The sequence below is a fragment of the Plastoroseomonas hellenica genome (assembly GCF_018129085.1).
In the GTDB taxonomy this organism is placed as follows: Bacteria; Pseudomonadota; Alphaproteobacteria; order Acetobacterales; family Acetobacteraceae; genus Plastoroseomonas; species Plastoroseomonas hellenica.
On sequence record NZ_JAAGBB010000047.1, the window covers coordinates 1 to 42,244 of the forward strand.

The 42,244-nt window shown below is 70.9% G+C and carries 43 protein-coding genes; 22 read left to right on the forward strand and 21 right to left on the reverse strand.

Annotation, left to right across the window (positions count from 1 at the left end; all coding sequences use genetic code 11):
- Positions 1-190: 190 nt before the first annotated feature.
- From GXW71_RS27090 to GXW71_RS27110, 5 genes are all read left to right on the forward strand, one after another.
- A complete protein-coding gene (locus GXW71_RS27090) occupies positions 191-967 on the forward strand; it encodes a (Fe-S)-binding protein (RefSeq protein ID WP_211855829.1) in 777 nt (258 codons plus the stop codon).
- Positions 964-1,695 (forward strand): 2OG-Fe dioxygenase family protein, encoded by a 732-nt coding sequence (locus tag GXW71_RS27095; RefSeq protein ID WP_211855830.1) that lies wholly within the window; start codon positions 964-966, stop codon positions 1,693-1,695. The genes GXW71_RS27090 and GXW71_RS27095 overlap by 4 nt, the downstream gene beginning before the upstream one ends.
- 53 nt (positions 1,696-1,748) lie before the next feature.
- On the forward strand, positions 1,749-2,066 hold the full coding sequence (locus GXW71_RS27100) for a hypothetical protein (RefSeq protein ID WP_211855831.1): 318 nt from the start codon (positions 1,749-1,751) through the stop codon (positions 2,064-2,066).
- A gap of 322 nt (positions 2,067-2,388) precedes the next feature.
- On the forward strand, positions 2,389-3,669 hold the full coding sequence (gene rho / locus GXW71_RS27105) for a transcription termination factor Rho (protein ID WP_211855832.1): 1,281 nt from the start codon (positions 2,389-2,391) through the stop codon (positions 3,667-3,669).
- 269 nt (positions 3,670-3,938) lie between these two features.
- Positions 3,939-4,484, forward strand: a complete 546-nt coding sequence (locus GXW71_RS27110; protein WP_246526931.1) for an HD domain-containing protein — start codon at positions 3,939-3,941, stop codon at positions 4,482-4,484.
- Positions 4,485-4,496: 12 nt separating this feature from the next.
- Here the strand turns inward: GXW71_RS27110 and GXW71_RS27115 are convergent, their stop codons facing one another.
- On the reverse strand, positions 4,497-4,709 hold the full coding sequence (locus GXW71_RS27115) for a hypothetical protein (RefSeq protein ID WP_211855834.1): 213 nt from the start codon (positions 4,707-4,709) through the stop codon (positions 4,497-4,499).
- 86 nt (positions 4,710-4,795) lie between these two features.
- Between GXW71_RS27115 and GXW71_RS27120 the strand changes: the two genes are divergently transcribed.
- Positions 4,796-5,407, forward strand: a complete 612-nt coding sequence (locus GXW71_RS27120; RefSeq protein ID WP_211855835.1) for a TetR/AcrR family transcriptional regulator — start codon at positions 4,796-4,798, stop codon at positions 5,405-5,407.
- Here GXW71_RS27120 and GXW71_RS27125 read toward each other — a convergent pair.
- Both GXW71_RS27125 and GXW71_RS27130 read right to left on the reverse strand, forming a co-directional pair.
- Complete coding sequence (locus tag GXW71_RS27125; protein ID WP_211855836.1) at positions 5,404-5,559, reverse strand: hypothetical protein; 156 nt, start codon at positions 5,557-5,559, stop codon at positions 5,404-5,406. The genes GXW71_RS27120 and GXW71_RS27125 overlap by 4 nt on opposite strands.
- Before the next feature lie 3 nt (positions 5,560-5,562).
- Complete coding sequence (locus tag GXW71_RS27130; RefSeq protein ID WP_211855837.1) at positions 5,563-5,979, reverse strand: hypothetical protein; 417 nt, start codon at positions 5,977-5,979, stop codon at positions 5,563-5,565.
- Positions 5,980-6,125: 146 nt separating this feature from the next.
- Here GXW71_RS27130 and GXW71_RS27135 point away from each other — a divergent pair, with 146 nt between their 5' ends.
- Positions 6,126-6,902 carry a GNAT family N-acetyltransferase gene (locus GXW71_RS27135; RefSeq protein WP_211855838.1) on the forward strand — a complete coding sequence of 259 codons (777 nt, stop codon included), beginning with the start codon at positions 6,126-6,128 and terminating at the stop codon, positions 6,900-6,902.
- A gap of 85 nt (positions 6,903-6,987) precedes the next feature.
- Here GXW71_RS27135 and GXW71_RS27140 read toward each other — a convergent pair whose 3' ends face one another.
- The 3 genes from GXW71_RS27140 to GXW71_RS27150 are packed head-to-tail and all read right to left on the reverse strand — an operon-like array spanning position 6,988 to position 10,487.
- On the reverse strand, positions 6,988-7,962 hold the full coding sequence (locus GXW71_RS27140; RefSeq protein WP_211855839.1) for a quinone oxidoreductase family protein: 975 nt from the start codon (positions 7,960-7,962) through the stop codon (positions 6,988-6,990).
- Complete coding sequence (locus tag GXW71_RS27145; RefSeq protein ID WP_211855840.1) at positions 7,937-8,428, reverse strand: methylated-DNA--[protein]-cysteine S-methyltransferase; 492 nt, start codon at positions 8,426-8,428, stop codon at positions 7,937-7,939. The genes GXW71_RS27140 and GXW71_RS27145 overlap by 26 nt, the downstream gene beginning before the upstream one ends.
- A gap of 34 nt (positions 8,429-8,462) precedes the next feature.
- Positions 8,463-10,487: a thioredoxin domain-containing protein gene (locus tag GXW71_RS27150; protein WP_211855841.1), complete on the reverse strand. Its 2,025-nt coding sequence runs from the start codon at positions 10,485-10,487 to the stop codon at positions 8,463-8,465.
- 183 nt (positions 10,488-10,670) lie between these two features.
- Here GXW71_RS27150 and GXW71_RS27155 point away from each other — a divergent pair, with 183 nt between their 5' ends.
- From GXW71_RS27155 to GXW71_RS27180, 6 genes are all read left to right on the forward strand, one after another.
- Complete coding sequence (locus tag GXW71_RS27155) at positions 10,671-11,027, forward strand: (2Fe-2S) ferredoxin domain-containing protein (RefSeq protein WP_211855842.1); 357 nt, start codon at positions 10,671-10,673, stop codon at positions 11,025-11,027.
- Positions 11,028-11,067: 40 nt separating this feature from the next.
- Positions 11,068-12,369 (forward strand): tRNA uridine-5-carboxymethylaminomethyl(34) synthesis GTPase MnmE, encoded by a 1,302-nt coding sequence (gene mnmE, locus GXW71_RS27160; protein WP_211855843.1) that lies wholly within the window; start codon positions 11,068-11,070, stop codon positions 12,367-12,369.
- A gap of 68 nt (positions 12,370-12,437) precedes the next feature.
- Positions 12,438-14,312, forward strand: coding sequence for a tRNA uridine-5-carboxymethylaminomethyl(34) synthesis enzyme MnmG (gene mnmG / locus GXW71_RS27165; protein ID WP_211855844.1), 1,875 nt, complete (start codon positions 12,438-12,440; stop codon positions 14,310-14,312).
- Positions 14,309-14,899, forward strand: coding sequence for a 16S rRNA (guanine(527)-N(7))-methyltransferase RsmG (gene rsmG / locus GXW71_RS27170; RefSeq protein WP_367617380.1), 591 nt, complete (start codon positions 14,309-14,311; stop codon positions 14,897-14,899). Before mnmG ends, rsmG begins: the two co-directional genes overlap by 4 nt.
- Positions 14,886-15,698, forward strand: coding sequence for a ParA family protein (locus GXW71_RS27175; protein WP_211855846.1), 813 nt, complete (start codon positions 14,886-14,888; stop codon positions 15,696-15,698). The genes rsmG and GXW71_RS27175 overlap by 14 nt, the downstream gene beginning before the upstream one ends.
- Complete coding sequence (locus GXW71_RS27180) at positions 15,695-16,549, forward strand: ParB/RepB/Spo0J family partition protein (RefSeq protein ID WP_211855847.1); 855 nt, start codon at positions 15,695-15,697, stop codon at positions 16,547-16,549. Before GXW71_RS27175 ends, GXW71_RS27180 begins: the two co-directional genes overlap by 4 nt.
- 194 nt (positions 16,550-16,743) lie before the next feature.
- On the opposite strand, the gene GXW71_RS27185 is transcribed toward GXW71_RS27180, so the two are convergent.
- Together GXW71_RS27185 and GXW71_RS27190 are read right to left on the reverse strand one after the other, a co-directional pair.
- Positions 16,744-17,355, reverse strand: coding sequence for a Maf family protein (locus tag GXW71_RS27185; protein ID WP_211855848.1), 612 nt, complete (start codon positions 17,353-17,355; stop codon positions 16,744-16,746).
- Entirely contained in the window at positions 17,352-18,245 is an 894-nt protein-coding gene (locus tag GXW71_RS27190) for a pyruvate, water dikinase regulatory protein (RefSeq protein WP_211855849.1), read from the reverse strand. The genes GXW71_RS27185 and GXW71_RS27190 overlap by 4 nt, the downstream gene beginning before the upstream one ends.
- Before the next feature lie 298 nt (positions 18,246-18,543).
- On the opposite strand from GXW71_RS27190, the gene hemE reads away from it, so the two are divergent.
- Positions 18,544-19,596: a uroporphyrinogen decarboxylase gene (gene hemE / locus GXW71_RS27195; protein ID WP_211855850.1), complete on the forward strand. Its 1,053-nt coding sequence runs from the start codon at positions 18,544-18,546 to the stop codon at positions 19,594-19,596.
- A gap of 98 nt (positions 19,597-19,694) precedes the next feature.
- Here the strand turns inward: hemE and dnaQ are convergent, their stop codons facing one another.
- The 5 genes from dnaQ to GXW71_RS27220 are packed head-to-tail and all read right to left on the reverse strand — an operon-like array spanning position 19,695 to position 24,268.
- A complete protein-coding gene (gene dnaQ / locus GXW71_RS27200) occupies positions 19,695-20,375 on the reverse strand; it encodes a DNA polymerase III subunit epsilon (RefSeq protein ID WP_211855851.1) in 681 nt (226 codons plus the stop codon).
- Entirely contained in the window at positions 20,372-20,959 is a 588-nt protein-coding gene (gene coaE, locus GXW71_RS27205) for a dephospho-CoA kinase (RefSeq protein WP_211855852.1), read from the reverse strand. The genes dnaQ and coaE overlap by 4 nt, the downstream gene beginning before the upstream one ends.
- The gene (locus tag GXW71_RS27210; protein WP_211855853.1) at positions 20,956-21,870 is read right to left on the reverse strand and encodes a shikimate dehydrogenase; all 915 of its coding nucleotides are present in this window, start codon (positions 21,868-21,870) and stop codon (positions 20,956-20,958) included. Before GXW71_RS27210 ends, coaE begins: the two co-directional genes overlap by 4 nt.
- Before the next feature lie 31 nt (positions 21,871-21,901).
- Positions 21,902-22,978 (reverse strand): LLM class flavin-dependent oxidoreductase, encoded by a 1,077-nt coding sequence (locus tag GXW71_RS27215; protein WP_211855854.1) that lies wholly within the window; start codon positions 22,976-22,978, stop codon positions 21,902-21,904.
- Positions 22,979-23,032: 54 nt separating this feature from the next.
- A complete protein-coding gene (locus tag GXW71_RS27220; protein WP_211855855.1) occupies positions 23,033-24,268 on the reverse strand; it encodes an MFS transporter in 1,236 nt (411 codons plus the stop codon).
- Positions 24,269-24,325: 57 nt separating this feature from the next.
- Here GXW71_RS27220 and GXW71_RS27225 point away from each other — a divergent pair, with 57 nt between their 5' ends.
- A complete protein-coding gene (locus tag GXW71_RS27225) occupies positions 24,326-25,102 on the forward strand; it encodes an AraC family transcriptional regulator (RefSeq protein ID WP_211855856.1) in 777 nt (258 codons plus the stop codon).
- A 1-nt stretch (position 25,103) separates the two neighbouring features.
- Here the strand turns inward: GXW71_RS27225 and GXW71_RS27230 are convergent, their stop codons facing one another.
- From GXW71_RS27230 to GXW71_RS27240, 3 genes are read right to left on the reverse strand one after another with little or no spacing between them, the layout of a single operon-like run.
- The gene (locus tag GXW71_RS27230; RefSeq protein WP_211855857.1) at positions 25,104-26,276 is read right to left on the reverse strand and encodes a cupin domain-containing protein; all 1,173 of its coding nucleotides are present in this window, start codon (positions 26,274-26,276) and stop codon (positions 25,104-25,106) included.
- A complete protein-coding gene (locus tag GXW71_RS27235) occupies positions 26,273-27,337 on the reverse strand; it encodes an Ldh family oxidoreductase (protein ID WP_211855858.1) in 1,065 nt (354 codons plus the stop codon). The genes GXW71_RS27230 and GXW71_RS27235 overlap by 4 nt, the downstream gene beginning before the upstream one ends.
- The gene (locus GXW71_RS27240) at positions 27,334-27,813 is read right to left on the reverse strand and encodes a hypothetical protein (RefSeq protein WP_211855859.1); all 480 of its coding nucleotides are present in this window, start codon (positions 27,811-27,813) and stop codon (positions 27,334-27,336) included. Before GXW71_RS27240 ends, GXW71_RS27235 begins: the two co-directional genes overlap by 4 nt.
- Before the next feature lie 174 nt (positions 27,814-27,987).
- On the opposite strand from GXW71_RS27240, the gene GXW71_RS27245 reads away from it, so the two are divergent.
- The 3 genes from GXW71_RS27245 to GXW71_RS27255 all read left to right on the forward strand — a co-directional run bounded on the left by GXW71_RS27245 (position 27,988) and on the right by GXW71_RS27255 (position 31,331).
- Positions 27,988-28,956 carry a Bug family tripartite tricarboxylate transporter substrate binding protein gene (locus tag GXW71_RS27245; RefSeq protein WP_211855860.1) on the forward strand — a complete coding sequence of 323 codons (969 nt, stop codon included), beginning with the start codon at positions 27,988-27,990 and terminating at the stop codon, positions 28,954-28,956.
- Between the two features lie 194 nt (positions 28,957-29,150).
- On the forward strand, positions 29,151-29,642 hold the full coding sequence (locus GXW71_RS27250; RefSeq protein ID WP_211855861.1) for a tripartite tricarboxylate transporter TctB family protein: 492 nt from the start codon (positions 29,151-29,153) through the stop codon (positions 29,640-29,642).
- 165 nt (positions 29,643-29,807) lie between these two features.
- Positions 29,808-31,331, forward strand: a complete 1,524-nt coding sequence (locus tag GXW71_RS27255; protein WP_211855862.1) for a tripartite tricarboxylate transporter permease — start codon at positions 29,808-29,810, stop codon at positions 31,329-31,331.
- Positions 31,332-31,581: 250 nt separating this feature from the next.
- Here the strand turns inward: GXW71_RS27255 and GXW71_RS27260 are convergent, their stop codons facing one another.
- A complete protein-coding gene (locus GXW71_RS27260; protein ID WP_211855863.1) occupies positions 31,582-32,829 on the reverse strand; it encodes an NAD(P)-binding domain-containing protein in 1,248 nt (415 codons plus the stop codon).
- 36 nt (positions 32,830-32,865) lie between these two features.
- Entirely contained in the window at positions 32,866-33,849 is a 984-nt protein-coding gene (locus GXW71_RS27265) for a Bug family tripartite tricarboxylate transporter substrate binding protein (protein WP_211855864.1), read from the reverse strand.
- A gap of 95 nt (positions 33,850-33,944) precedes the next feature.
- Here GXW71_RS27265 and GXW71_RS27270 point away from each other — a divergent pair, with 95 nt between their 5' ends.
- The 4 genes from GXW71_RS27270 (at position 33,945) to mdoH (ending at position 38,041) form a co-directional block, all read left to right on the forward strand.
- Positions 33,945-34,871 (forward strand): LysR family transcriptional regulator, encoded by a 927-nt coding sequence (locus tag GXW71_RS27270; RefSeq protein ID WP_211855865.1) that lies wholly within the window; start codon positions 33,945-33,947, stop codon positions 34,869-34,871.
- A gap of 5 nt (positions 34,872-34,876) precedes the next feature.
- Positions 34,877-35,029, forward strand: a complete 153-nt coding sequence (locus GXW71_RS27275) for a hypothetical protein (protein WP_211855866.1) — start codon at positions 34,877-34,879, stop codon at positions 35,027-35,029.
- Positions 35,030-35,218: 189 nt separating this feature from the next.
- Positions 35,219-36,187: a Bug family tripartite tricarboxylate transporter substrate binding protein gene (locus GXW71_RS27280; RefSeq protein WP_211855867.1), complete on the forward strand. Its 969-nt coding sequence runs from the start codon at positions 35,219-35,221 to the stop codon at positions 36,185-36,187.
- Positions 36,188-36,361: 174 nt separating this feature from the next.
- Positions 36,362-38,041 (forward strand): glucans biosynthesis glucosyltransferase MdoH, encoded by a 1,680-nt coding sequence (gene mdoH, locus GXW71_RS27285; protein ID WP_367617381.1) that lies wholly within the window; start codon positions 36,362-36,364, stop codon positions 38,039-38,041.
- A 22-nt stretch (positions 38,042-38,063) separates the two neighbouring features.
- On the opposite strand, the gene GXW71_RS27290 is transcribed toward mdoH, so the two are convergent.
- From GXW71_RS27290 to GXW71_RS27300, 3 genes are all read right to left on the reverse strand, one after another.
- Positions 38,064-40,319: an O-linked N-acetylglucosamine transferase, SPINDLY family protein gene (locus GXW71_RS27290; protein ID WP_211855869.1), complete on the reverse strand. Its 2,256-nt coding sequence runs from the start codon at positions 40,317-40,319 to the stop codon at positions 38,064-38,066.
- A 4-nt stretch (positions 40,320-40,323) separates the two neighbouring features.
- Positions 40,324-41,325, reverse strand: coding sequence for a tryptophan--tRNA ligase (trpS, locus tag GXW71_RS27295; RefSeq protein WP_211855870.1), 1,002 nt, complete (start codon positions 41,323-41,325; stop codon positions 40,324-40,326).
- Positions 41,326-41,399: 74 nt separating this feature from the next.
- Complete coding sequence (locus GXW71_RS27300; RefSeq protein WP_211855871.1) at positions 41,400-42,068, reverse strand: YggS family pyridoxal phosphate-dependent enzyme; 669 nt, start codon at positions 42,066-42,068, stop codon at positions 41,400-41,402.
- Between the last annotated feature and the right edge of the window lie 176 nt (positions 42,069-42,244).

Sequence of the window (42,244 nt, forward strand, 5' to 3'; positions counted from 1 at the left end):
CTCGATCCCCAAGGCACAGGCAGGTCCTCCCCGCCCATGACTGAACACTGTCAGCCATCTCCCCAGTCCAAGCTGTCAGTTATGTCCCCGGTCCGGACCCCCTTCCGGGGACCGCGCCTCACCCTGGCGTCTGGCCGCCCTGCGTGTGTTGCGCTTCCGCGGCGGCGCGGGGCGTGCCTAATCTTCGATCATGTCCAAGCCACGCGTCGCCCTCTTCGTCACCTGTCTGGTCGATCTCTATCGTCCGACGGTCGGCTTTGCGGCGATCCGCCTGCTGGAATCCGCCGGGTGCCAGGTCGAGGTGCCGCAGGCCCAGACCTGCTGCGGCCAGCCGGCCTACAACAGCGGCGATCGCGCCACGGCGCGGGAGATCGCGCGCGGCGTCGTCGACGCGTTCAGGAACTACGACCATGTCGTCGCGCCGTCGGGGTCCTGCGGCGGGATGATCAGCCACCATTATCCGGCGCTGTTCGACGACGACCCGGAATATCGCGGCCGCGCCGAGGCGCTGGCCGCGAAGACGCATGAGCTGGTCTCCTTCCTGACCGACGTCATGGGCGTGACGTCGGTGGAAGCGGCGCATGCGGGCGTCGTCACCTATCACGACAGCTGCTCGGGCCTGCGGGAGCTCGGCGTGAAGGCGCAGCCGCGGGCGCTGCTCGCGACGGTGCGTGGCCTGACCTTGAAGGAGATGGCGGATCCCGAGATCTGCTGCGGCTTCGGCGGCACCTTTTGCGTGAAGTATCCCGAGATCTCGACCCGCATGGTCACCGACAAGGCCCGCGACATCCAGGCGACCGGCGCCGAGACGCTGCTTGCCGGGGATATGGGTTGCCTGCTCAACATGGCCGGACGGCTGAAGCGCGAGGGGGCCGCGATGCGCGTCCGCCATGTCGCGGAGGTGCTGGCCGGCATGGACGCCGAAACGCCTGGCATCGGGGATACAGGCCCCAGAGGAACAGCATGAACGCGCCGCTCGCCGCCCTGCCGCCGCTCGAGGCCGAGATCGCCAGCGAAGGCTTCCTGCGCCTGGATGGCGCGCGGGTGACCGCGCTGCTGGGCGACGCCGCGGCAGACCTGCCGGGTTTCATCGAGAGCTGGAACCGGCTGGAGACCGACGCGTTCATGCGCGATGGCGGCCGCTACCGCCGCCGCCGCATCGCCAATTTCGCCGCGAGCCCGGGTGTCGCCGGCCATGTGCGGGGCGAGCACCGGCCGCATTTCCAGGCGGTCGTGCACAACACGCTGAATGGCGGCGTCGATCGCTGGTTCGCGCCGATCGAGGATGCGGTCGGCGCCAATCCGGCGCTGACCGCGCTGCTCGATCTCGGCCGGGCGCTGGCCGACCGCGTCTCCGGCCCGCAGCACTGGTTCGTGGAGGCCCATCAGTTCCGCATCGAGGCGGCGGCCGGCGCGCCCGGCCTGCCGACCCCTGAGGGCGTGCACCAGGACGGCGTCGACCTCGTTATCATCGCCATGATCCGCCGCGCCAATCTCGTGGGTGGCGAGACCCTGGTCGAGGATCTGAACGGGCGCGAGCTGGCGCGCTTCACGCTGCGCCAGGCGCTGGACACCGCGATCCTGGATGATCGCCGTGTGCGGCATGGCGTCACCCCCGTGCAGCCGGAGGATGATGCGCTGCCCTCCGCCCGGGATGTGCTGGTGCTGACCTGGAAGCGGCATCCGGCGCCCTGACGCAACCTTCCCGCTTCGCTGCCGTTCCGCGCTGACAGAAAAGGGAGAAGCGAATGCGGCGCCCGATCATCGGCCTGATGGGCCTGGTGCTGTTCGCGCTGCCGGGAGCGGCGCAGACACCCCCCGATGCCGGCGGCCGCCAGCCGGGCCAGCCGGGCGCGCGCGATGACGGGCCGGCCGCCCAGGCGCCGCGCACCCAGAACCCGCAGGAGGTCAATCGCGGAACCGACGGCTCCGCGGCCGGCCACCAGCAGCCGGGCGCCACCGGCATCACGCCACAGGGCATGCTGGGCACCGCGACCGCGGGAGAGCGGCAGCCGCACGCTCAGCCCGGCGGTGATCCGCCACAAAGCAGTCCGCCCCCGCGTTAGGATTTTTCGGCCTCGGGTTTTCCGAGCGAGCCGGCTCGGCCGGCGGTGGCCGGTTCCCAAGGCACCATCGTGGGACCGTCCGCCAGAGGCTTGACGCCGCGACACTTTCTCACCAGTTCTCCGATTGACCGGGGCCGGGCATCCGCCTAGGCTTTGGTCGCTCAAGCGGTCACGTGCCGACACCTCCGTCGCCCGTTCCCGTCTCCCTCCTTCTTCTCGGGATGTCGCCGATGCCGAACCCGGCACACGGCGCAGCGCAGGCAGCAAGCCGCGCGCAGCAGGTCCCGGACCCTCACCCACTACTACCGGACTGGCTCACCCCATGCATCTCTCGGAACTCAAGGCGAAAAGCCCCGCGGACCTGCTCTCCTTCGCCGAGGAGCTGCAGATCGAGAACGCCTCGTCGCTGCGCAAGCAGGACATGATGTTCGCGATCCTGAAGCAGCTCGCGGAGAATGAGCAGGCGATCCACGGCGACGGCACGCTGGAGATCCTGCCCGACGGCTTCGGCTTCCTGCGCAGCCCGCAGGCCAACTTCCTGCCCGGCCCCGACGACATCTACGTCTCCCCCGCCCAGGTGCGCCGCTTCGGCCTGCGCACCGGCGACACGGTGGAAGGCCAGATCCGGGCGCCGAAGGACGGGGAACGGTACTTCGCGCTGCTCAAGGTCAACACCATCAATTTCGAGCCGCCCGAGAACCTGCGGCACCGCATCAACTTCGACAATCTGACGCCGCTCTATCCGACGCGCCGGCTGAAGATGGAGAATCCGGAGCTGGAGAAGGACACCTCCTCCAAGGGCCCGGCCAAGGACTACACCCACCGCGTCATCGACCTGGTCGCGCCGATTGGCATGGGCCAGCGCGCCCTGGTCGTGGCGCCGCCGCGCACCGGCAAGACCGTGATGCTGCAGAACATCGCCAAGTCGATCACCGCCAACCACCCCGATGTCTTCCTGATCGTGCTGCTGATCGATGAGCGGCCGGAGGAAGTGACCGACATGGCCCGCACCGTCAGGGGCGAGGTCGTGGCGTCCACCTTCGACGAGCCCGCGACGCGGCACGTGCAGGTGACGGAGATGGTGCTGGAGAAGGCCAAGCGCCTGGTCGAGCACAAGCGGGACGTGGTGATCCTGCTCGACAGCATCACCCGCCTCGGCCGCGCCTACAACAGCGTGGTGCCGTCCTCGGGCAAGGTGCTGACCGGCGGCGTGGACGCCAATGCCCTGCAGCGGCCGAAGCGCTTCTTCGGTGCGGCGCGCAACATCGAGGAGGGGGGCTCGCTGACCATCATCGCGACCGCCCTGATCGATACCGGCAGCCGCATGGACGAGGTGATCTTCGAAGAGTTCAAGGGCACCGGCAACAGCGAGCTGATCCTCGACCGCAAGCTCTCCGACAAGCGCGTCTTCCCGGCGATCGACATCACCAAGTCCGGCACCCGCAAGGAGGAGCTGCTGGTGGAGCGCGGGGCGCTGTCGAAGATGTGGGTCCTGCGCCGCATCCTGAACCCGATGGGCACCCAGGACGCGATGGAGTTCCTGCTCGACAAGCTGAAGTACAGCAAGACCAACCAGGACTTCTTCGATGCGATGAACACCTGACGGTGTTCCCGCATCCCCTTTGTCCTGGCACGCCTTCGGCGTGACGCGATGAACGCCTGACGGTGTTCCCGCATCCCCTTTGCCTTGGCACGCCACCGGCGTGACGCAATGAACACCTGACGGTGTTCCTTCGATCCTGAGCTCCCGGGAGCCTTGCGGCTCCCGGTTTTGCACCGAATGATGGGCCGGGCGCAGCGCCCCGACCGGCAGATAGGGCCAAGCCCGCTGCCCTGAGAATGCCCTGCGCTTCGCGTATTGCAGGGACCGCTATGCTCGACACCGACCCCGATTTCGCCCACGCGCTGGCCTTCGCGGCCCGCGCGCATGACGGCCAGACCCGCAAGGGTGCCGCCGGCGAGCCTTATGTGAACCACGTCATCGAGGTGGCGGAGATTCTCGTCGCCCACGGGGCTCCGCGGGAGGCGATCCTCGCCGCCTATCTGCACGACACCGTGGAGGACACCGCGGTCACGCCGGAGGAACTCGCTGCCGAATTCGGCGACGCCGTCGCCCGCATTGTGGCCGAGGTCACCGACGACAAGGCGCTGCCGAAGGAGGTCCGGAAAGGGCTTCAGATCAGCCACGCCCTGGTCTGCTCGGCGCCGGCCAAGCAACTCAAGCTCGCGGACAAGATCAGCAACCTGCGCGCCATCATCGACAGCCCGCCGGCCGCCTGGAACCACGCGCGGCGGGTCGAGTATGTCGGCTGGGCGGGACGGGTCGGGGCGGGGCTGAAGGGCGGGAACCCGGCGCTCGATGCGCTGTTCGACGCGACCTATCGCGCGGCGCTGTTGCGCCTCGCTGAAGAAGCCTGACGCCGGACGCCATCAGCGGGCCGGCGCGGTGGCGAAGCCGCGGAGGCAGCGGTGCACCAGCGGGATCACCGCGAAGACCATGCCGAAGACCATCTGCGGCACGATGACGAGGGTGACCTGCCAGGAGGGCAGGTCGTCCAGCACCGGCGCCCAGAGGTAGAGCAGGCCGGTGATCAGGGGGTAGGCGCCGACGCAGAGCGCCAGGGCGAAGCGAAAGCGTGTCATGGATTGCCTTATCTGAACGGTACGTTCCGTTTCCCCTTATGGAACGCTCCGTTCCGTCACGTCAAGCCCCATGCTATGATCGCGCCATGACAGATCGCCGCACCTCCATCGGCAATAGCCGCAACCCCGAGACCCATGCCGCGATCCTCGACGCCGCGCATGAGCTGCTGGCCGAGCACGGCTATGCCGGCGTGTCGATGGAGGCCGTCGCGCGCCGCGCCGGCGCCGGCAAGCCGACGCTCTATCGCTGGTGGCCGAGCAAGACCGCGCTGCTGATCGAGCTCTATGAGCGGGAGAAGACCCGCGCGCTCGCGGAGATCCCGGATCTCGGCTCCGCGCAGAAGGAGTTGGTGGCGCTGATCAAGGGCGTGCACCGCTTCTGGCGCAAGACGCCGGCCGGCCAGGCCTTTCGCAGCATCATCGCGGAGGCCCAGGCCGATGACGCGGCGCTGCGGTCGCTGCGCGACGAGTTCCTGCCGCGCGGCCGCGCCACCGCGACCGTCATTCTGGACCGCGCCCAGGCGCGTGGCGAGATCGCGCCGGATGCCGACCGGGAGCTGCTGCTTGATGTGCTGTTCGGCTTCTCCTGGTACCGGCTGCTGACGCACCGGCTGCGCGACGACACCGGCGCCGTCGAGCGCCTGGTTGCCGCGCTGCTGGCCGCGGCCAAGGCAGGCGGCTCGCTGGCGGGCGATTAGGCCGGCTTTGCCTCCCGCCCCACGCCGTCACGCTCGGCGGAGGCCGCCCGAGGCGCCTCCCCCGGCTCCTTCGGCGGCGGCGACGAAGCCGCGAGCCAGGTGAAGGCGAGCGCCGCCCAGAGCGTGGTGGTGGCGAGCCTGGTCGGTTCCATCGTTCAGCTCCGCCATTCGGCTCGGTCGGACAGCGGCCGCAGCGCGGCATCGGCAGCCGCGAAGTCGCGGGCGGCCAGCGCCTCGCGCGCCTGCTTCAGCGCCACCACCGCGCGGCCGCCAGGCGCCGAGCGGTCCTCGCCGGCCCGTGCCATCCGGAGATTGAGCAGCATGGTCTCGGCCCGCTCCAGGGCATCGTTCGCGGCACCCGGCCGGCGGGCGGCGATCGCGGCGCGGGCGGCCTCGATATGATCACGGACATCGCCACGCTCGGCCGCCACCCGCGCACGCCTGGTCCCGACCGGTGGCGGCGCCGGCGTCTTGATCCCCGGCGTCGGTGCCTGCGCGGCGGCGGGCAAGGCGGCCAGGATCCAGCCGGCGGCGAGCAGCATCAGCGGACGGCGGGTGGGAACGGGCTGCATGGCATGACCTCCTGCGGCGACGGGCCGGATGAGAGCACCCCGTCGTCACGCCGCGATGTCCCGCGCGCAACGGAGTGCAACGCATGACGCCGGCCCGACCGCGATGCAGGATGCTTTCGACCAGCGCCCCGGAGTGACCAGCCTTGATGGACAATCGCCTTCCCAGCGTCGCCGCTCTCGAGCGGGCGGCGCTGACCGCCATACCCGCGCCGCGCATCGCCTTCGACGGACCCTTCGTGCTGCGCGCCTTCCGCGGCGGCACCGGCCGCGCCAATGCGGTCAGCGCCCTCGATCCCGCGCCCGACCCCGACATGCCGGCCCGCATCGCAAGGATCGAGGCGCTCTACGCAGCACAAGGAATCCCGCTGCGCTTCCGCTCGACGCCCCTCGATCCCGCCGGGCTCGATCCCTTCCTGCGCGACCGCGGCTACAGCGAAAAGGACGAGACGGTCATCCTGGCCAGCGCGATCGATGCGATCGCCCGCCCCGATCCCGCGGTCACCGTGCTCGATGCGCCCTCCGCCGGCTGGATGGCCGTGATCGCGACCGCCGAGTACCAGACCGAGGCGCGCCGGGCCGAGAAGCTGGAAAGCGCGCCGCTGCTGCTCGCGAAGGGCGGCTGGCTGCTGCTGCGGGAGGACGGCGTGGACGCCGCCTCGGCCGCGCTGGTGGTGGATGGCGATCTCGCCGGCGCCTTCGACTTGGCCGTGCGCCCGGAATTCCGCCGCCGCGGCCTCGCCCGCCGCATTCTCGGCGCCGGCGCCGCCTGGGCGGCGGCGCAGGGGGCACGCTGGCTCTACGCGCAGGTGGCGGCGGCGAATACCGCCTCCCGCGCGACCTTCGAAGGGCTCGGCTTCCGGGAGGCCTATCGGTACCGCTACCTAGAGCAGATCGCCGGAGGGCGGAATCGCCCGGAGGCGTGAATCTGCTCGTCAAAACAAGGGCTCGTCCAGCCCGGCGCAAACCTGCCGGAGATGGCGTTCGCGCGGTAGCGGCCGGATCCGGGCCTCAGGGCAGCAGCACGGTGCTGCCCGTTGTCTGCCGCGCTTCGAGCGCCCGGTGCGCCTCGGCGGCGTCCTTCAGGGGGAAGTGCTGGTTGATCTGGAGCTTCACGGCGCCGCTGGTCACCGCCTGGAACAGGTCCTCGGCCGAGGCGACCAGGTCCTCGCGCTTGGCGGTATAGGTCGCGAGCGTCGGGCGGGTCAGGAACAGGGACCCCTTGGCGGCCAGGATGCCGATATCGACCGGCGGCACCGGACCCGAAGCATTGCCGTAGCTGACCATCATGCCGAGCGGCGCCAGGCTGTCGAGCGAGGGGATGAAGGTGTCCTTGCCGACGCTGTCATAGACCACCGGCACCATGGCGCCTCCGGTGATCGCCTTGACGCGGGCCGGGATGTCCTCGCCCGAGAGGATGATGTGCGCCGCGCCATGCGCGCGCGCCAGTTCGGCCTTGGCCTCGGTCCCGACGACGCCGATGACGGTGGCGCCCAGCGACGCGGCCCATTGGCAGAGGATCAGCCCGACGCCGCCGGCCGCGGCATGCAGCAGGATCGTCTCGCCCTTCTTCACGGGATAGGTGCGGCGGATCAGGTACTGCGCCGTCATCCCCTGCAGCATCATGGCCGCGCCCTGCTCATAGCTGAGCGCGTCCGGCAGCTTCACCAGGCGATCGGCCTTGAGGGTGCGGCGCTCCGCATAGGCGCCGATCGGGCCGGTCGCATAGGCGACGCGATCGCCGACCGCGACTTCCGTGACGCCGTCGCCCACCGCTTCCACCATACCGGCGGCTTCCATGCCGATGGTCGCCGGCATCGACGGCGCCTTGTAGAGGCCGGTGCGGAAATAGACGTCGATGTAGTTCAGCCCGACCGCCTGATGGCGGATCAGCGCCTCGCCGGGCTTGGGCGCCGGGACGGGCACCTCCTCCCACAGCATCTTCTCGGGGCCGCCATTCTCATGGATGCGGATCGCATGGTTCATCGAGGGCAGTCCCTTTCCTGGTGGCCCCTGCTTCCAGGGCCAGAAGAACGCGCTTGGTAGCCGGGCCCTCGGCGCCGGAATAGCCGCCCAGCGCGCCGTTGCTCCCGGTGATGCGATGGCACGGGATGATGATCGGGATCGGGTTGTCGCCGCAGGCCTGCCCGACGGCCCGCGGGGCGGAGCCAAGCAGCTTCGCCACGTCCCCGTAGGTCCGGGTCTCGCCGGCGGGGATAGCACGCATGGCCGCCCAGACGCGCTGGCGGAATTCGGAGCCGTAGGGCGCCAGCGGCAGATCGAAGCCGGTGCGGGCACCGTCGAAATAATCGTGGAGCTGCGCGCGCGCCGCCCGCAGGAGGGGCGTTTCGGTCTGGTCGCGACCACGGCCCCAGTCGAGGGCGACGATGGCGCCATCCTCCTCGGACACCGTGATCTCGCCGAGGGGGGTCATGAGCGAGAGCTGGGGCATGCGAGGCGGATGGGAAACCGGGAGAAACATGTCGTCAAGTCGGACGGTCGAGCAGCCCCGCGAGGGACGCGGGGTCGGTGACCGGCAGGGCGCAGGTCCCGTGCCGGCAGACATAGGCCGCAGGCGAGCCATCCAGCATGCCTTTGCCATGCGCCGGATGCGTAGCGGGCAGGGCGCCGGAGGCGCGCAGCACCGCCAGCGCCGGGTCGGGATGCGTGAGCGCCGTGGCGAGCAGGGCCTGGGTCGCGGGATGCGTCTCCGGGCCTGCGACCACGACAGCGGCGCCTTCGGTCAGCAGGTCGGCCGCCGCCAGCAGGCCCGGCATGGCAGCCAGCGCCTGATGGCCGGCGAAGGCGCCGATGCTGCGCTCCGCCGCCTCCCGCCAGCGGGGCTCGCCGGTCAGGTGGAACAGGCGGGCCTCGACCTCGGCCTGGATGCCGTTGCCGGCGGGCGTCGCATTGTCGGCAGCGGTCAGGCCGCGGACCAGGATGTCCCCGGCATCATCGGCGGAGGTGAAGTGGCCACCCTCCGGGGCTGCGAAATGGCGATGCGTGGCCTCGGCCCAGGCGATCGCCTGGGCAAGGTAGGCGGCGCCGCCCGTCGCCTCATGCAGCGCCAGGGCCGCCCGGGCCATGGCGGCCTGGTCCTCGAGCAGGCCGGGCGCGGTGACACGGCCGGCGCGCCAGGCATGGTGCAGGCGGCCATCCGGCGCGGCGTGGTGGCGAAGGATCGCGGCGAAGGCGCGTTCGGCGAGTACCAGCCAGTCCGGCCGCCCGAAGACCCCGGCGGCGCGGGCGAGGGCCGCGATCATCAACCCGTTCCAGTCGGCCAGCACCTTGTCGTCGCGGCCGGGCGCCACGCGCCTGGCGCGGGCCGCGAAAAGCGTCGCGCGGCAGGCATCGAGCCGGGCCTCCTCCGCGGGGCTCAGCGGCGCCGGGTGGCCGCGGCGGTTGAGGATGGTCTTGTGTTCCCAGTTGCCCTCCTCCGTCACGTCATAGACGCGGGCGAAGAGGGCGGCGTCCTCCGGGGGCAGCAGGGCATCGATCTCGGGTTTGGACCAGACATAGAACCGGCCTTCCTCGCCCTCCGTGTCGGCATCCTCCGTGGCGGCGAAGGCGCCGTCCTCGGCCAGCATCTCGCGGGCCAGCCAATCGACGGTCTGGGCGGCGCGGTCGGCATAGAGCGGGTCGGGCGCCGCAGCATGGGCGAGCGCCAGCAGCTCCAGGATCTGGGCGTTGTCGTAGAGCATCTTCTCGAAATGCGGCGCCAGCCAGATGGCGTCCGTCGAGTAGCGGGCATAGCCGCCGCCGAGATGATCGTAGATCCCGCCCTGCGACATCTTCCGCAGCAACAGGTGCGTCACCTCGGCGCAGGCCGGCTGTTGCAGGCGGAAGCCCATCTGCCAGAGGAAGCGGAAGATCGGCGGGTTGGGGAATTTCGGCGCCCCGGCGAGCCCCCCCTCCTCCGCATCGGTCGCCCTGACAAGGCCGAGCGCCACCTGGCTGAGCTGCGCCGCGGTCGGCAGCGGTCCTGGCGTCGCGGCCGCCATCTTCGCCAGCCCCCCTTTCAGGGCGGCGACGTTCTGCGCGACCTTGGCGCCGTCCTGCCGGAAGGCTTCGGCGACGCCGGACAGCACCTGCCGGAAGGAGGGGCGGCCCCAGCGGGGCTCCGGCGGGAAATAGGTGCCGCCCCAGAAAGGCTCGGCCTCGGGCGTCAGGAACATGGTCAACGGCCAGCCGCCCTGTTCGCCCAGCATGTGCAAGGCGTTCATGTAGAGGGCGTCGATATCCGGCCGCTCCTCCCGGTCCAGCTTGATGTTGACGTAGAGCGCGTTCATCAGCGCCGCCGTCTCCGCATCCTCGAAGCTTTCATGGGCCATGACGTGGCACCAGTGGCAGGCGGCATAGCCGACCGAGAGCAGGATCGGCTTGCCGGCGGACCGCGCCTCGGCCAGCGCCGCCTCGCCCCAGGGGCGCCAATGGACCGGGTTTCCGGCATGCTGCTGCAGATAGGGCGAGGACGCGTGGCGGAGCAGGTTTTCCGGCGGCAGGGTGGTCATGGTGAAGGGCTCCTCTGGCCGCTGTCCGGGGTCACGGCTACATGGGTCCGGCGCTTGCCTGGAGCAGGGTCGCTTCAAGCTGAAGCGACCCTGCTCCAGGCAGTTTGTTGGATCGCGTGATGCACGCTTTTCAGCGATTCCGCCTCTAGCGATCACGCCCTATCGTAACCGGAGCCGCCGCCCGTGACCGATCCTGCCGACCCGCCGCCCTATTTCCGGGCGCATGTCTTCGTCTGCTGCAACCGTCGCCCCGACGGACACCGCCGGGGAAGCTGCGCGGCCGCGGGGAGCGAGGCCTTGCGGGACTACATGAAGGCGCGCGCGAAGGAACTCGGGCTTCGGGATGTGCGGGTGAACATGGCCGGATGCCTCGATCGCTGCGAGTTCGGGCCGACCATGGTGATCTACCCGGACGGCGTCTGGTACGGGGTGAAGACGCGGGAGGATGTCGAGGCGGTGTTGCAGGCGCATCTGATCGAGGGCGGGCGGGTCCGACACCTGATGCTGACCGAGGCCCATCAGCCACCGGCGAAGACATGATGGTGAGGCTCCCCATCACTGTTTCACGTGAAACACGGCCGTGACCGCTACCGACACCATCTTCGCCCTGGCGAGCGGCGCTGGGCGGGCCGCCGTCGCAGTGCTGCGCATCTCCGGCCCCGCCACGGGGCCGATCCTGACGGCGCTCGCCGGCCCCCTGCCGACGCCGCGCTTCGCGAGCCTCCGCCGGCTGCGCATGCCGGACAGCGAGGAGATTCTGGACCGTGCCCTGCTGCTCTGGTTCCCCACCCCCCGCTCCTACACCGGGGAGGATGCGGCGGAGCTGCAGCTCCATGGAGGGCCGGCGGTGATCGCAGGCGTCGCAGAGTCGCTGGTCGCCCTCGGCGCCCGGCCGGCCGAGCCCGGCGAGTTCACCCGCCGCGCCTTCCTCAACGGCCGCATGGACCTGACCGAGGCCGAGGGCATCGCTGATCTCGTCGCGGCGGAGACCGCCGGGCAGCGGCGCCAGGCCCTCGCCCAGGTCGAAGGGGCGCTGGCCGCCCGCGTCGCCGGCTGGAGCCATGGCTGCGCCCGGCTGCTGGCCCACCAGGAAGCTGCCATCGAATTCGCCGATGACGACCTGCCGACGGACCTGTCCAGCCGCGCCCGCGTCGGTGCCGCGTCCTTGCGGGCGGAGCTGGAGAAGCACCTGGCCGATGGCGGCCGTGGCGAGCGGCTTCGGGACGGCCTCTCCATCGCCATCCTCGGCGCGCCGAATGCCGGGAAATCCTCGCTGCTGAACGCGCTGGCGGGGCGGGACGCGGCGATCGTCTCGGCCCGCGCCGGCACCACGCGCGATGTGGTGGAGGTGCGGCTCGACCTCGCCGGCATCCCCGTGATCCTCGCCGACACCGCCGGGTTGCGGGAGGCGGCCGAGGATATCGAGGCCGAGGGCATCCGCCGGGCGCTCGCCCGCGCCGAGGCCGCCGATCTCAGGCTCGCCATCTTCGCCGGCGACCAGCCGCCGGATGCGGCGACCCTGGCGCTGCTCGGCCCGGACACCCTCGCCATCGCCAGCAAGGCCGACCTGGCGCCGAGCCCCCTGCCCGACGCCCTGCCGGTCAGCGCCGCCACCGGCCAGGGCATGGAGGCGCTCCGCGCCCGCCTGACCGAGGCCGCCGTCGCGCGTGCCGGCGGCGAGGCCCTGCTGACCCGCCCGCGCCACCGCGCCGCGCTGACCGAAGCCGCCCGCTGGCTGGCGGAGGCCGAGCAGGCCCCCCTGCCAGAGCTCACCGCGGAGGCGCTCCGCGCCGCGGTACGGGCGCTCGGCCGGCTCTCCGGCCGCGTCGGGGTCGAGGAGATCCTCGACATCGTCTTCCGGGACTTCTGCATCGGGAAATAGGCCGGTACGATGCGTTTCCGGCAGCCCTGATCCTGGCAAGGATCAAGGCCGCTGGTATAAGCCCCGCCATGGAGAGCCTGTCATTCGACGTGGTGGTGGTCGGCGGCGGCCATGCTGGCTGCGAGGCCGCGGCCGCGGCCGCGCGCTGCGGCGCGCGCACCCTGCTGCTGACCCATCGCCTGGACACCATCGGCGCCATGTCCTGCAACCCCGCCATCGGCGGCGTCGGCAAGGGCCACCTGGTGCGGGAGATCGACGCGCTGGATGGGGTGATGGCGCGCGCGGCGGATGCCGCCGCCATCCATGTGAAGATGCTGAACGCCTCCAAGGGACCCGCGGTGCGCGGCCCGCGCGCCCAGGCCGATCGCCGCCTCTACCGGGAGGCGATGCGGGCGCTGCTGGAGGCACAGCCTGGCCTCGACCTGCTCGAAGGCGCCGCCGAGAACATCGCGCTCGGCCCGGATGGCGGCATCGCCGCCGTCATCACCGGCGACGGCCAGCGCATCGCCTGCGGGGCGCTGATCGTCACCACCGGCACCTTCCTGCGCGGCGAGATCCATATCGGAGACCGGCGCATTCCCGCCGGCCGGGTCGGCGATGCGCCGGCGATTGGCCTCGCCCTGGCCTTCGAGCGCGCCGGCCTGCCGCTGGCCCGCCTCAAGACCGGCACGCCGCCACGCCTCGACGGCCGCACCATCGACTGGGCGGCGCTGGAAGCGCAGCCCGGGGACGACCCGCCCGAGCCTCTCTCCTGGCTGACTGAGCGTATCACCAACCGCCAGGTCCATTGCGCGATCACCGCGACGACGCCCGCGACTCACGCCCTGATCCGCGCCAACCTGCACCAGAGCGCGGTCTATGGCGGGCGCATCCAGGGTGTCGGGCCGCGCTACTGCCCTTCGATCGAGGACAAGGTGGTCCGCTTCGCCGAGCGCGAGCGGCACCAGATCTTCCTGGAGCCGGAGGGGCTGGACGACGACACCGTCTACCCGAACGGCATCTCCACCTCCCTGCCGGAGGATGTGCAGGCGGCGATGATCGCCTCCATCCCCGGGCTGGAGCGGGCGGCGATCCTCCGCCCCGGCTATGCCATCGAATACGACCATGTCGATCCGCGCGCCCTGCACCCGACGCTTGAGCTGCGCGCCATCCCGCGCCTGTTCCTGGCGGGCCAGATCAACGGCACCACCGGCTATGAGGAGGCGGCCGCCCAGGGCCTGATGGCCGGCCTGAATGCCGCCCAGCGGGCCGGCGGCTCAGCACCCGACCGGGTCCTGACCCGCGCCGAAGCCTATATCGGCGTGCTGACCGACGATCTGACGCTCCAGGGTGTCTCCGAGCCCTACCGCATGCTGACGGCGCGCGCCGAGCACCGGCTGGCGCTCAGGGCTGACAATGCGGGGCTGCGCCTGACGGAGCGCGGCCGCGCCTGGGGCTGCGTCGGCCCCGAGCGCACCCGCCGTCATGCTGCCTTCGCCATGGTGCTGCGCGATGCCCTGGTCCGCGCCCGGTCCGAGACCGAGACCCCGGCGCGGCTCGCCGCCCTCGGCATTCCGATCAATCAGGACGGCAGGCGCCGGTCGGCGTTGGAGGTGCTGTCGCTCCCGGGCATCACGCCCGCGGAGGTCGCACGAGCCTTTTCCTGGATCGCCGAGCTCTCCCCCGCCATCCGCACCCAGCTCGAGGCCGAGGCGCTCTATGCCCCCTATCTGGAGCGGCAGGAGGCCGAGTTGCGCCTGCTGGCCCGGGAGGAGCGCACCCCGATCCCCGACGGTCTCGACTTCGCGATCATTCCTGGCCTCTCTAACGAAATGCGCCAGCGCCTGACCCGGGCCCGACCGGCCACCCTCGGCAGTGCCGGCCGCGTGCCCGGCATCACTCCGGCCGCGATGGCAGCGCTCGCGGTCCATCTCCGCCGCGCCGCGCCTGGGTGTTTCACGTGAAACAGCCCGACGGGGCGATCCGGACCCGGCTGGACGCCTTTCGCGACCTGCTGCTCACCTGGAATGCCCGCATCAACCTGATCGCCCCGGCCGATGTGGCGCAGGTGGAGCAGCGGCACATCGCTGACAGCCTGCAATTGCTTCCCCTGCTGCCGGAAGCCGGTCCGATGGGCGATCTCGGCTCCGGCGGCGGGTTGCCGGCCCTGGTGCTGGCCGCCGCCGAGCCGGATCGCGAGTGGCACCTGGTCGAGTCCGATCGGCGCAAATGCGCCTTCCTGATCGAAGCCGCGCGCGTCATGGACCTCCCCGCCATCCGCATCCACGCCACCCGCATCGAGGACGCCGCCCTGCCGCCGCTCTCCGGTCTCACCGCCCGCGCCCTGGCTCCCCTAGCAAAACTCCTGCCGCATGCGGCGCGCCTGCTCGCGCCCGGCGGGATCGCCATCTTCCCCAAAGGCCGCAACGCCGAGGCCGAGTTGACCGAGGCCATCAGGGACTGGACTATGACCATCGAGCGGCACCCGAGTCGCACCGATCCCACCGCCGCCATCCTCCGCCTCAGCGAGATCCGCCGTGCCGCGCCCTGACCACGGCCAGCCCCGCATCATCGCCCTCGCCAACCAGAAGGGCGGCGTCGGCAAGACCACCAGCGCCATCAACCTCGCCGCGGCGCTGGCCGCCGACAGGCGCGTGCTGCTGATCGACCTCGACCCGCAGGGCAACGCCTCCACCGGCCTCGGCATCGCTCGCCACGAACGCGGTGCCGGCACGTATGCCGCGCTGATCGGCGACAAGCCGCTCGCCGAGCTCACCCGCCCGACGGCGATCCCGAACCTCACCCTGCTTCCGGCCGACACCGACCTCGCCGGCGCCGAGGTGGAACTCGCCGGCATCGACAACCGGGAGCGCCGACTGGCCGATACCCTGGCTGCCGCCGGCGATGTCCTCAACGGGCAGGACTATATCTTCATCGACTGCCCGCCCTCGCTCGGCCTCTTGACGCTGAACGCGCTGGTCGCGGCCCAATCCGTGCTGGTGCCGCTGCAATGCGAGTTCTTCGCGCTCGAAGGCGTCAGCCAGATCACCCGCACGGTCGAGCGCGTGGCCCGCGGCCTGAATGCCGGTCTCACCCTCGATGGCATCGTGCTGACCATGTATGACCGCCGGAACAACCTGTCGGAACTGGTCGCCGCCGATGTCCGCGCCTTCTTCGGCGCCAAGGTCTTCGATACGGTGATCCCCCGCAACATCCGCATCAGCGAAGCGCCGTCCCACGGCATGCCGGTGCTGCTCTATGACTTCCGCTCGCCCGGCGCCCAAGCCTATCTGGCGCTCGCCGCCGAATTCCTGAAGCGCGAACGCGCCCGTAAGAGGACCGCCGCATGAGCGGAAAGAAACCGACCCGCCTCGGCATGGGCCTCTCGGCCCTCATGGGCGAAGCAAGCGCGCCCGCCGCCGTGGTGCCACGCGCCCTGCCGATCGAGGCGCTGGAGCCGGGCCCCTTCCAGCCACGCGGCCCGATCGACCAGCCGCAGCTCGAGGAGCTCGCCGCCTCCATCCGGGAGCATGGCATCCTGCAGCCGATCCTGGTGCGGCCCAAGCCGCGCACCCCGAACGCCTTCCAGATCATCGGCGGCGAGCGCCGCTGGCGCGCCGCGCAGCTCGCCCGGCTGCACGAGGTCCCGGTGGTCATCCGCGACTTCGATGACCGCACCGCCATGGCCGCCGGCCTGGTCGAGAACCTCCAGCGCGAGGACCTCAACGCCGTCGAGGAAGCCGAAGGTTATTCCCGCCTCATCGACCAGTTCGGCCTCACCCAGGATGCGCTCGGCAAGGCGGTCGGCAAGTCGCGCAGCCATGTCGCCAATACGCTGCGCCTGCTCAACCTGCCGGGCCATGTCCGCGACCTGCTGCGCGATGGCCATCTCAGCGCCGGCCATGCCCGGGCCTTGCTGACTGCCAAGGAGCCGGAAAAACTCGCCAACCAGATCGTCGCCCGCGGCCTCAATGTCCGTCAGGCGGAGGCGCTGGCCGCCGATCGACCGCCCCCTGCCCCGTCCGAACCCGCTGCCCGCGGCAAGGATGCCGATATCGCAGCGCTCGAACGGAGCCTGAGCGAGCGCCTCGGCCTCCGCGTGACGATCGCGCAGGGCGCCAAGGGCGGCGCGGTGACCATCGCCTATCGCGACCTCGACCAGCTCGACAGCCTGCTGCGCCTGCTGATGCCGGAGGCGTAAAGGGCGCCGACTGGCCGTAGGCCGTCACCAGTTCCTGCGGCGGCGAGGCGTAGCCGATGCCCCGAGGCCGCGAATGCGGCCCGCGCGCGACCAACCGCCACGCCGGGCGCGCACCTGACCGCGCGCAAGCCAAGCACGCGGATGCGTGCGCCGGCGCCTGAGGACGATGAAAACTCCGGCGCCGGCGTCTGAGGTCAATAAATTAATACACTATGCTGGCGCAGGAACCCGAGCAGCGGGAAGAGCGGCAGCCCCAGGATCGCCGAATGGTCGCCCTCGACCTTGGTGAAGAGCTGCACGCCCGGTCCTTCCAGCCGATAGCCACCGACCGAGGCCAGCAGCCTCTCCCCCTCCAGAGCCAGGTAGTCCTCCAGGAAGGCTTCCGAGAACTCCCGCATGGTCAGGCGGGAGATGGTGATGTCGTGCCAGACCCGCTCGCCGCCGCGCCAGGCGACGGTGCCGCTGACCAGCTCATGGCGCTTGCCACGCAAGGCCAGAAGCTGGGTCCGGGCCGCCGCCAGGTCCGGCGGCTTGTCGAACCAGCGCCCCTCGCAGACCAGAAGCTGGTCGCCGCCGATCACCAGCGCCTCCGGCCGCCGGCGCGCCACGCGCTCCGCCTTGGCTTCGGCCAGGATGATCGCGGCATCCCCCGGCGAGATCGCCTCGGCCTGGCAGGCCTCCTTGATCGATGCCTCATCGACCGCGGCGGCCTCCACCTCGAAGCGCAGCCCCGCCCCTTCCAGCAAGGCGCGCCGCGACGCCGACCCGCTGGCCAGCACCAGCCCCGGCACCGCGGCCTGGATCACGAGGGGTGTCCCAGCACCGTGGCCGCGGGATCGGATGGCTCCGTCCGTGCCTCGGCCAGGTGCCGGCGCGCGTGCCAGGCCTCCATGAGCTGCAGCACCGTCGCCGCCGTCTCCTCGATGCTCCGGCGGGTCACGTCGATCACCGGCCAGCCGCGGGCGGTGCAGAGCCGGCGTGCGGCCACGATCTCGGACTTCACAGCTTCGTGATCTATGTAGTCATTGGCATCCTGCCGCACCCCGGCCGCGCCGATCAGCCGCAGCCGATGGCGGCGGATGTCGATCAGGGCGTTCACCTCGATATGCAGGCCGACCACCGGGCAGGGCGGGCTCTCGAGCTCCGGCGGCAAGGCCGCACCCGGCACGATCGGCACATTCGCCGCCTTGATGCCGCGATTCGCCAGGTAGAAGCAGGTCGGCGTCTTCGAGCTGCGGGAGACGCCAACCAGGCAGACATCGGCTTCCGCGATGCCCGCCGTCCCCTGGCCGTCATCATGGGACAGCACGTAGTGCATGGCGTCGATCCGCCGGAAATAGTCGGCGTCCATCACGTGCTGGGCCGCCCGCTTCTCCCGCGCCGTGGCGCCGATCGTGCTCTGCAGCAGGTCCATGACCCCGTCCAGCGGCGACAGGCAGGCGAGATTCAGCCGCGCGCAGGCCTCCTCCAGCGCGTGCCGCAGGCTGCGGTCCACCAGGGTGAACAGCACCGGCCCGGGCTCGTGCTCGATGCCTTCCAGGACGCGGTCGAGTTGCAGGCGGGATCGCACCAAGCTCCAGCGATGATGGATGACCCTGATGTCCTCGAAACGGGCGAGCGTCGCCCGCGCAATGGAATTCAGCGTCTCCCCGGTCGAATCCGAGACCAGGTGCAGGTTGACGGTCCTGTGGGGCATCGTGTGGATAACGCCGGGTGCGGGTTGGGGTCAGCGGGCACAAGAAGGCCGCATCCCTGGCAGGGGATGCAAGTCGGGGATAGCGACATCGCGACCGAGGTCCTATGGGCGCTTTGGGACGAAACGCGCGCCGATGGCGGATGAATCGCTTTGCGCCAGATTCCAAGGGCTTCCTCGGGGCGGCCGGCCTGTGGATGCCGCTGTGCAAAACTATGGCACGACATGCGTCCCCATCATCCACACCCCCTACTGCCACTTCCTCCTTTTCTAAGAATCTAATCTGAGTGAAGGGAGGGGCATGGATGCTTCGACCCTGTCGCCCAAGCCCCTGCTCCGTGCCCTCAAGGGGGACGCCATCTGGCCGCCGCCGCTCTGGCTGATGCGCCAGGCCGGGCGCCACCTGCCGGAATACCGTGCGCTCCGGGCGCAGGCCGGCGACTTCCTTGCCCTCTGCACCAATCCCGGCCTGGCCGCGGAGGTCACGCTGCAGCCGGTCCGCCGCTACGGCATGGACGGTGCCATCCTGTTCTCGGACATCCTGATCGTGCCCTGGGCTCTAGGTCAGGGGCTTCGCTACGCCGAGGGCGAGGGCCCGGTCCTGGACCCGTTGCGCGACGCCGCGGCGATCGGGCGGCTGGATCCGGCCCGCCTCCTGGACGGCGCGGCGCCGATCTTCGAGACGGTCCGGCAGGTGCGCGCGGCCCTCGCCGCGGAGGCGCCGAAGACGACCCTCATCGGCTTCGCCGGCGGCGTCTTCACCGTCGCCTGCTACATGGTCGAAGGCCACGGCTCAAAGGACTATGCCGCGGCGCGCGGCATGGCCTATGCCGATCCTGCCCTGTTCGGCCGGCTGATCCGCATCCTGGTCGATGCGACGGCGGAATACCTGATCGCGCAGGCCGATGCCGGCGCCGAGGCGCTGATGCTGTTCGACAGTTGGGCCGGGATGCTCTCGCCCTCCCAGTTCCGGCGCTGGGTCATCGAACCGACGGCCGCGATCCTCCGCCTGATCCGCAAGCGCCACCCGGCCATTCCGGTGATCGGCTTCCCGCGCCTGGCCGGCCCGATGCTCACCGAATACGCCGCCCGGGCGGGGGTCCGCACGGTCGCCATGGACACCGGCATGGACCCGCGCTGGGCCGCCCAGGCGATCGGGCGGGAGATCACCCTGCAGGGCAACCTCGACCCCCTGGCGCTGCTCGCCGGCGGCATGGCGCTGGAGGTGGAGGCGCGGTCGATCCTGGCGGCGATGCGCGGCCGGCCCTTCGTGTTCAACCTGGGCCACGGCATCCTGCCGCCGACGCCGCCGGAGCACGTGGCGGCCCTGGTGCGGCTGGTGCGGGCGGGATAGCGCCCCCACCTTCCCCAGCACGGCACCAAGTCAGGCAGGTCAAGGAGCCTCCAGGCTCCTTGCGGGTGGGTCCGGGAGGGCAGCGCCCTCCCGGTGCGCTACACTTTCAGCCAGAGCGCATCCTTCAGCTTCTTGCCCACGAACTCCGCGTGCCGCGCCAGCACCTCCTCCGGCACGATGATCGGCCGTGGCGTGCGCACCACCGCGACCTCGCCGGCGGCCAGCACCGGCACGGCGCGTTCCACGGCCAGCGTCAGCCCCGGCTGCCGCCCACCCATCAGCTCCAGATAGACCTGAGCCAGAAGCTGCACGTCGAGCAACGCGTTGTGCGAGGTGCGCATGGAGTTGTCGATGCCGAGCCGGCGGCACAGCGCGTCCAGGCTGTTCGGCATGCCGGGAAAGCGCTTCTTGGCGATTTCCAGGGTATCGACCATGCGCGTGCGCGGCAGCGCGGGGCGGCCGCAGCGCGCAAGCTCCGCGTCGAGCATCGCGAAGTCGAAGCCGGCATTGTGGGCGATGATCGGATCATCGCCGAGGAAGGCCTCCAGCTCCGCCAGGATCGCCGCGAATTTCGGCTTCCCCTCCACATGGATGCTGGTGAAGCCGTGGATGCGGGACGCCTCGGCGGGAATGTCCCGCTCGGGGTCGATGACGCGATGGAAATGGCGGCCGGTCGGCATCAGGTTGAAGATCTCGATCGCCGCCACCTCCAGCACGCGATGGCCGTCGCGCGGGTCGAGGCCGGTGGTCTCGGTGTCCAGCACCAATTGCCGTGTCATGCACGATAGCTCCGTACCAGGCGGCGGATCGCGGCCTGGGCGAAATGGCGGGAAAGACCCGAATACACCACGTGATCCGCGCGTCGCCGCTTCTGCGCGTCCGGCATCTGCCGCGCCAGGATGGCGGCCAGACGCGCCTCGGTCATGCCTTTGCGCCGCAAAACCCGCCAGCGCTGCATTGACGCGGGCGCGCTGACGACGACGACGGCGTCGGTGCGGCCTTCGCCCCGCGTCTCGTAGAGCAGGGGGATGTCGAGCACGACCAGCCGCTCGCCGCGCCGCCGGGCCGCGGCGAGGAAGCGCCGCTCCTCGTCGCGGACCAGCGGATGCATGATGCGCTCCAGCCTGACCATCGCCGCGTCATTGCCGATGACGGCATGGCGCAGGGCTTCGCGCACAACCCGCCCATCCCGCACCGTGCCCGGAAAGGCCTGCGCCACCGGCTTGACGGCACGGCCGCCCTTCCCTTGCAGCGCGTGCACGGCGGCATCCGCGTCGAAGACCGGCACGTGCAGCCGGCGGAAGGTGTTGGCGGCGGTGGATTTCCCCATGCCGATGCCGCCGGTCAGGCCGATCACCTTCATGTGGTGCGGTCGATGGCCGTGGCGCCGGTTGGCCCGGAGGTCTGGACCGGCCGCACGGACCCATTCGGGCCAAGGCCGCGCGGGATGTCGTGCGCGACGAAAGCACGCAGCTCCGCATCCACCTGCGGCGCCACGCCGAACCAGGCCTCGAAGCCCGGCCGCGCCTGGTGCAGCAGCATGCCGAGCCCGTCCACCGCCCTGAGCCCGCGCGCCCTCGCGGCAGCGAGCAGCGGCGTCTCCAGCGGCACATAGACGATGTCGGCGACCACCGCCGCGGCTGGCAGCGGTGCCAGGTCGATGGCGAGTGCGGCATGGCCCGCCATGCCGAGCGAGGTGGTGTTCACCAGCAATGCCGCGCCCTCGAGCGGCGGCGCCGCCGCGACATCGACGGCACCGCCGAGCGTCCGCGCCAGCGCCTCTGCGTGTGCGGGCGTGCGGTTGACCAGGGTCACGCGCGGGCAGCCGGCATCGAGCAACACGGCGGCGATCGCGCGCGCAGCGCCTCCGGCCCCCATCAGCACGGCTGGCCCCGCCTCCGGCCGCCAGCCCGGCGCCTGTTCGCGGATGCTTTCCAGGAAGCCGAAGCCGTCGGTATTGGCGCCGTGGATCGCGCCATCGCGGAACACCAGCGTGTTCACGGCGCCGGCGCGGCGCGCACTGGCATCCACGACATCGCAGACCTCGAAGCCCGCGAGCTTGTGCGGGATGGTCACATTGGCACCGCGGAAGCCGAGATCGGCGAGCGCGCGCACCCCGGCCGCGAACCGGTCCGGTGCCACCGGCAGCGGCAGGTAGGCGCCGTCGATGCCGTGCCTGCGCAGCCAGAACCCGTGCAGCCGCGGGGAGCGGGAATGCGCCACGGGGAAGCCCAGCACGCCGGCAAGACGCGCCGATCCGGAGAGGGTCGTCATGCTTCTCTCAAGCGCCGCAGCCCGCGTCGCGTCAAGCCGTCACCGGCGCCCGCTGGCCGATCCCCGCGAGCGGCCCGACCATGCGCTCCAGCAACGGCACCACCTCCCCCGCGAAACGCGCGATGGAGCGCAGCGCCTGCGGGGTACGCGACCCGCCGACCTGGAACTGCAACAGGTAGTGGCAGGGATCCGCGGCGCGGATCTCCTCCGCCAGCCGCGCCGCGACATGCGCGGCCGGGCCGACCAGCATGTGCCGCGCCATCTCGGCCAGCGTCGGCTCCCCGGCCCAGGGCTTCTCCACCAGCATCGCGCCGGCCAGCGCCTGCTCGCGAAAGCGCAGGCTCTGTGACAGGCGGATCTGGAAGCGCGTTTGCTCGAGGAAGGCGTCCGCTTCGTCGCTGTCGTCGGTGACGCAGCAGGGACGCAGCGCCGCGAACCGCATCCCCTGGGGATCGCGGCCTTCGGCGCGCCAGCTCTCGGCGATCCGCGCGCGGGCAGCGGCCAGCAGCGCCGCGCTGTAGTGGCGCGGCGTCACCATCACGGCATGCCCGCGCCGCGCCGCGACCCGGTGCAGCGCCGGATTGTCGCCGGCGATCCAGATATCCGGCACGCCCTGCGGCGGGCGCGGCGCGATATGGGTCTCCGGCAACACGTAGTGCGGGCCGGCATGCGTGAAGCAGTCGCCCGCGAAGGCGGCGTCCAGCATGTCCATGAACTCGACCAGCTTCGCCACGCTGTCGTCGAGCGGTTCGGCGAAGCGTTCGAACTCATAGGGCTGGTAGCCGCTGCCGAGGCCGAGCACGAGGCGCCCATGGGTCAGCGCATCCGCCATGCCGATCTCCGAGAGCAGCCGGGCGGGATTGTAGAGCGGCGCGATGACGACGCCGGAGGCCAGCCGGATGCGCTGGGTTTCCCCGGCGCAGCGCGCCACCATCATCAGCGGCGAGGGGCAGACGCAGTAGTTCGAGAAATGATGCTCCGCGAACCAGGCGGTGGCGAAGCCGGCCTCCTCCGCCGCCTGCACCTGGGCGACCGCGGCGTCATAGATCGCGGCCGTGGCCGTCCCGGGCTCGCGATAGCCCATCAGGCAGAACAGCCCGAACTCCATGGCGCGGTCCTCCGGTTCGTTGGACCGGATTATCGCGCGCCAGGCGCTGCGCCGCTACTCCGCCGGCGCGAGCTGGCGTGTTTCCGGGGCTTCCGCCCAAAGCTCCGGCCGCAGCTCCTCCCGCCGGTTCGGGAAGAGCAGCGCGCAGAGCAGCGTCACGGCGCCGACGCCTGCCAGGACCAGCATGGTGGCGGCGAGGCTGCCGGTGCTGCCGTGCATGAAGGCGATCAGCGGCGATGCCAGGGCGGCGCCCAGGAAGCCGACGGTGAAGCGGATGGAATAGAGCTTGGCCCGCAGCGCCGGGGGAACGTAGCGGGCGGTCATCGTCTCGTTCACCGTCACCTGGCCGAAGATCGCGGCGGCGGCGAGGCCGGCCACCGGCAGCACCAGCCAGCCCTGCAGGAAGGACAGTGCGATCAGCGCCGGCACCAGCACCAGCGCCAGCGGCAGAAAGACCGATTTCAGGGTGTTGCGGTCGATCAGCCGGCCCACGGTGAATTGCGTCAGCCCGCCGCAGATGGTTGCCAGGAAGGCCAGCAGCCCGACCACCGGCAGCAGATCCGGCGCGGAGGCCAGCCGTTCCTCCATCAGCTTCGGGATCAGGATCGTGAAGGCGTTGAACACCAGGCCGGAGACCGTCGCGATCGCCAGCAGCACGCCGACGGCCCGGCGCACCACGGCGCGCGGGATCTCCGGGAAGGGCTTTCCGCGCCGCGCCTGCCCGGCATAGTCGAAGGCGGGCTCGCGCAGCCAGAGCAGGCCGATCGCGGCGCAGAGCAGGCCCGGGATGATGAAGGCCCAGCGCCAGCCCATGCCGCCGGCGACGAAAGCGGTGACGATCGGCGCCGTCGCCACGCCGAAATTGCCGAAGACGCCGTTGATGCCCATGGCGCGGCCGACGCGATCCCCCGCCGCCTCCACCAGCATCGCCGTCCCAACCGGGTGGTAGATCGCAGCGAATGCGCCCATCAGCCCAAGGGCCGCGCCCAGCATCAGGGGCCCGGTCGCGAAGCCCGCCGCCGCCATCGACAGGCCGGTGCCGAGGAAGAAGGCCGCCATCAGCGCCCGTCGCCCGAGCTTTTCCTGCAGCCAGCCCATCGGCAGTGCGCCCAGGCCATAGACCACGAACATGGTGGTGCCGAGGGCCACGATCGGCCCGTAATCATTCCCGAACAGCGCCGGCTCCTGCACGACAATGCCGAGCACCGCGGTCGCCAGGATCAGCAGGCAGTAATGGGTGAAGCTGTGGGCAGCATTGACGAACCACACCTGGCGGGTCGCACGGGACATTGGCGTTCTCCTCGATCCCCAGGCTAGGCTGGCCGCGACGCAACGTCAGGCCAAATCATGTCGATATCCGGCCAGCCATCCTATCGCGACATCCCTCAGGACCGGGTGGACCGGCCGCTGGCCGCCTATGCGCAGGACTACGCGGACGGGCATGAGACCGGGCGCCATATCCATGCGCGCGCCCAGCTTCTCTACGCCACGGCCGGGCTGATGCGCATCGCGACCGATGTCGCCTATTTCGTGGTGCCGCCCGGGCGCGGGCTCTTCGTGCCGGCGCGGCTGCCGCATGCGGTCCGGATGGAAGGCGCGGTCGCCATGCGCGCGCTGTTCCTGCGCGAGGATGCCGCCCGTGGCGCGCCGGCCGCGACGCGGGTGCTGGCGGTGACGCCGCTGCTGCGGGAGCTGATCCTCGCCGCCTGCGCCGAGCCGATGGAATGGGATGAGGCCGGGCGGGGCGGCCATCTGGCGGCGCTTATCCTCTCCGAATTGATGCGCGCCGAGGCGCTGCCGCTCTCGGTCCCGGAACCGCGCGACCCGCGCCTGGCCCGGCTCACCGCGGCGCTGCGCGAGGACCCGGCGCGCGGTCTGACGCTCGACGGCTGGGCGCTCGAATGCGGTGCCAGCCCGCGCACGCTGCGCCGCCTCTTCGCGGCCGAGACCGGGATGGGCTTCGCGCAGTGGCGGCAGGCGCTGCGCCTCACGGAAGCCTCCGCGCTGCTGGCGCAGGGCGTCGCGCCGGCGCGGGCGGCGTCGACCGTCGGCTATTCCAGCGCCTCCGCCTTCGGCGCCGCCTATCGCGCTGTTTTCGGGGAGACGCCGCGCGGGCGCGGGTGATTCACCCGATCTTCTCGAGCAGTCCCAGCGCTGCCAGCTTCTGGCAGAAGGCGAGCCCGCCCTCCCCGAGGCTTCCCGCCGGCGCGCCATCCTCCAGCGCCTGCAGCCAGGAAAACTCCGCCGCGCCGAGCGGCATCACGCCGCCATGCCAGCGCAGCACCGCGCCGCCATCGGCGTCCGGGATCAGGTGGTGCAGCATGGAATCCGCCAGCCGCAGCCGGGTCTCCGCCACGACCGGCGGCGGAAACAGCCCGCGCGCCGGCAATGGCAGCCGGTCCTGCGCGGCGCGGTCCAGCGCCGCGATTGCGATCCGCTCGGCCAAGCCCGCGCCGGTCAGCGCGGCGATCGCCGGCGCCAGGCGCTCGGCCAGGCGCGCCGCGCCATCCGGCTCCGCCAGCCGCCAGGTCGGCACGCTCTCCCTGAGCGCGGGCAGCTCGCGCTCCAGCGCATCCACGACATCGGCCAGCAGATTGGCGAAGGAAGGCTCGAGGAAGCCGATCGTCAGATGCAGCGACGGCCCTTCCTGCGCCGCCGCGTCATGCGGCACGCCGCGCGGGATATAGAGCGCGTCTCCCGGCGCCATCTCGAAGCGGTGCGGCTCGCCCTCGACGCCATAGCGGTTCTCCCAGGGGGTCGCGCGGGTCGGGCGCTCCAGCGGGATATGGTCCCAGACCCGCCAGGCCTTGCGCCCCTCGACCTGCAGCACCAGCACGTCATGGGTGTCGAAATGCGCGCGAAAGCCCTGCGCCCCGGGCGGCGTCAGATAGGCATTGGCTTGCACGCCATGCAGGAACGCCTTCTCGAGCCCGCGGCAGAAATCCGCGAGCGGCGCGTGCACATCCTGCATCTGGGAGACGACGAGCGTCGCACCCGCATCGAAGCGCGTCAGCAGCCGCGGCAGGTCGATGCGCGGCCCGTCCGGCATCAGGTATTCCTCCTGCGGCACCGCGGCGCTGCCCTCGCGGCCGTTGTCGGCCATGGTGACGCGGGGCGCGCGGGCCGTGTCGGTGCGCAGGAAAGCATCGAGCGCGGCGGTCGAGAGCAGCCCCGCGTAACGGCTGGGATCGCCGCCCGGCAGGAAGCGCCAGGTGCTGCCTTCGCGGAGCGCCATCGCCTCCTCGAAGGGCAGCGCCCCGAAGGCGAGGCGGAAGGCGTTCTCGGCAAGCGTGTTCATGGCGGGATCGGGCCTGGGGCGGGAATGCCGGCCGCGGCGCAGCGCGCCGCCAGCACCGGCGGAATGGCGGGGTGCAGCGCGACGCCCTTGGCGAGCTGTTCGGCGCGCAGCCTGAGTGCGCGCTCGCCGGGCAGGCGCGGGGCCGGGCCGCCGGCGGCCGGCGGGTTCGCGTGCACGGCGTCCGCCATCCAGGCCGCCTCCCGCGTGAAGGCCGGCAGCCCGCCGAAACGGGCGGGATCGAGGACCAGCACCAGGACCGAAGCGCCCCAGCCCTGCGATGGCTCGGCGCGGCCGAAGCCGCACAATCCGGAGGTCAGCGCTTCCACCAGCAACCCGAGCGCATAGCCCTTGTGGCCGGCGGAGGGACCGCCGAGCGGCATCAGCGTCCCCGCGGGCTCCGCGAAGAAGACGCCGGGATCACGGGTCGGCCTGCCATCGGCATCGAGCAGCCAGTCATGGTCGAAATCGCGCCCTTCGTCGCGGCGCCGCGCCGTCATGCCATTGGTGGTCAGCGACATGGAGACGTCCATCATCACCGGCCCGTCCGGGCTCGGCCAGCCGGCGGCGAGCGGGTTCGGGGTGATCACCCGGCGGGTCCCGCCCCAGGGCGCGACCGAGGCCGTGGAGGGATCGGAGCAGGTGACGATCGCCATCTGCCCAGCTTCGGCCACCGGCCGCAGATAGGCGGAGAGGCAGCCGATATGATGCGCGCGGCGGATCGACACCGCGCCGATGCCGAGGACCGCGGCGCGCTGCGCCGCCGCCTCCATCGCGCGGCGCACCAGCCAGGGGCCCGGCAGCTTGCGCCCGTCCCAGGTGAGCGCGACCGGGGTTTCGGACAGGATCTCCGGCTCGCCTTCGCGCGCCATCACCCCGGCCGCGAGGCTGTCGAGATAGGGCGCGAGGAGGTTCAGCCCATGCGTCGTCTGGCCGAGCAGATCGCCTTCGACCAGGACCTCGCCGGTGATGGCAGCGCGATCGGGGGCGAGGCCGCCCGCCTCGAACAGCCGCGCGGCCGCCGCGACCAGCGCCGCGGCCTCATACCGGGCCGGGCCGCTCAATAGCCGCGGCGACCGAATCCGGCGCCGTCGTTCGGATCGCTGTCGGTGTAGCCGGTGCGCACGCGCCCGCCGCGGTAACCACCGCCGCGGCCATAGCCAGGCCCGTCATTGGGATCGCTGTCGGTGTAGCCGGTGCGTGCGCGGCCGCGTCCATAGGGCCCGCGGCCGTTGCCAGGTCCGTCATTGGGATCGCTGTCGGTGTAGCCGGTGCCGCGCGCGGGGACGCGATAGCCGCCGCGGCCCTGGCCCGGCCCGTCATTGGGGTCGCTGTCGGTGATGCCCGTGCCGCGCACCACGGGGGCCGGCGCATAGACCGGCTGCGGCGCCACAACGCAGCCTGCGAGCGCGGGCGTCGCGGCAAGGCCGGCGAACTTCACGATGACCAAGCGGCGGGAGAGGCGGTGATCGGGCGCTTTCGCCGGCGCGTCGGCATCGGGCACGGCTGTGCCGGCCCTGGTGGTGTCGTCCTCGCCCATTGGCATCCCTCCGGTTCGGAATCCGATCATTCGCCCGGAAGCTGGCCTCGTGCAAGCATTTGCGCGTCACGAGAACGCGTCTTCCGCTTCCATCGTTGTCCGCAACCGTGCACGCCGGTAATGGTTGCTGCGCCGGGGGCATGATCGGCCCGGTTTCCGAGGGGACGAAACGCAATGACCAGCCGACGCCACCTGATCGCCGCGGCCGGCGCGCTGCCGGCGCTCGCACTTGGCGCCCGTGCCGCGCACGCGCAGCAGCGCTTCGCGCAGATCCACATGTTCATTCCCGCGGGCCCGGGCGGCGGTTGGGACGGCCTCGGCCGCGCGGTCGAGCAGGTGGCGCGCCAGGGCGGCCTGGTCGGCAATTTCCAGTTCGAGAATGTCGGCGGCGCCGGCGGCATCGTCGGCCTGCCCCGCTTCGTCTCCCAGCGGCGCGGCCGCCCGGATGCGCTGATGGTGGCCGGCAGCGTGATGATCGGCGCCGTGCTGACCAACCGCTCCCCGGTCGGTATCCAGAGCGTGACGCCGATCGCCCGCCTCACCCAGGAAGTGGGCGTCGTCGTGGTGCCCGCGAATTCCGAGTTCCAGAACATCGGCCAGCTCATCGCGGCGCTCCGGGCGGGGCCGGGCGCGGTCAGCGTCGCCGGCGGATCGGCCGGCGGCACCGACCACATCACCTTGGGCCTGATCATCAAGGCGCTCGGCCGCAACGCCCGGGAAGCGAGCTATGTCGCCTTCGCCGGCGGCGGCCCGGCGCAGGCGGCGATCCTCGGCGCCCAGGTGAAGGCCGGCATCTCCGGCTGGTCGGAATTCTCCGAACAGATCGCGGCTGGCCGCATGCGCGCGCTGGCGACCACCGGCGCCACGCGGAGCGACCCGAACGTGCCGACGCTGAAGGAAAGCGGCGTCGACGTCGTCACCGCCAACTGGCGCGGCGTCTTCGCCGCCCCGGGCATCCAGGCACCGGCACGCCAGGCGCTGGTCGACCTGATCACCGCGATGCATGCCCTGCCGGCCTGGACCGAGCTGCTGCGCACCCGCGGCTGGGATGATGCCTTCCTGACCGGCCCGGCCTTCGAGGAATACCTGCGCCGCGACATCGCCGACACCGAGACCGTCCTCAAAGAGATCGGGTTGGCGTAGTTCATGGCCTCAAACGCCGGCGCGCGCATGCGCGCGCCTGGCTTTCGCGCTGCCAGGGCGGCATTGGCGATGGCGGTCGGCCGCGCGCGGGCCGCGTTCGCGGCCTCGGGGCATCGCTTCGCTCGCCCCGCAGGAACCGGTGGCGGCCTGCAGCCGCGGGGGTGATGTTATGGGAACGAGGATCGTCCGCTGACATGAGCGAAGCGCGCAAGGGCGTCTATCGTCCGGATCTTGGGGCCGGGCTCTTCGTCCTGCTGCTGGGGCTTCTTGGCCTCTGGCAGGCCTATGTCATCCCGGTCTCGCCGCTCTATGCCCAGGTCGGGCCGACCGCGATCCCCTATGTGGTCGCGGGCGGCCTGCTGCTGATCGGCGCCGGTCTCACCGCCGTCGCGCTGCGCGGCGGCTGGTCGGCGGCGATGGAGGACGTGGTGGAGGCGCCGCCCAGCAACTGGCGCGCCCTCGCTTTCCTGGCCGCGGGGCTGCTCGCCAACCTGGCGCTGATCGACTGGCTCGGCTTCGTGATCGCGGCGACCGTGCAATTCACGTTGGTCTGCGCTGCCTTCGGCTCCCGTCGCCTGCTGCGCGACATCGTCACCGGCCTGGCCGTGACCCTCGGCGCCTATCTGTTCTTCTCACGCGTGCTCAGCGTCAATATCGGCGCCGGCATCCTGGAAGGCCTGATTTGAGAGCCTGTCTCGGAATGGGGCGGCGGCGATCCGGCGGTCCTTTTCCGCCCCTGCCGCACCGGCTTCCTCGCCGATGCAACCAGCATCGGCTGCGTCACCCGGCACGGCAGGAACGAAAAATGACTCACCAACTCACCACCACCCCATTCCGAGACAGGCTCTGAGATGGACAGCCTCACGGGCCTCGCCCTCGGCTTCTCGCACGCGCTCACGCTCGCCAATCTCGGCTGGGCGCTGCTCGGCTGCTTCCTCGGCACCGCGATCGGCGTGCTGCCGGGCCTCGGCCCGGCGCTGACCATCGCGCTGCTGCTGCCGATCACCTTCAGCGTCAGCGCGACCGGCGCCTTCATCCTGTTCTGCGGCATCTTCTACGGCGCGATGTATGGCGGCTCCACCACCTCCATCCTGCTGAACACGCCGGGCGAAAGCGGTTCCATCATCACGGCGCTCGAAGGGGCGAAGATGGCGAAGAGCGGCCGCGCGGGACCGGCGCTCGCCACCGCCGCCATCGGCAGCTTCGTCGCCGGCACCGTCGGCACGCTCGGCATCAGCTTCCTCGGCCCGATCGTCGTCGAGCTCGCGCTGAAGCTCGGCCCGGCCGAATATTTCTCGCTGATGGTGCTCTGCTTCGTCACCGTCTCCGCGGTGCTCGGCTCCTCGGCGCTGCGCGGCCTCGCCTCGCTGTTCTTCGGGCTGCTGCTCGGCCTGGTCGGCGTCGACAACCAGACCGGCCAGCCACGCCTGACCTTCGGCGTGCCGGAACTGCTGGACGGCGTGAACGTCGTGCTGGTCGCGGTCGCGCTGTTCGCGGTGGGCGAGACGCTCTACCTCGCCTGGCGCTGGACGAATGCGGAAGCCGTCATCCGCCCGGTCGGCCGCCTGATGCTGTCGAAGGAGGATTGGAAGCGCAGCATCGGTCCCTGGCTGCGCGGCGCCGGCCTCGGCTTTCCCTTCGGCGTCTTGCCGGCGGGTGGCACCGAGATGCCGACCATGCTGAGCTACTACACCGAGAAGAAGCTGGTCGACCCGAAGCACGCGCATGAATTCGGCACCACCGGCGCCATCGAAGGCGTGGCCGGGCCGGAAGCCGCGAACAACGCCGCCGCCGCCGGCGTGCTGGTGCCGATGCTGACCCTCGGCCTGCCGACCAGCGCCACCGCCGCGATCATGCTGAGCGCCTTCCAGAGCTATGGCATCCAGCCCGGCCCGCTGCTGTTCCAGACCCAGGCGGACCTGGTCTGGACGCTGATCGCCAGCCTCTTCATCGCCAATGTCATGCTGGTGGTGCTGAACCTGCCGCTGGTCGGCCTCTGGGTGCGCATCCTGAAGATCCCGACGCCGCAGCTCTATGCCGGCATCCTGGTCTTCGCGACCATCGGCACCTACGGCATCAGCAACAGCGTGATCGACCTGGTGCTGCTCTATGGCATCGGCATCGTCGCCATGTTCATGCGCCGCTTCGATTTCCCGACCGCACCCGTCGTCATCGGCATGATCCTGGGGCCGATGGCCGAACAGGCGCTGCGCCAGGCGCTGACCATCAGCCAGGGCGACTGGAGCACCTTCGTCACGCGGCCGGTCAGCCTCTGCATCCTGCTGCTGGCGGTGGCGGCGCTGGCCGGGCCGCGCATCTTCGGCGCCTGGGCGGCGCGGCGCGGCCTGAAGGCGCAGTCGGGCGGCATCGATTAGAGCGTGATGACTTGGGGCGGAATCACCGAACGTCTTGTAAGGCTGCCGCCGTTGCCTGTTGCGCAGCTCTGCCGGCGGGCCACCCAGGCTGCTGGCTGCGCTAACAACCGGCATCGGGAGCAGGCGGAGCCGGCGCTGTAGCTTGCCGTCGCCGCCCGCCAGGTCGGTCTCGGTCGCTCGACTGTCTACCGCAGCCGCGCACAGGAGCGGATCGCCTTGCGCCGCTTCCCTGGTTCCATGCTCTGCCCCACTACGCTTCAGATCCACGCGATCGTTGAACCCGGCATTGAATTAGATCCGCAATGTGGGCGGCATCCTCGCCGACGCCCCACAGGAACGCCGATTTTATCTTGTGCAACCTCGGCAGCCCAAGAAAGTAGAGCCCCGGGATCTTGGTGACGCCGCGCACGTGGAGGGGGGTCCCCTTGCCATCAAGCACCGGGCATTCGATCCAGGCGAAATCGTAGCCGTAACCCAGCGCCCAGATGACGGTGCCGATGCCGGCCCGGCGTAGATCCAGGCCCTCGGACTCGAGCAACGAAGGGCTCGACATTGCGATGTCCGCATCGAACTCGCCATTTGGCTGCGCAGCGACGCCGTGAGTCTCGATGTGCGCATCAATGGAGCGCAGTGTCTCTCGGAAGGCCGCGTCACCGGCGTCGAGGCTGGAATTCAGGTCGGCCGCGAAGTAGGCGCCGCCGTCCTGCACACCTTGCAGACTTCCGAGCAGCGTTGCGCCCCGGATTGCCATCCGCCGGAGATCGATGGTGTGGCCACCTCGGACACCGGTGATGAGAGGCGGGCGGAAGCCCGACGGGATCTGGTCGACCGTTCGATCCGTGAGTCCCATCTCTTCGTCCCAATGTCCGAAGTCGCGGCCGCGATAGCGCCTCGGGACGCGTCGATGTCCACGCACCGCGAAATGCACGGGTCGTCCATGCAGCAGCAGATCCTCCACGATCTGACAGCCCGACCCACCGGATCCCACCACCAGGACGCCGCCCGGTGGCAGTTCCGACGGGCTCGTGTAGCGGTTCGCGGTTATCTGGCGGATCCCCGCCGGGATGCGCGCTGCAGCCTCCGGTATGCGCGGGGACTGATATGGTCCGGTCGCGACCACAATGTTGATGGCTTCCATCGACATCGAACCGGCCTCTATGCGGAAGCGACCCTTATCGGTGAGTTGGAGCGCGTTGACGTTGACCCCGCATCGGACGGGGGCGCCGATCCGAACCGCATAGGATGCGATGAAGGCGACGACGCCTTCGCGGTGCATGAAGCCATCGCGATCGGCGGCCCGATACGCGTGCCCGGGCAGGCGCATCATCCAGTTCGGGAACTGGAAGTGCAGCGAGTCCCAACGCTCGCTCCTCCAGCGTTCGGCGATCCGCCCCCGCTCCAGGATGAGGTGCTCGCACCCACGTTGCTGAAGGTGGTGGCTCATTGCCAGGCCAGCCTGTCCGGCACCGATCACGAGGGTCTCGACAACTTCGGGCATGTCTCAGCCTGCTCGGCCAGTCAGCGGGACGTGATCCTAATCCAACTTGATGTCGGCGGCCCGCACGACCCGCCTCCAGCGGTCGGTCTCCGCGATGATCAATCGCCCGAGGTCCTCAGGTGTACCGGGCATGACCTGCGCACCCAGTTGCGCAAAGCGCTGGGTCAAGGCCGGGGCGGCCAGGCCGACATTGATCTCTTCGCTTAGTCGCCGGATCACCTCGAAGGGCGTACCCCTCGGGGCGCCGATGGCGTACCACGAGCTCACCTCATACCCCGGCACGGCGTCCGACAGGCTCGGCACCTCGGGAAGCATGTCGGCGCGGGTACGCGTGGTCACGGCGATCGCCCTGAGCCGGCCGCTGCGCACGTGCTCGATCGCGGAAGGCATCGCGTCGATCATGACCTGGACCTGCCCGCCGATCAGATCGGCCAGCGCCGGTCCCGACCCTCGATAGGGCACATGGACCATCTCCACGCCGGCCATTCTCTTGAACAGCTCGGCGGCCACATGCTGAGGCGTGCCGTTTCCCGCCGAGGCTATGCCGATCCTGCCCGGGCTTGCCAGCGCGTGCGCGATGAGATCTGGGACGCTGTGGACGGGCAGCGAAGGATGGACGACCAGGACGAGGGGCACGCGGACCAGACCCGCCACGGGCTCGATGTCGCGGCTGAAGACGAAGGAGAGATTCTCGTACAGCGTCTCGTTGATGGTGTTCACGGGCCCGAAGACCAGCAATGTGTGCCCGTCCGGTATCGCCCTGACGACCGCCTCGGTGCCCAGGTTGCCGCCGGCGCCAGGCCGGCTCTCGACGACGAATGGCTGGCCCATGCGCGTCGAGAGCCATTGGCCGACGACGCGCGCCATGATGTCCATCGGCCCACCCGGTGGAAATCCGACCACCAGACGGACGGGCCGGGAGGGAAAGGCAACCTCCGCGATCGCGTGCCGCGAACCCGCGTATGGCAGCGCTGCGAAGGCAAGTGCACGGGTGAGTAGCATCCGCCGGGCCACGACCATCTCGACGCCTCCACCGAACTACCTGCGTCCCCGAGTAGCATTGCCGCGATATACGAGCCATAATGGAGATCGGGTGAATCCCAGACGCGCGGCATATGGCAATAGAGCTTCGGCATCTCCGCTACTTCGTCGTCGTGGCGCAGGAAGGCCATATCACGCGCGCGGCGGAGCGGCTCGGCATGCAGCAGCCGCCCTTGAGCCAACAGATCAAGGCTCTCGAGCATCAGCTCGACGTGCAGCTGTTTCGCCGCAAGGCGCGGGGCGTCGAGCTGACGGAAGCGGGCCGCACCTTCCTTGCCGATGCGCTGTCCGTGCTGGCGTGCGTGGACGAGGCGGTCGAGGCGGCGCGGCGCACGGCGTCCGGCAAGCAGGGCAGGCTGGGCATCGGCTTGCCGCCCAGCGGACCGTTTCACCCTTTCGTGCCACGGATGATCCGACGCTTTCGGGAGACGTACCCTTTGGTCTCGGTGAGCATGGAGGAGTGCCTGAGAGCCGAGCTCGTCGATGGTCTCCGGGCGGGGACATTGGACGTGGCCTTCATCCGCGCGTCTATCGCCCCGCCTGAGGGGCTCGACGTGCACCTCCTGATGGATGAGCCGATGGTGGCGGCCCTGCCCGCGGCGCATGCCCTGGCCCGGCCCGGGCCTCGCGCTGGTGCCCTTCCGCTCGAGCGCCTCGCGGCCGAGACCTTCATCGTCTACGCGCGACTGCAAGGGCCGGCGCTGTACGAGGCCACCTTGGCTGCCTGCTCGAAGGCGGGCTTCAGCCCGCGTTTGGGCCAGGAGGCGCCCCGGATCATATCGGCGTTGAGCTTGGTCGCGAGTGGGATCGGAGTGACCTTGGTGCCGGCGTCGATGCAGCGCATGACCATGGACGGTGTGGTGTTCCGACCGCTACGCGGCCCGTCCCAGCCCAAGGCCTTCCTGTCCATCGCGGCCCGGCGCGATGGCTATTCTGCAGCGGTGCGCCACTTCGTCGCGATGGTCCGCCGCGCGGCGCAGGACGAGGTCCGTTCGTACTGACGGCCGTGCCGGAGGTGGAGGATTGCTCCGGCACCGGCATGGGCTTCTGCGGCCACACCTATCGCGGTCCCGCCGGCAGGCTCCACGTGACGACCGTCGGCGAGGGTAGCTTCCCCAGCGTCGCCGGCTACCGGGCGCAGTGCGGGGCGGCGGGCTGAGCAGGCGCGCCGCCCCGCACCCGCTCGGATGCTTCCATCCGGACGGGATCGGCTCCAGAGCAGTTTTCACGTCGCCCGCCCCAACTGCTCCAGGCTTCTGTTCTGGCGAGCATCTTCACCCATTCGCGTGATTCCACTCGAATGGGATCTGCTCTAGCGTCCTCCGCAAAACATGGGGGGACGATTGTCATGGCCACACGCCGCAGCCTGCTGGCGGGCGCTGCGCTGCTTGCGCCGCATGTCGCTCGGGCGCAGGCAGCCTGGCCCGACCGACCGCTGCGTTTCGTGATCGGCGGCGCGGCGGGCGGCGCCTCCGACATCTTCCTGCGCATGATGGAAGCCCGCCTCAGGGAAGCGCTGGGCCAGCCGCTGATCATCGATCCGCGCCCCGGCGCCGGCGGCATGGTCGGCGCCGAGGTCGCGGCGAAAGCGACGCCTGACGGCTACACCTACTACATCAACCACATCGCCTCGCACGGCATCGGGCCGACGCTCTACCGCCGCCTCTCCTTTGATCCGCTGCGCGACCTGCCGGGCGTGGCACGGATCGCCTTCCTGCCGAACGTGCTGATCGTGAAGGGCGACGGACCGGTGCGCAGCATCGCGGAGCTGGTCGCCTTCGCGCGCGCCCATCCGGACCGCGCCAATTTCTCCTCCGCCGGCTCCGGCACCTCCTCCCATCTGTCCGGCGTGCTGTTCGGGCAGCGGATGGGGGTCGAGGTCACGCATATTCCCTATCGCGGCACCGCGCCCTCCATGGCCGCGGTGCTGAACGGGGAGGTGCTGTTCGCCATCGACAATGCCCCTGCCAGCCGCCAGCAGGTTCTGGCCGGGATGCTGCGCGCACTCGGTGTCTCGACGGCCCGGCGCGCCTCGACCATGCCGGAGATCCCGACCTTGCAGGAGCAGGGCGTGCCGGAATTCGATGTCTCCTCCTGGTACGGCATCGCGGCTCCTGGCGCTGTCCCGCGCCCGGTCATCGAGCGCCTGGGGCGGGAGATCGTGGCCGCGCTGAACGATCCTGCCGTCGCGCAGCGCGTCCGCGATTTCGGCGCCGAGCCCGCGCCGCTCGGTCCTGCCGAATACGACGCCTTCATGCGGCAGGAGGTCGCGACCTGGGCGCCTATCGTCCGCGCTTCTGGCGTCACGGTCGACTAGCGCGTCCGATGGTCGGAGGGCCGAATGGCCCGAAGAGCTGAATCGGCCGCGCCAACGGATGACCAGCGCGTCCGATGGTCGGAGGGCCGAATGGCCCGAAGAGCTGAATCGGCCGCGCCACTCATTTTCGCGTCACCCTTTTTGCTGCCGCGATCGCGGGATAGACGGGGGCCCGTGATCCCGCCCGAACCCGTGGCGCTCCGGCGCCTGCTCTTCGCCCTGCTCGCCCTCGCCATCACGGCGGGGCTGGTCGCGCTGGCCGTGGCGGTGCTGGCCGGCGGCGGATGGAGCATCCCCGAAATTCTCATCCTCGTCGCCTTCATCGGCACCGTACCCTGGTCGGCGCTGTCGGCGGCGAACGCAATCGCAGGCTTCGTGATCCTGATGGGCGCGTGCGATCCGGCGGCCGCCGTGCTGCCCGCGCTCCGTGCCGCGAAGCCGGGCCCGCCGCGCGCGCTGACGGCGCTCGGCATTTGCATCCGGAACGAGGACATGGGCGCGGTGCTGCCGCCGCTGGCCGTGCTGCTCGATGGGCTGGAGGCGAAGGGCGTCGCCGGCCGCTTCGTCCTGCACATCCTCTCCGACACCCAGGATCCGGCGATCGCGGCGGCCGAGGAAGCCGCCATCGCCGGCTTCATCGCCGCGCGGCCGGAAGGCGGCATCCCCGCGCGCTACCGCCGCCGCATCCGCAACACCGGCTTCAAGGCCGGCAATGTCATGGACTTCCTCGACACCCAGGCGGGCGAGGCCGCCTTCTTCCTCTGCCTCGATGCCGACAGCACCATGTCGCCGGACGCCGTTCTGCGCCTCGTCGCCTGCATGGAAGCCGATGACCGGCTGGCCATCCTCCAGCAGATGATCGTCGGACGCCCAGCCTCGGCCGCCTTCCCGCGCCTCTTCCAGTTCGGCATGCGCGCGGGCATGCGGAGCTGGGGCACCGGTCAGGCCTGGTGGCAGGGCGACGAAGGCCCCTATTGGGGCCACAACGCGATCATCCGCATCGCACCCTTCCGCGCCCATTGCCGGCTGGAGGCGCTGCCCGATGGCAGCCACATCCTCAGCCACGACCAGGTGGAGGCGACGCGGCTGCATGCCGCCGGCTGGAAGGTGCGCGTGCTGACCGCGGAGGATGGCAGCCAGGAAGGCAATCCGCCGGCCATGCCGGAATTCGTCACCCGCGACCTCCGCTGGGCGGCGGGCAACATGCAGTACTGGCAATTGCTGAAGCTGCCGAACCTGACGCCCATGGCGCGCTGGCAATTGGTGCAGGCGATCCTGCTGTTCTTCGGCGCGCCGCTCTGGGCGCTGATCCTCGTGCTGACGGCGCTCAACGCCGCATCCGGCGGCGGCGCCGGGACGCCGATGGGCCTCGCCGCGCTGCTGCTGCTCGCCGGCTGGTTCTGCTTCTATGCGCCGAAGCTGCTCGGCTACGCCGAGGTGTTTTTCAAGCCCGTCCTCGCTGCCCGCTATGGTGGTCGCTCGGCCTTCGTGAAGGGTGTCGCCGCGGAAATTCTCTTCACCACGCTCTTCGAGCCGGCGCGCATCCTGCATCAGGCCCTGTTTCTTGCCGCCCTGCCCTTCGGGCGCCGGATGGGCTGGGCGCCGCAGAACCGCGACGATCGCGGCGTCGCCTGGGCCGATGCCGTGCGCCTCTTCTGGCCACAGACCGTGCTTGGCATCCTGCTCACGCTGCTGTTCGCGGCGACCTCGACCTGCGCGCTGCTGCTGGCCCTGCCCTTCCTGGCCAGCCTGCTGCTCGTCATCCCCTTCGCCGTCGCGACCGCCGCCCCGGGCGTCTCGGCATGGCTGCGCCGGGCTGGGATCGCCGCGGTGCCGGAGGAGCTGGACCGATAGGCTGGCCTCGCGGGCTGCGCTGTCAGCCGATCGCCGCCGGCGGCAGTCCGGCCCGTGCCCGCTCCGCCGCCTGCGTGAAGGCGTGCTCCAGCGCGCGCGTGTAGCCCTCGGTGTCGAAGAGCGGCGTGGTCAGCCGATTGGCCGCGAGCCGCTCCCGCAGCGCGTGCAGGCGGGCGGGTTCGCGCGCGAGTGCCACGGCCAGCGCCTCGTATTCCGGGAGGGTCTCCGTCACCAGCTCGGGCAGGCCGATGGCGTGCAGCAGGCTCGCGGCGACGCGTGCGTTGAAGCTCCGTCCGACCCGCGTGAGCATCGGCAGCCCGGCCCAGAGCGCATCGCAGGCGGTGGTGGCGCCGGTATACGGGAAGGTGTCGAGCGCGAGGTCGGCAAGCGCGGTGCGCGCCAGGTGCTCGGGATAGTCCACGCGCTCCGCGAAGACGATGCGATCGGCGGAGACGCCGCGCGCGGCGGCCTCGCGCAGCAGGTTGGCGCGCGCTTCCGCGGGCGGGTGGCTGAGCCAGAGCTGGCTGCCCGGCACCGCGCCGAGCAGCCGGCACCAGGCGGAGAACACCTCCGGCGTGATCTTGTGCACGGCGTTGAAAGCGGCGAAGACGAAGGCGCCGTCGCTGAGCCCGCATGCGGCACGCGATGGCGCGACGGCGGCGATGGCGCGGGCGCGGTCCGTCGGCATGTAGCAATACGGCAGCCGCATCACGCATTCGTCGAACTGCGCCTCGCTGCCCGGCGGGGCGACGACCGGATCGACCACGATGTAATCATGGGCGGGCGATCCCATGCTGGCGCTCATGCCGAGGAAATTCACCTGCACCGGCGCCGGCCGCAGCGCAAAGAGGCGCGGCCGCGCCTGCGCCGTAAAGCCCGCGAGATCCACCGCGATGTCGATGCCTTCGGCCCGCAGCCGCGCGGCGAGCGCCGCATCGGTCATGGCCTCGGCATCGATGAAGCGCCCGAAGCCGGCGCGCAGCCGATCATGCAGCACGCCGGAGCGCGCAGGACCGATGGCGACGCCGATGGTCTCGAAGCGGGTGCGGTCATGCGCCTCGATCAATCCGGCGATCAGGATGCCGACCGGATGGTCGCCGAGGTCGGGCGAGACATAGGCGATGCGGATCGGGCCTGGCTGCCGCCGCGTCGCGATCGCCGGTGCTGCCGGGACGTATTGTAGCTCCTTCCTGACCCAGTCGCGCGCCGCGCGCAGCGCTGCCGCCGGATCGTCCGTGGCGGCCAGCAGCGACAGCGGCAACAAGGCGCCGCCGAGGGCGATCGCATCCGCCGCTAGTGCCTCGATGCCGTCCCAGAGCGCCAGATTCTGGTGCGCGTGCAGCAGGCCGATGGCGGCATCCGCGTCGCCCGGATGCCGCCGGCGCACATGGGCGCAATCGGCCGCTGCCTCTACGAAGCGGCGCAGATTGAGGAAGGCATCGGCGCGGTTGAGCCGGACCACGGTGTCGTCGGGATTCAGGGCGGCCGCGCGGTCGAGCAGCGCCAGCGCTTCCTGCCAGCGCGCCTGGGCACTGAGCGCCATGCCGGCATCGACCAGCGCCGCGACGTCATCCGGCCGCAGATGCAGCGCGCGCTGCAATGGCGGCAGCGCCTCCGCGAAGCGCTGCGCGGTGACGAGCAGGTTGCCGAGCCGGGCCGGAAACAGCGCGTCGTCAGGCCGTAGCTGCATGGCCCGCGCGAAGCTTTCCGCGGCGCCGTCGACGCGGCCGAGCTTGGCCTGTGCCGAACCCCGCAGCGCCCAGGCATCGGCGCTGCGCGGATCGGCCTGCAGCACCGCTTCGGCCACCGTGATCGCCTTCTCCGCCTCGCCGAGCGCCAGCAGCGCGCGTCCCTCGATCAGCGCGGCGTCCGGATCGGGGCCGCAGAGGGCGCGCAGGCGCGGCGCCTCGGCGAGGATCTGCCTGTGCTGCCCGAGCGCCTCGCGGCTGATCTGCGCATTGAAGGCGGCATCGGGGAAGTCCGGCACCTGGGTGAAGACGGCGAGTGCGGCCAGGTGGTCGCCGGCGGCGGCGAGCGCCTGCCCCAGCATGTTGTGGTTGCGGGGATCGCCGGGCTCGCGCTTCGCGATCCGCGCGGCCTGGCGCGCCGCTTCGGCTGCGTCGCCGGCCAGCAGCAGTGCCTGCGTCAGCAGCTTCAGCGCCAGGAGGTTGGCCGGCTCGCGCTTCAGCGCGGCGCGCGCATGGCGGACCGCGGCCGCGGGGTCGCCGGCTTCGAGGGCCCGGGCAGCCTGAGCGAGCGGCGGTACCGGCGAGGCCACGCCCTTAACGCGCCGGCAGGAAGCCGACGATCTCCTTGGCGCGGGTCACGATCGGCTCGGCAATGGCGGCCGCCTTGTGCGCCCCTTCCGCGAGCGCCGCGTCGACGGCGCCGGGATCGGCCAGCAGCCGCCGCATCTCGGCGGCGATCGGCGAGAGATGCGCGACCAGCGCCTCGCTCAGCACCTCCTTGAAGGCACCGAAGCCCTTGCCCGCATGGTCGCGCAGCACGGCGTCCGGCGCCGCACCGGTGACGGCGGCGAGGATGCCGACCAGGTTGCGCGCCTCCGGTCGCGCTTCCAGCGCCGTGACCATCTCCGGCAGCGGCTCGGCATCGGTCTTGGCGCGGCGGATCTTGAGCGCGATCGCGTCGGCGTCGTCTGTCAGGTTGATGCGCGACTGGTCGGAGGGATCCGATTTCGACATCTTCTTGGTGCCGTCGCGCAGGCTCATCACCCGTGCGGCGACGCCCTGGATCAGCGGATCGATATGCGGGAAGAACTCCACGCCGTAATCGTGGTTGAACTTCTCGCCGATGTCGTTGGCGAGCTCGAGGTGCTGCTTCTGGTCATCGCCGACCGGCACCTGGGTCGCGTGGTAGGCGTGGATGTCGGCCGCCATCAGGTTCGGATAGACATAGAGCCCGGCGCTCGCGGCCTCGCGGTCCTTGCCGGCCTTGTCCTTGAACTGCGTCATGCGGTTCAGCCAGCCGATGCGCGCGACGCAGTTGAAGATCCAGGCGAGCTCGGCATGGGCGCGTACATGCGACTGGCAGAACAGGATGCAGCGCTTCGGGTCGATGCCGCAGGCGATCAGCGCCGCCGCCATCTCCCGCGTCTGGCGGGCGAGTTCCCTGGGATCCTGCCAGACGGTGATGGCATGCAGGTCGACCACGCAGAACAGGCTCTCATCACCATTCTGCATGGGCACCCAGTTGCGGATCGCGCCGAGATAGTTGCCGAGGGTCGGCACGCCGGAGGGCTGGATACCGGAGAAGACGCGGGGCATGGCGGGTCGCCTATCTGCAAGGAAGAAGCGCGGTGATCCCGCGCGAGGGCATTCAGGTCAAGCGCGGTGGCAGGTCAAGCGCGGTGGCCGAAGATGGCGCTCCCCACCCGGACATGGGTGGCGCCCTCGGCGATCGCCGCCTCGAAATCGGCGCTCATGCCCATCGACAGTGTGCCGAGCCCGTGCCGCGCCGCGAGGTTCGCCAGCGCCGCGAAATGCGGGCGCGGATCGCCTTCGGCGGGCGGGATGCACATCAGCCCCTCCACCGGCAGGTCCCATTCCTCCCGGCAGGCGCGGAGGAAATCGCCGGCTGTGCCGGGGGCGATGCCGGCCTTCTGCGGCTCCTCCCCCACATTCACCTGGACCAGCAGGCCGGGGCGCCGCCCCTCCTTCAGCATGGCGTCGCGGAGCGCGATCGCCAGCCGGTCCCGGTCGAGGCTCTCGATTACGTCGGCGACGCGCACCGCGTCGCGCGCCTTGTTGGTCTGCAAGGCGCCGATGATGTGCAGCCGCAGCGCCGGGTGGGGCGCGCGGAGCGGCGGGAACTTCGCCGCCGCCTCCTGCACCCGGTTCTCCCCGAACACGGCCTGTCCCGCGGCCAGCGCCGCGGCTACTGCCTCGGCCGGATGGGTTTTCGAGACGGCGACGAGCGTCACCGCATCCGGCGGCCGGTTGGCGCGGAGGCAGGCTTCGGCGATCCTCTCGCGGATACGCGCGAGGTTCAGTTCAATGGCGTCGGACATGGGATGCGGACGCTAGAGGCGCTGGCCCGAAGCCTCAAGGGCAAGGGCGCGCCACGGCTCTGGCTGTTCACCGACCCGGTGCGGCTGCCGGACCCGCTGGCCGCCGCGCAGAACCTGCCGCGCGGGGCCGGGGTGGTGGCGCGCGGCATGGCCCCGGCCCCGCTCGCGGCGCTGGC

What these genes read in the sequence shown, in the direction of transcription:
- GXW71_RS27140 (WP_211855839.1), bottom strand. Translation starts at nt 7,962, where the DNA reads ATGAACCATGCGATCCGCATCCATGAGAATGGCGGCCCCGAGAAGATG.
- GXW71_RS27280 (WP_211855867.1), top strand. Translation starts at nt 35,219, where the DNA reads ATGGCCACACGCCGCAGCCTGCTGGCGGGCGCTGCGCTGCTTGCGCCG.
- GXW71_RS27230 (WP_211855857.1), bottom strand. Translation starts at nt 26,276, where the DNA reads ATGAACACGCTTGCCGAGAACGCCTTCCGCCTCGCCTTCGGGGCGCTG.
- GXW71_RS27210 (WP_211855853.1), bottom strand. Translation starts at nt 21,870, where the DNA reads ATGACGACCCTCTCCGGATCGGCGCGTCTTGCCGGCGTGCTGGGCTTC.
- GXW71_RS27110 (WP_246526931.1), top strand. Translation starts at nt 3,939, where the DNA reads ATGCTCGACACCGACCCCGATTTCGCCCACGCGCTGGCCTTCGCGGCC.
- trpS (WP_211855870.1), bottom strand. Translation starts at nt 41,325, where the DNA reads ATGCCCCGCGTCTTCTCCGGTATCCAGCCCTCCGGCGTGCCGACCCTC.
- GXW71_RS27245 (WP_211855860.1), top strand. Translation starts at nt 27,988, where the DNA reads ATGACCAGCCGACGCCACCTGATCGCCGCGGCCGGCGCGCTGCCGGCG.
- coaE (WP_211855852.1), bottom strand. Translation starts at nt 20,959, where the DNA reads ATGAAGGTGATCGGCCTGACCGGCGGCATCGGCATGGGGAAATCCACC.
- GXW71_RS27145 (WP_211855840.1), bottom strand. Translation starts at nt 8,428, where the DNA reads ATGCCCCAGCTCTCGCTCATGACCCCCCTCGGCGAGATCACGGTGTCC.
- GXW71_RS27255 (WP_211855862.1), top strand. Translation starts at nt 29,808, where the DNA reads ATGGACAGCCTCACGGGCCTCGCCCTCGGCTTCTCGCACGCGCTCACG.
- GXW71_RS27220 (WP_211855855.1), bottom strand. Translation starts at nt 24,268, where the DNA reads ATGTCCCGTGCGACCCGCCAGGTGTGGTTCGTCAATGCTGCCCACAGC.
- GXW71_RS27100 (WP_211855831.1), top strand. Translation starts at nt 1,749, where the DNA reads ATGCGGCGCCCGATCATCGGCCTGATGGGCCTGGTGCTGTTCGCGCTG.
- GXW71_RS27260 (WP_211855863.1), bottom strand. Translation starts at nt 32,829, where the DNA reads ATGCCCGAAGTTGTCGAGACCCTCGTGATCGGTGCCGGACAGGCTGGC.
- GXW71_RS27250 (WP_211855861.1), top strand. Translation starts at nt 29,151, where the DNA reads ATGAGCGAAGCGCGCAAGGGCGTCTATCGTCCGGATCTTGGGGCCGGG.
- GXW71_RS27115 (WP_211855834.1), bottom strand. Translation starts at nt 4,709, where the DNA reads ATGACACGCTTTCGCTTCGCCCTGGCGCTCTGCGTCGGCGCCTACCCC.
- GXW71_RS27150 (WP_211855841.1), bottom strand. Translation starts at nt 10,487, where the DNA reads ATGACCACCCTGCCGCCGGAAAACCTGCTCCGCCACGCGTCCTCGCCC.
- rho (WP_211855832.1), top strand. Translation starts at nt 2,389, where the DNA reads ATGCATCTCTCGGAACTCAAGGCGAAAAGCCCCGCGGACCTGCTCTCC.
- GXW71_RS27120 (WP_211855835.1), top strand. Translation starts at nt 4,796, where the DNA reads ATGACAGATCGCCGCACCTCCATCGGCAATAGCCGCAACCCCGAGACC.
- GXW71_RS27270 (WP_211855865.1), top strand. Translation starts at nt 33,945, where the DNA reads ATGGCAATAGAGCTTCGGCATCTCCGCTACTTCGTCGTCGTGGCGCAG.
- hemE (WP_211855850.1), top strand. Translation starts at nt 18,544, where the DNA reads ATGGATGCTTCGACCCTGTCGCCCAAGCCCCTGCTCCGTGCCCTCAAG.
- GXW71_RS27130 (WP_211855837.1), bottom strand. Translation starts at nt 5,979, where the DNA reads ATGCAGCCCGTTCCCACCCGCCGTCCGCTGATGCTGCTCGCCGCCGGC.
- GXW71_RS27135 (WP_211855838.1), top strand. Translation starts at nt 6,126, where the DNA reads ATGGACAATCGCCTTCCCAGCGTCGCCGCTCTCGAGCGGGCGGCGCTG.
- GXW71_RS27180 (WP_211855847.1), top strand. Translation starts at nt 15,695, where the DNA reads ATGAGCGGAAAGAAACCGACCCGCCTCGGCATGGGCCTCTCGGCCCTC.
- GXW71_RS27225 (WP_211855856.1), top strand. Translation starts at nt 24,326, where the DNA reads ATGTCGATATCCGGCCAGCCATCCTATCGCGACATCCCTCAGGACCGG.
- GXW71_RS27125 (WP_211855836.1), bottom strand. Translation starts at nt 5,559, where the DNA reads ATGGAACCGACCAGGCTCGCCACCACCACGCTCTGGGCGGCGCTCGCC.
- GXW71_RS27300 (WP_211855871.1), bottom strand. Translation starts at nt 42,068, where the DNA reads ATGTCCGACGCCATTGAACTGAACCTCGCGCGTATCCGCGAGAGGATC.
- GXW71_RS27090 (WP_211855829.1), top strand. Translation starts at nt 191, where the DNA reads ATGTCCAAGCCACGCGTCGCCCTCTTCGTCACCTGTCTGGTCGATCTC.
- mnmG (WP_211855844.1), top strand. Translation starts at nt 12,438, where the DNA reads ATGGAGAGCCTGTCATTCGACGTGGTGGTGGTCGGCGGCGGCCATGCT.
- GXW71_RS27265 (WP_211855864.1), bottom strand. Translation starts at nt 33,849, where the DNA reads ATGGTCGTGGCCCGGCGGATGCTACTCACCCGTGCACTTGCCTTCGCA.
- GXW71_RS27240 (WP_211855859.1), bottom strand. Translation starts at nt 27,813, where the DNA reads ATGGGCGAGGACGACACCACCAGGGCCGGCACAGCCGTGCCCGATGCC.
- GXW71_RS27190 (WP_211855849.1), bottom strand. Translation starts at nt 18,245, where the DNA reads ATGCCCCACAGGACCGTCAACCTGCACCTGGTCTCGGATTCGACCGGG.
- GXW71_RS27095 (WP_211855830.1), top strand. Translation starts at nt 964, where the DNA reads ATGAACGCGCCGCTCGCCGCCCTGCCGCCGCTCGAGGCCGAGATCGCC.
- GXW71_RS27215 (WP_211855854.1), bottom strand. Translation starts at nt 22,978, where the DNA reads ATGGAGTTCGGGCTGTTCTGCCTGATGGGCTATCGCGAGCCCGGGACG.
- dnaQ (WP_211855851.1), bottom strand. Translation starts at nt 20,375, where the DNA reads ATGACACGGCAATTGGTGCTGGACACCGAGACCACCGGCCTCGACCCG.